This is a genomic window from Xylanibacter ruminicola (assembly GCF_900142525.1).
Lineage (GTDB): Bacteria > Bacteroidota > Bacteroidia > Bacteroidales > Bacteroidaceae > Prevotella > Prevotella ruminicola_A.
On record NZ_FRBD01000018.1, the window covers coordinates 57,672 to 115,342 of the forward strand.

The window sequence follows — 57,671 nt, forward strand, 5'->3', positions numbered from 1 at the left end:
TCGCAAGGAGGTGATTATCGAGGATCCTATCTATGCACTCGACTCATTCTATCTGCTACAGATAAGTAAGGAGATCAAGGAGTACAGCGAAGAGCACAAGCTGCTACATCTGCCCAACCCGATACACGTATTCTTCCGCCCAGGCGACGACCAGAAGATAGAACAGATAGTAACCAAACTTGAGGATGTTATCGACGATCTGAGTAACACCAAGGATGCACAGATACTGGGCAGCTTGAACCACTACCCCATTGTGGCCACCCACGCCCACACACGTCCGTTCCGCCAGAAGTGGCTTAACATCATCACAGGTCTGATTCTGCCATTGGGCATATTCTTCTATCTGCGAATGTGCCGTTTCCGCCTGCGTCTGCGTAAGGATCTGAACAATATACTGGATACAAACCACGACGTGATAGAGCGTGTGGCCGTATATGCCGCACCAGCTCCCAGAACGTTCGAAGACCTTGAGAACATGCCATTCGTATACGAATTGGCACGCAACTACGAGGCCCAAAAGCATAAGGATTAACTACTATATATATTAATAAGGTGTAATAATATGGAAGAGATGAAGTTGAATAGCATAGAGGAAGCCATTAAGGACTTCGAGCAAGGAGAGTTTGTAATCGTAGTTGACGATGAAGACCGCGAGAACGAGGGCGACCTGATTATCGCCGCCGAGAAGATAACAGCAGAGAAAGTAAACTTCATGCTGAAATATGCTCGTGGCGTGCTTTGCGCCCCTATCACCATCGAGCGATGCAAGGAACTGGACCTGCCGCATCAGGTTCAGGACAACACATCGGTACTCGGCACACCATTCACCGTAACGGTGGATAAACTGGAGGGATGCGCCACTGGTGTGAGTGCCCACGATCGAGCTGAGACCATCAAGGCCCTAGCCGACCCCAAGTCAACACCAGAGACATTCGGACGTCCAGGACACGTAAACCCACTCTACGCACAAGACAACGGTGTGTTGCGCCGTAGCGGACATACCGAAGCCGCCATCGACCTCTGCCATATGGCAGGACTCTATCCTGCTGGAGCGCTGATGGAGATCATGAACGAAGACGGCACAATGGCACGACTGCCACAACTCGTAGAATTTGCCAAGCAGTGGAACCTGAAGGTTATCAGCATCAAGGACATGATAGCCTACCGCCTGAAGAAGGAATCGCTGATAGAAGTTGGCGAAGAGGTAGATCTACCTACCGACTACGGCCACTTCCGCCTGATTCCATTCCGCCAGAAGAGTAACGGACTGGAGCACATGGCTCTTATCAAGGGCGAATGGCAGGAAGACGAACCCATATTGGTTCGCGTTCATTCATCGTGTATGACGGGCGACATTCTCGGTTCTAAACGTTGCGATTGTGGCGAACAGCTACACAAGGCCATGCAGGCCATCGAGAAGGAAGGCAAGGGCGTAGTGATCTACATGCAGCAGGAAGGTCGAGGCATCGGTCTGATGAACAAGATTGCGGCCTATAAGCTACAGGAACAAGGACTCGACACCGTAGATGCCAACGTACATCTAGGATTCAAGCCCGATGAGCGCGACTACGGCTGTGGCGCACAGATGCTGCGACATCTTGGTGTACACAAAATGCGCCTGCTGACCAATAATCCTGTAAAGCGTGTTGGTCTGGAGGCTTACGGACTCGAAATCATCGAGAATGTGCCCATCGAGGTCACTCCAAACAAGTATAACCTGCGCTATCTGGAGACCAAAAAGACTCGCATGGGGCATACGTTGCACCTGAAATAAGTCTCAATCTGCCACAAATTCACCACCAAAAGTGAAAAAGTGATATTTTTATTTCGTTTTCAAAAATAAAATGCGTAATTTTGCACAAAATTTAGAGTAATATGGCACAACTATCTAATCGTCTGCAGCGTTTGGCTCCATCAGCAACGCTGGCAATGTCTCAGAAAAGCTCCGAAATGAAGGCGCAAGGTATCGACGTTATTAACATGAGTGTTGGAGAACCCGACTTCAATACACCTGACGCTATTAAAGAGGCTGCCAAGAAGGCAATAGACGAAAATTATTCACGCTACTCACCAGTTCCTGGCTATCCCGATTTGCGCAAGGCCATTGTGGCTAAGCTCAAGAACGAAAACCAGCTGGACTACACCATCAACGAGATTCTGGTGAGCAACGGTGCCAAGCAGAGTGTGTGCAACACAGTAATGGCGCTGGTTAACGACGGCGAGGAGGTTATCATCCCCACCCCATACTGGGTTAGCTACCCACAGATGGCCCTTCTGGCTGGTGGTGTCCCCAAGTTCGTAGAAGCTGGCTTCGACCAGAACTTCAAGATGACTCCAGAACAGCTCGAGGCAGCTATCACACCCAAAACACGACTCATTATCCTCTGCTCGCCCAGCAACCCAACAGGAAGCGTGTACAGCAAAGATGAACTGAAGGCGCTGGCCGATGTCATCCTGAAGCACGAAGACCTGTTTGTACTGGCCGACGAGATTTACGAGCATATCAACTATATAGGCAAGCACGAGAGTATCGCCCAGTTCCCTGGTATGAAGGAACGCGCCATCATCGTAAACGGTGTATCTAAGGCATACGCAATGACTGGCTGGCGTATCGGATATATTGCTGCCCCAGAGTGGATTGTAAAGGGATGCAACAAGCTGCAGGGTCAGTACACTAGCGGCCCATGCTCAGTAAGCCAGAAGGCTGCCGAGTTTGCCTACGTGGCCGACCAGCAGTGTGTAGAGGATATGCGAAAGGCATTTGAGCGCCGTCGCGACCTGATTGTGAAGCTGGCAAAGGACATCCCTGGCCTAGAGGTTAACGTACCAGAGGGCGCATTCTATCTGTTCCCCAAGTGCAGCAGTTTCTTTGGCAAGAGCGATGGCGAGACCTCCATCAACAACTCTACCGACTTTGCCATGTATCTGCTCGAGAAGGGACATGTAGCAACCGTTGGTGGCGATGCTTTTGGCGACCCTGAATGCTTCAGAATGAGCTATGCTACAAGCGATGAAAACATCGTAGAAGCAATGAGACGCATCAAAGAAGTGGTAGCAAAACTAAAATAATTCGGAAATTCATAGTTAAAATGTCTTAATTAGACTTGTTTTCCGCTTTATTTTGCTACTTTTGCGAGGTGAAATTAATCTTTTAATATTTATAATAACTAAAAAATTATTTTTAATTATGGCAACAACAACAAAGGCTGCAGCCCCAGCCAAAAAGAATTCGGGCTTTCCTGGTATTAAAGCTGCATGGATTATTCTCGTAATTTGTGCTTGTGCTGGTTATGGTGTATGGTACTTCGTAATGGGTAACCCCGACAACTTCGTTGGTGGCGATCGCGCAGGACATCCTGCAAACCTGCTGGGTACTGTTTATAAGGGAGGTTTCGTTGTAGGTCTTATCCTGACTCTTCTCTTCACCGTTATCTGCCTCGGTATCGAGCGTTTCTTCGCTATCAAGACTGCTGCAGGTAAGATTAACCTCGCTAAGTTCACTGCTCAGGTAAAGGAGCTCATCAAGGCTCAGAAGTTCGATGAGGCTGAGAAGCTTTGTGACAAGATGCAGGGTTCAGTAGCTAACGTAGTTAGAGCTTCAATCGCTGCTTATAAGGACGTTGAGGGTAACGACACTCTGAAGAAGGCTGCTAAGGTTGCTAAGATCCAGCAGGCTCACGAGGAGGCTACTCAGCTTGAGATGCCTACTCTGCAGATGAACCTCCCAATGGTTGCTACAATCGTATCTCTGGGTACTCTGACCGCTCTGTTCGGTACCGTACTTGGTATGATCGGATCATTCCAGGCTCTGTCTGCTGGTGGTGGTGCTGACTCTATGGCTCTGTCTGCAGGTATTTCTGAGGCTCTGGTTAACACAGCTTCTGGTATCTTGACATCATGGGTAGCTACCGTAGTTTATAACTTCTTCTCTAACAAGATCGATAAGCTGACATACGCTCTCGACGAGATCGGTTACACAATCGCTGCTACATACGATTCTAACCACAACGAGGCTTAATTCTTTAACCATTCAGTTTTTCACGCATAAAAAGCATATAGAGAATGGCTAAAATTAAGATACAGAAAAAAGACATCTGGATTGACATGACGCCTATGTCAGACGTGATGACGCTGCTTCTGTGTTTCTTTATGTTGACTTCAACATTCTTGACACCAGAACCAGTTTCAGTCACAGCGCCTAATTCTGTGTCAGAGGTTAAGATACCAGAGCAGGATGTGCTCAACATTCTGGTTACACCAGAGGGACGCATCTTCTGTGGTACCGAAAACAAGAATCATATGCAGGCTATGATGGAGACCATGACAGATAAGTTTGGTGTCCAGCTGAATGCCAACCAGATTAAGCACTTCCGCGAGGATGCTATGGTTGGAGCCCCAATGGCACAGCTTGCAAATTATCTGAACCTCGATACAGAAAAAATGGGTGAGGCCATCCAGAAGCTCGGTCTTCCGCTTGATAGTATCAACGGAGGCAAGAGCGAGTTCCAGGAGTGGATTACTGCAGCACGCGATGCTAATCCTGACATCAAGCTCGCCATCAAGTGCGATTCAAAGACTTCTTATGCAACTATCAAGAAGCTGATGTCTGAACTCCAGGATATGAGCGAGAACCGTTTCCAGCTGATTACGAATCTCGATGTTAAACGTTTAAACGACTAGTAGTATTATGGCAAAAAAGAATCTATCAAAGCAGAAAAAGATGGATACCCGCGTGAACTTCACGCCAATGGTAGACATGATGATGCTTCTTATCACCTTCTTCATGCTGTGTACTACACTGGCAAAGCCACAGGCTATGCAGTTGACTATGCCATCAAACGATGACACATCACAGATGAATGAGCAGGATAAGCAGGTAACAAAGGCATCTCACACTATCACACTCTATCTGGGAGCTAATAATAAGGTTTGGTATGTAGCTGGTCTGCCCAACTACGACGATCCCTCATGTGTAAAGCCAACTACTTATGGCAAGGACGGTATCGAAAAGGTGCTCAATGAGCATACAACCGAAGAAGGTATCAACCCTGTAGCCAAAATCAAGTTGGCCAAGAAAGAGCTCGATGCTAAGAAGAACGAGTACAACTCGAAGATGACTGACGAACAGTATCAGGAGGCACTGAAGAAGCTGAAGAAGGGTGAACTGCCCTCAGGTGAGAAGGTTCCTACTATGACTGTCATCATTCGTCCTCTGAACACAGCAACCTACGAGAACATGGTAGCTGCGCTCGACGAGATGCTCATTAGCAATATTGATAAGTACGTCATTGACAATGTCGACAAGATGAGTGACGACGATAAGGCACTCATTGAGAAGGCAGGTGTTAAATGATTAACCCCTAAAATGTAGAATAGACTATGGCAAAAATAGATCTTATTGACAACAGCTGGGTCGACCTCGTATTCGAAGGTAAGAACCAGGCATATGGAGCTTATCAATTGCGCAAGAACACAGGCGTTCGTAACCTGAAGGCACTGATTACCATGTTCGTTGGTTTTGCAATCATTGCAGCCATCGTTATTGCAAAGGTGCAAATTGATAACTATATCGCAGCCCGTAACGCTGCCATTGAAACTGACGTTGAGTTGCAGAATCTGGCAGATAAGAAAGAGGCTAAGGTAGAGCGCAAAGATGAGCCCGAGATTGAGAAAATTGAGGTTGAGAAAGTCAAGAGCTCTGTAGCCTTCACCGTTCCTGAAATTAAGAAGGACGAGGAGGTTAAAGAAGATCAGGAAATGAAATCTCAGGAAGAACTGCAAGAGACCAACACCGCTATCGGTGCATTCGACGTACAAGGTGACGACGAGGCAGCTGGTGAGGTGCTCAAGGTTAAGGAAACTATCGCAGAACCCGAGCCACCAAAGGTTGAAGAGACCAAGGTGTTCGACGTGGTAGAGGAAATGCCTCAGTTCCCTGGTGGTAACTCAGCCCTGTTTGAGTATCTGTCTAAGAATATCAAGTATCCAGTAGTAGCCGAGGAGAACGGTGTACAGGGTCGTGTAGTTGTAACCTTCGTTGTAGAGCGTGATGGCTCTATCACCGACGTTAAGGTTGTAAAGAGCGTTGACCCATCACTCGACAAGGAGGCACAGCGCGTTGTTAAGTCAATGCCTCACTGGATTCCTGGTAAGCAGAACGGTAGCGCAGTACGTGTTAAGTACACTGTTCCTGTAACATTCCGTCTGCAGTAAAAGCTCAATTATCTGAAATGAACGCATTCAACAAAATCGTTGGATTAACACTGATATTAGGCTTGTTCTCCGCTTGTGGGAACAAGCCTAATCCTGAAAAGGAACAAGCCTATCAGAAGGCAGCAAGTATCTTGACTGCCGATGAGAGTTTCTTCCCTATCATTGACGAAGAACTTTATTATTTCACTAATCAGACACTCGACTCTATCACTCCCGTTTATATCAACGAGCAGGATGCAGTTAAGAAGCTGATGAAACAAGAAACATGGCTGGCATTCACCACTCGTGACTTTACGAACAACGAGCGCCAGAGCCTAAAAGACCAGAAATTCCTGCCTAGAGCTATACCTGTAGCCTACGACGGACTGGCCATCATAGTAAACAACTCAAACCCTGATTCGTGCATCACCATCAAGGACTTTGCACGCATTCTAAAGGGCGAGATTACTAAGTGGAATGAAATATATCCACAAAACAAACTTGGTGTGATCGATGTGGTATTTGATAATCCACTATCAAGCACCGTGCGGTGGTGTGTAGACTCTATTCTTGGAGGCAAGCAGTTCAGTGCACCTAACATCGGAGCCGTAAAAACAAGTGCAGCTGTTATCGACTATGTCGAAAACCATCCCAACTCACTTGGAATTATCGGATCTAACTGGCTGAACGACAAACGCGACACAACCAACGTAACATTCAAGAAGAATATAAGCGTGATGGGAGTTTCAAAGCTCGACTCAGCAACGAAGTACAACAGCTGGAAGCCCTATCAATACTATTTATATAATGGCAACTATCCACTGCGCCGCACAATTTATGCATTACTTAACGACACACGTAATGGTGTGCCTACAAGCTTTGCACACTTTGTACAATTACCTAAAGGTCAGAAAATTATACTGCGAGCAGGCCTGCTACCACGTACAGCTAATATGAATGTACGCGATGTGATAGTAAACAAGCAATGATTAAACCAATAAAAGATAAAAACGTCATAAAAGAGAGAAGAGTAAATAGAAGTATAACTTAATAACAGGAATTATGAAAGCAATTAAATATCTAGTAATGGGTGTGATGCTGGCAGGTTTCAGCGCCACCGCAAACGCACAGGAAGTAGAGCTTAATGCAGCTCTCGATGGTATTAAGTCACAGGCTCCAACCGCAGCCAAGTTAGCAGAAGTTGCCTATAAGAAGAACAAGAAGAACCCTGAGGCAGTGTTGAAACTTGCTCAGGCCTTCTATGCTCAGAAAGACACAGCTGCAGCACGCAAGTACGCTAACCTTGCTAATGAAGCAGGCAAGCCAAAGTATCAGTATGCTCCTGCATACCTGTTGCTTGGTGACCTTGAGGCTACTTATGGTACAGATGGTGGTAAAGCTGCAAGCTATTACAATCAGGCTATCACATTCGACCCCAAGAACCCTGCTGGTTATAAAAAGTGGGCTATGGTTTATCGTAAGATCAGCCCTAGTCAGGCAGCCAAGAAACTTGAGGACATGAAGGCTCAGTGCCCAGATGAGGATGTAGACGCATTCAAGGGACACATCTTTATGCTGGCCAACGACGAGAAGCAGGCATACGAGAACTATGCCAAGGCAGACATCAACAAGCTTGATAAGGGCTACCTCAATGAGTTTGTACGCGCCAGCTACTTTACAGGCCACTTCCAGGATGCACTCCGCGCTGCAGAGGCTGGTCTGAAGATTGAGCCACGCAATGCTGTTTTCAATCGTCTGGCTATGTTCTCAAACTACGAGTTGAAGAACTACGAGGCAGCTAAGTCATATATCAACAAGTACTTTAATGAGACTGACAGTGTTAAGTTCTCTGAGTACGACCACTTCTACACAGCTCTGATCTATCAGGCTTTAGAGGACAAGGCCAATATGTACGAGCAGTACAACAAGGCTCTTGAGCTGGTTAACGATCAGTCAATGATTAAGCGTTGGGCTATCCTTAAGAGTGTATCTGATTCATATCTCAAGGATAAAGAGTTCGACAAGGCAATCGAATACTACGAGCAGTATCTGGCTTGCAAGCCAAATCTGGGTTTTGATGACGAGGAAGGTATGGCTAACATCTTCTCAAAATATGGAGATGCTGACGCAAGCAAGAAGAAGGAGATGACTACCAAGGCCGCTGACCTCTTCGGTACACTCGCTGAGAAGTATCCAATTCAGGTAGTTTATGCTAACTTTATGCGTGCCGGACTTATGAACAAGCTCGATGACAATATGAAGAACAACCTTGCTAAGGCTGACTATCAGAAGGTTATCGACCTGCTCGCTACAAAGGCTGATCGCTCTAAGGGTGAGGACACAATGCTGAAGACCAGCTACCACTACATGATGTTCAACGCATTCTTGAACAAGAACAAGGCCCTGGCTAAGGAGTATGCAAACAAGATTCTTGATATTGACCCAGAGTACAAGCCTGCACTTGAGATTCAGAAGCTGAAGTAATCTCAAACTCGAATAATACATAAAATAGGTGCTCTTCTGGAGCACCTATTTTGTTATAAGCAAATCGTGTTTGAAAACTAACTAGAAAACAATTGCAGTCTAAGTACTTTTCAATTGAAAACCAGGTACTTTACAAAAACAGGTGTTTCTTATTAAAGAAACACCTGTTATAATATTGTTATGTCCTAAATGCTTAGGGAAGGCTGATAGCCTCAGAAGGACAAACACTTGCACAAGTACCACACTCTGTGCAGAGATCTGGGTTGATTGAGTACTTCTCACCCTCAGAAATAGCCTCTACTGGGCACTCACCCTGACATGTACCGCAAGCGATGCAGTCGTCACCAATTACATATGCCATAATTCTAAATTTATTAATAAGTTAATAATGTTAATACTCACTTTTGACGATGCAAAGATACAATAAAGTTTCGAAATATACCAAACTTTAGATATCTTTTTAAGTAATTTATACATTGTCTGAATAAGAACAGATGCAATAAGATGCAGATTTTTGCGTTTATAATAAGGTATGAGGCGAAAACTTGTAACCATTATAGCCGCCATCACCATCGCCACAGGATGCCTGGCGCAAAGGCGAAACGTGATACAGCACAAACCGTATATCGATTTGCGCCCCATGCACTTTGGCATTTCTGTAGGAATGAACCTACAAGATATAGAGTTTAAGACTGATCCCCCAATCGTTTGTGATGAAGATCGATGGAACGCAGGTTTCTCGGTTGGTGTACTGGCAGATATGCGTCTATCAAGCAATCTGAATTTACGCATAACGCCCAGCATGCACTTTGGGGCAAAACATCTTAGATTACTGAACCTTGCAGACCTAGATGCAGAAGGAAAGCCCAAAAGCGAAATACAAGACATGAAGAACACATATCTTGCAGTACCTGTAGACCTGAAGTTCTCATCGCAAAGATGGAACAACATACGTCCATATATACTGGCAGGAGTTAGTCCCATGATAAACCTTACAAACAAGAATCAAGAAATCATACAGCTGAATCGTACAGACCTTATGGTAGAGGTAGGACTGGGCTGCGACCTATATCTGCCCTTCTTCAAACTGATACCAGAACTGAAGTTCTGTTATGGATTAGGCAATAGAATTGATAAGAGCCACGTGGCTGACTTGAAAGACGAGAATAAAAAAATGTATGCCAACTCAATAAAGAGTGGGCATACAAAAATGATTGTATTAACGTTCTACTTTGAATAATCACTTCTCAAAGGTGAGCACCAGCTTACCAATGAAAACACCATGCTTGCCATTCTGATCGTCAGGAATCATACGCCCCGTCTTATCAGGTGCATACTCGAGTTTGGGCATATAGGTATGGGTATGACCACCAAGTACCAAATCGCAGCCATCAATCTCACGGATAAACTGCTCATCGGGATAATCCGATATCTGCCAACCAAGGTGAGAGAGGCAAATAACCACATCGCACTTCTCCTGTTTGCGGAGCAGCTCGATATACTTTTTGGCAGTCTCACTAGGATCGAGGAATTTAACACCCTCACAATTCTTATTTGACACAAGCCCCTTCAGAGGAGCTCCAAGTCCAAACACTCCAATCTTAAGGCCATTGCGTTTCAAAGTGATATAATCCTTCACAAGTCCCTCGCAAGAAGTACCTGTAAAGTCATAGTTTGAGCACACAATGGGGAAATTAGCCATACGGAAGATTCTGGCCATATTCTCAAGCCCAAAGTCGAACTCATGATTGCCAATGGTAGCAGCATCGTAGCCCATCTGGTTCATCAAACCTATCTCAACCTCGCCCTTAAAAAGGGTATAATAGCCAGAACCCTGCGAGAAATCTCCAGAGTCGAAGAACAGCAAATCAGGATGCTGAGCGCGTTGCTCCTTAATCATGTTTACACGACGCACAAATCCACCACGACCAGCAAGATCCTTGTTGTCGAGATTCTCGTTGAGAGGCATGATGGTAGAATGCACATCGTTAGTGTGGAGAACTACAAGTTGCTTTTTTGTCTTTGCACTGACAGAAACTACTGCCAAGAGTGCAATAATTATAATAAGGTGTAATCGTTTCATAATTATCTATTGTCAATTATCAATTACTTTTATTCGACCTTCAACTTTTGAATCTACCACCACGCCACGGGCCTGATGATCCTTAAAATAGTTCATAATGAGGAAACGCGTGTTGTTGCTGGCATCATTAGGAGCAAGCACGTTCTTGCCCTCCTTCAGTGCAGGCATACCATCGTTACCTTCAAGCAGATAATTAATAGTTGCTATACGATAGTCGGCCTTGGGATCTATCTCCTTGCCATGAAGTTTACTCGACAGGAGCTTACCGTCCTTAGAGATAACGAGCTCGGTGCCATGACTCACCCCCTCACCCCCACGGTGAGCTATCTGACGGAAAAGCTCTAACAGCTTTTCGCCCGTAAGCGTAACAAAGCAAATCTTATTCTCGAATGGAGCCACATCGAGTACATCACCATAGGTTACGTTACCCTTGGTAAGTGCTGCACGTATGCCACCCATGTTATAGATACCAAGCACAGGTTGCTCACCATAGTCCTTTGCTGTCCACACGAGTATATCAGCCAAGAGATTAGAGAGGTCACTCTCTGGACGATCGGCATACATATTGTGAGAAACAACACCAACAACAGGCCCCATGATACTATCGTTAACTCGCTTATAGGGTTCAAGGAACTTAACTGATGCCTCGTCTGGATTCTGGTCGTAGCGACTATCCACGATGATACGTGTACGCTCCACCCCAGCTAACTGGTACTGTTTTGGTGCACACGAAAACAACATCATCGAGGCCAAAAAGCCATAAAATATCTGACGTTTAATCATAATTAATAGTTTTAATGCTGCAAAAATACAAAAAAAATACGAAATATTTCTTTGAATCCAAAAAAAGTTGTACCTTTGCACCCGCTTTTCGGCGTAATCGCTGGCAGGAAGTTTCGAGAGGCCTGTTATGTTGCGTTGGAACGATACAACAATTTAATTATTTAAAAGTACAATGGATTTAATTAAAGTTGCTGAAGAAGCATTTGCAACCGGCAAGAAGTTCCCAGAGTTCAAGGCTGGTGACACAATCACTGTCGCTTACAAAATTATCGAGGGTTCTAAGGAGCGTATCCAGCTCTATCGTGGTGTAGTAATTAAGATTGCTGGTCACGGAGACAAGAAGCGCTTCACTGTTCGTAAGATGTCAGGTACAATTGGTGTAGAGCGTATCTTCCCAATCGAGTCTCCGAACATTCAGAGCATCGAGGTCAACAAGGTTGGTAAGGTTCGCCGCGCTAAGCTTTACTATCTGCGCAAGCTCACTGGTAAGGCTGCTCGCATCAAGGAGAAGCGCCACAACGTTGGTGAATAAAAAAGAAAAAAAAGAGGCTGCACCAAAGTGTGCGAGCCTCTTTTTTTATTCCCCATGCAGGGCATGCTGAAAATCTTCCCAACTCTGGAACCCTGCAAGCAATGAAAGACGGTCGAGCGTTTTCTTATCAGGTTTTCTCAGGATTTCCTTCTCAACTGCTTCCAGCAGCTTTCGAAGCGCCAAACGTTTCTTCTCCATGTTAATTATATAATTTTGGTGCAAAATTACAAAATTATTTTGTACCTTTGCACACAGAAAAAAGAAAATATCGCAAAAATGAAAGAATTAGCACTCAAGTACGGATGTAATCCCAATCAGAAGCCCTCGCGCATCTTCATGACTGAGGGAGAGTTACCCATCGAAGTTATCAACGGCCGTCCTGGATATATCAACTTCCTCGACGCATTTAACGCTTGGCAGCTTGTTAAGGAGCTGAAGGCAGCTACAGGCCTGCCCGCAGCAGCATCGTTCAAGCACGTTAGTCCTGCAGGAGCTGCAGTTGGTCTGCCATTGAGCGACACACTGAAGAAGATTTATTTTGTTGACGACGTGAAGGACCTCGATGAGAGCCCTATCGCTTGTGCTTACGCTAGAGCACGTGGTGCTGACCGCATGTCGAGCTATGGCGACTTCGTGGCTTTGAGCGATACCTGCGATGCAACAACAGCCAAGCTGCTGAAGCGCGAGGTAAGCGATGGTGTGATTGCCCCCGACTTTACTCCTGAGGCTATCGAGATTCTGAAGGACAAGCGTAAGGGAACTTATAACGTCATTAAGATTGATCCTACATACGTACCTGAGCCTATCGAGCGCAAGCAGGTATTCGGCATTACCTTCGAACAGGGCCGTAACGAGATTAAGCTCGACGACGATGCACTCTTCGAGAATATGCCTACACAGAATAAGACCTTTACTCCAGAGGCTAAGCGCGACCTGATTATCGCTCTTATCACCCTGAAGTACACTCAGAGTAACTCTGTTTGCTACGTTAAGGATGGTCAGGCCATTGGTATCGGAGCTGGTCAGCAGAGCCGTATCCACTGTACCCGTCTGGCTGGTAACAAGGCTGATATCTGGTGGTTGCGCCAGCATCCAAAAGTTATGAACCTGCCTTTCATCGACAATATCCGCCGTGCTGATCGCGATAACACCATTGATGTGTATATCTCAGAGGATCACGACGATGTGCTGCGCGATGGTACTTGGCAGATGTTCTTCAAGGAGAAGCCAGAGGTGCTGACTATGGAAGAGAAGAAGGCTTGGATTGCACAAAACACCAAGGTTGCTCTTGGCTCAGATGCATTCTTCCCATTTGGCGACAATATCGAGCGTGCTCATAAGAGTGGCGTAGAGTTTATCGCCCAGGCTGGTGGCTCAGTTCGCGATGACAATGTTATCGAGACCTGCGATAAGTACGGTATTGCTATGGCATTTACAGGTGTACGTCTGTTCCATCATTAATCTACAGATATGGACGATTTTCAGAACATACTTGAGAATGGCATCAACTTCGGACGTGGAGGTGATAAGCCAAAAGATGATGGCAAAATAAAAACCAAGGCCAAGAAGAAAAAGTATATTACTGGTGCTCACGGTAGCGGCTCTGCAAGACAGAAAGCCAAATACCGTGAGCAGCGAGCCAATAGACATAAGAAGTAATACAAACAAAAGAAACAAATGAAACTACTAAAACTATTATTGGTCACAGCCCTACTCTGCAGCACGAACACGCTTCGTGCTCAGAAGTATGTGGGTGGCGACGTATCGTTATTGTCGAGATACGAAGAGAATGGTGCCAACTACAAAGATAAAAACGGCCAAAGTATTACAGATGTTCTTACCTTCTTAAAGGAACAAGGTATGAACACGATGCGGGTACGCCTGTTTGTCGACCCAAACAATGCCCCAAGTGACCATAAAGGCCAAGGTGTTTGCCAGGATCTGGATTACGTCAAGAAACTGGGAAAGAAGATAAAGGATGCTGGTCTTAAACTCATACTCGATTTCCACTATAGCGACACTTGGGCCGACCCTGGCAATCAAGGCACTCCTGCCTCGTGGATAATGATTAACACGCCTACCTATGAGTACATCTACACTTATACAAAAGAGAGTCTTCAGGCTATGGTAGATGCAGGAGCTACTCCCGACTTCATCCAAACAGGAAATGAAATCAGTTTTGGCATGCTGTGGGATGGATGTAAAATCAGTGCAAACAGCGCATGGAACGCTTATCTCGATACCAACTGGGATCATTTGGCCACAGCGCTCAAGAACGCCAGCAAGGCATGTCGTGAGGTTTGTCCTGAGGCCAAGATTATCATCCATACAGAGCAGTGTGCCAATAATCCTACACTCGATGTAGCATTCTATAATCGCGTAAAAGATAATGAGGTTGACTACGATATCATTGGCGTTTCTTACTATCCTTATTATAAAGGTCCTATTAGCAATCTTAACAATGGACTTACCAAACTAGAAAACAACTTCCCTGAGAAAAAGATTATGGTGGTAGAGACCGGTTGTAGCTATCACTACAAGATGGTAAAGAAAGACGGTGAATCAGATAATGAAGAAGCTGGTTATCCCCTTACTTACGAAGGCCAGCGCCAATACACTGAAGATTTGATTACAATGCTAAACAACCACGAGCTTGTTATCGGACTCTTCTGGTGGTTCCTCGAAGCCAATGAATATGGTCTGGATTGGAACACCAAGCGAGTTACAGATCATTGGTATAACGCTTCGCTCTTCGACAACGAAACAGGTAAAGCACTACCAGCTCTTTACGAACTTAAGAACTTCTCCAATGGCAGCAGTAGCGCCATACAAGGCATCGCCAAAGGATTAGAATGCGACAACCGTAGATGGTACTCGCTAGATGGGAAGATGCTAAAAGATAAGCCTTCAAAAAGCGGAATCTATATTAACAACAACCAAAAGATAGTGACACAATAAGTAAAACAAGTTGTTTTACCTTGTAAGAGATATGCTTTACGAGTATAAAACAACTTGTTTTACTTTTAAAGAGTTAAGCCTTAGAAGTTCAACTCCTTGCCTCGATAGAACTCTAACAGGGCATGTTGGTAAAGGTTCTCGTAACGAGCTTGAACAAAATCTGACTCCGATTTAAGATAATTGTTCTTTGCCTCGTTAAATTCTGTGATATTAGCCTTACCATTCTCGTATTTGGCCTGCATCAGTTCGAAGGCATCCTTTGAACTCTGAACAGCCTCAGCAGAACTCTGAGTCTTGCTCACAGCATTTTGTGCATTATAATACACTTGCTGAATCTCCTTATATAATGATTTCTTCGTATTGTCTAATTGCAACTGCTGATTTTCCTGCTGGATTCGAGCATTACGGATGTTATTGCGAGTAGAGAAACGATTAAAGATAGGCACACTCAGATTCAATCCAATATACTGACTAAAGTTATTCTCCAACTGCTTGCCAAATTTATCGGCCTTGAAACCAGAAGTGGTGTAATAGTTTGTACCCATACCAGCACTAAACGAGAGTGTTGGGTAGTTTGCAGCTTGGGCTATCTTGATACTATAAGCAGTACCCTTAAGCTTTAGCTGCTGAGAAACGATCTCTGGCTTAATACCTAAAGCCTCAGCATAAATCTGATCAGGCGTTACAAGACGGTCAATACTAACCAGCTTATCCAACTCATCAAGGCTTGGGCGAACTATTGAGAAACCATCAGGAGTAGGAAGCTCCAACAGCTGAGTCAGAGTAAGAATAGCCAATCGCTTGTTATTATCAGCCTGAGTGGCAGTCAGCTTGCTATTAGCAAGAGTAGCCTTCTGCTGAGAGAGTTCAGCCTCACTAGCCTTACCATTATTTACGAAGGCCTGAAGACGAGCCACTTGCGCAGAGTCGATCGCTATCTGGCGATGAGCCACATCAGCAAGCTCCATATCATATAGAATCTGTACATAAGCTTTGGCCACTTCCATACGTATATCGTCCTTTGCCTTCTCCAGATCAGCTGTTGCTGCATCGATGTTAAGCTGGTCGAGCTTAATCTGGTTCGGAATCTGGAAACCTGTAAACAAGGGCACACTTGTACCAAGTGAAAGCGATGTATTGCTCGTATTGGTATTGGTGTAGGTATTATCCATAGTCAAACCACGACCAAACGAGAAGTTCTGATTTACACTCGCACTCAAATCCGGAAGACGTGAGTTCTTCGATGTTGAGAGCTGAAGCTCCTGCTGGCGACACTGATTCTGCTGCTGCTTGATGCCAATATTATGTTCTACGGCATAGTCGCAACACTCGCGGAGAGACCATTGTCTCTCTTGGGCTAGAATATCTAGAGGAACTAGTATTACTAGTGATGCTAGGAATAATTTCGTTTTCATCGCTTACTTATTGTCTTTATCATCAGCAACAATCTCAGGGCCACGAACCTTATCCTTGGCAGTGATACCCTTCTTAATCTCGATATTCACACCGTTAGAGAGACCAGTGGTAACTGCAGTACGCTCATAGGTCTTATTCTTGCCACTGCCCTTGATAACATATACAAAGGTGCTGTCGCCACTAAACTCGATGGCACTCTCAGGTATGCTGAGCACATTATCAGCTCTTGCCAGCACGATTTCTGCATTAGCACTATAGCCAGCACGTATTTTGCCGCCCTCAGTAAGCTTTACGGCTGCCTTAATTTCAAACTGGTTGGAACCATTACTCTCTACAGCCTTTGGCGAGATGTACTCCAAAGCGGCATCAAACTTCAGGTCTTGTAGGGCACCGATAGTAATCTTCATGTTCATACCGCCAACCAGCTGACCAACCTCGGTCTCGTCGATATTACCACGGAAAATCAGATCGTTCATATTTGCCACGGTAGCTATAGTAGTACCATCGTTGAAGGTGTTAGAGAGAATAACCGAATTACCCACTTTTACAGGAATATCAAGGATAACACCACTGATAGTTGAACGAATGAGGGTAGAAGATGCTTTTGCATTCGACTTCGACACACCATCGCGCACTACTTCAAGTGCATCTTGTGCAGCCACCTTCTCGTGCTTGGCTTGAGCAAGGGCCACCTTGGTCTTGTCGAACTCATCTGCAGAAACCAATTTCTGATTAAACAGGTTCTCCTCGCGCTGGAAATCTGTCTGAGCCTGCTTCAGGTTAATTTCAGCCAGACGTACACGCATCTCAGCACTCGACAGCTGAGCCATATCTGGTATAACCTTTACCTTCGCAATCACGTCGCCAGCATTCACATAGTCGCCTGGTTCCTTCAGCAGTTCAGAGATAATACCAGAGATTTGAGGTTTGATGTTTACCTCGTTACGGGGTTCAATCTTACCTGTGATGATAGTGGTTTTCTGGATACTGTCCTGCTGAGGAGTAAACTCATTGTAAACCACTTCTTTGGGTTGGCTCTTAGCCCACAGGAACACGAATGTTCCGATGAAAATCAGCGCGATAATTGCGGCGATAATCAGTTTTCCATACTTTTTCATATCGTTGTTTTTTAATTTTTCATTCTTAATTATTATTCATCTCGCATAGCGTCTACAGGTTTAATGCTCATAGCTCTTGCTGCTGGGGCCAGACCAGCCAGCACGCCAAGCGAACTAACCACGAAGGCACAGAAGATAGCTGCCCAGAAGCCTACCTGGAAGTGGATATTCACGATACCGTCTTCCGTATTGGCCATTTCGAGCATTTGCAGTATCATAACGGCAAACATAATACCACTCATACCCGCTACCAGCGTTAGCACTATACTCTCACTGATTATCTGCGAAAGTATCATCTTTGGTGTAGCACCTATAGCACGACGGATACCTATCTCAGTGGTGCGTTCCTTAACGGTTACCATCATAATGTTCGATACACCAATGGCACCAGCCAACAGAGTTCCAAGACCAACCAGCCAGATGAGCACATTCACGCCCTTAAACAGATTATTGATCATCTGGAACATTAGCTCGGTATTAAACACAAACACACCTTGTTCATCAGTAGGGTCGATGTAGTGAGCTCTGGCTACAGTCTCTCGGATACGAGGGGTTATCTTGCTCATCAACACACCTGAGCGACCAGTAGCAGCAATAATATCAATGGCATTACCACGATTAAAAGCAGCCCTCATCATCGTGATAGGAATGGTGATTCGCTCTTCTGAGCGACCTCCAATTGAGATATTGCCCGAGCTATAGTCTACGCCCACCACCTCGTAATAGGTAGAATCTACTCTGATCTTCTTTCCGCAAGGGTCGCCACCCTCCTTAAAAAGGTCTTTATAAATCTTCTTTCCTATCACACACACCTTTCGCTGATCACGAACATCCATATCATTGATAAAACGTCCGTAGTATATCTTTGGTGTTATGATATTTACCATCTCTGGCACAGCACCCTGCATATTGGGTGTGGTTTTCTGGTCGCCATAATAGGCCGTTGAACCGCGTCCCATCACGATGGGGGCCACAGCATCCAATTCTGGCACCTGCTGCTTAAGGCGCTCCACATCTTTATAATCCATATACCAGCTACGCCCTTTACGGAATCCTTTATAGGGTTTCGAGGTTTGTTCGGCTCCAACTATAACGGTATTCTGTGCAAAGCCATCGAAGTTGCTGTACAGTTTCTCCTTCACGCCTTGTCCGCCTCCCATCAGTGCTACGAGCATAAATACGCCCCAGAACACACCGAACCCAGTAAGGAACGAGCGCGACTTATTACGCGTCAGCGTATCGATGATTTCTCTGTATGAATCTATATCTATTCTCATAATCATTCAGCTCTTAATGCCTCGATGGGGCGGATTCTACTTGCTTTAAAGGCAGGAATAAGTCCTGCAATAGTACCTGCTATCACCATCACCATTGTAGCCTCGAAACATACATCCAGTCCTACGGTTGGGTCAACAAACAGGGTTATCTTCTCAACACCAAGGTCGGTAACCTCATGGCCAAGAGTTGCGTCCATATACTCATTAGCAGCAATACCACACAACATTCCTACATAGCCAAACAAGGTGGTAATGATAACACTCTCTATAATTATCAGTCGCAGAATGCTCCATGGTTTGGCTCCGATAGCCTTGCGGATACCAAACTCGTGGGTGCGCTCCTTAACGGTAATCAGCATAATGTTCGATACGCCCACGATACCAGAAAGCAATGTAAAGAGTCCGATAACCCAGAGGAATGTGTGGATGATGGTGATACCATCATTCATCTGCATGCTCTGTGTGTAGTTGTTTAGTATCCATATGGCACGGTTATCTTCAGGATGAGCCTGATGTATTCCATTCAGTCGGCGACGATAGTCTTTCTCGAATTTATCGTTAGCATCCTGTGTATTCAGGCCGTGAAAGGTAAACTCAATATTTCCCAAACTGGGGATATTGGCACCATAGATGCTTTTGATAGCCGAGTAAGCCGAATAGGCATTACCATAACCTTCGCCACGACTCTTGTAGATACCCACCACTTTGAACGAAAGATTGCCTACCTTCACAAACTTACCCAACAAGGTTTTGTAGTCCTTAGGTTCCAGTTCCTTAGCCTGCTGATCGCTTAGTACTAGCACTTTGCGACGTTCATTCTGGTCGATATCATTAATAAATCGGCCACACAGCATATGTTCTTTCACTATCTGAGTATGAATAGGATATACACCAGCTATCTGGATGTTCTTGAAATTCTCGCCATTGGAAACGGTACGACTTACGTAGTAGCAGGCTCCCACTTTATCGATATTTTCAGTGAACTCTGTTTCAGTGGCTTCCATATCCTTCTTGTTCAGCTGGATATCTCTGCCTTCCTTCAAGCCATTATAGGGTTTAGAGGTTCTACTTCCATATACCTCCATCGAGTTGGTCAGGAAGTCGCCGTTCATCTTCATCGTTGCGTTGATGAGTCCGTTACCAGCACCTAGCAGCACAATGATCATAAAGATACCCCACGCCACAGCAAATCCTGTGAGCGTAGTACGGAGTTTATTCCGTCGCGCTGTCTGCCATATTTCTGTTAAAATATCGTGCATAGTATCTCTATTACTTCATCATACCGTTGATTCCGAATGGGCTTGCATTGTGGTTCAGATTTTCTTCTATCTGTCCGATGATGCCATCCTTGATGTGTACTATCTTATTGGTCTCGTTCGCCACTCCGCTCTCGTGAGTTACCACCACGATGGTCATGCCATCCTCCTGGTTCAGCTTTTTCAGCAGCTGCATCACCTCCACAGATGTCTTCGAGTCCAATGCTCCTGTAGGCTCATCGGCCAGAATAATCTGTGGACGGGTGATGAGTGCTCTGGCTATTGCCACGCGTTGCTTCTGTCCTCCCGACAGTTCATTTGGGTAGTGCTCGGCCCAGTCTAGTAATCCTAGCCTGTCTAGATAATCAAGTGCCATCTGATGGCGCTTGCGGCGAGATACCCCCTGATAGAATAATGGCAACTCAACGTTTTCCACGGCTGTTTTGAAAGAGATGAGATTAAACGATTGGAAAATAAAACCTATCATCTTGTTGCGATACTCAGCAGCCTTGCGCTCTGAGAGATTCCAGATGGGCACTCCTGCCAACTCGTAGGTGCCTGAGTCGTAGTTGTCCAAGATACCTAAGATGTTGAGCAGTGTTGACTTACCGGAGCCCGATGCCCCCATGATGCTGACGAATTCTCCCCTCTCAATGTCGAGTGAGATACCCTTCAGCACATGGAGCGGCTGGGCACCTTGGTAGGTTTTGTTGATGTCTTTTAAGTGTATCATAAATCTATTTTTCTTTTTTACCTTTCAGACGTTTGACGTTACAAAACTATAATATGCTTATGCAGTTTTTGCCCATTCAGAGGTGATATCCTCTATTGTGATATCCAGTAGCCTCATCTGGCGGAAGAGTTCTGGCAGGCGCTCCTTCATAAACTCCTGCTTGCGTGCCTTCAGTATCTGCTTCTTGGCTCCTGGAGTAACAAAGTAGCCCAGACCGCGCTTATTGTATATCACCTCCTCGCGTGCCAACTGTTCGTAAGCTTTCACTGCGGTATTAGTGTTCACCTCGAGCAGCACAGCATACTCGCGCACACTTGGAATTCTATCGTCATCTTTATACACACCAGAAAGGATCTCGTCGCAAAGGCGATCGGCCATCTGGATGTAAATCGGTTTTTCATTTGTGAAAGTCATAATTAAACCACTTATTAGTTATTAACTGAAATGCTTTAAAGATATGGAACGATGCCCAATAATTAACTACAGAGAGTAAGGGGAATGCAACGGCCAGAATCCAGCCTATGATACCAATCTCGTATCCCAGAAGTTCACCATTATTCCAGCGAGAATGGAACAAAGTCAGCTGGAATGTCATGGCAGTTCTTACGACGATTGTAATGAGAAGTATCACAAACATAGTTGTTCCTACGAACGAATACTTGCGAAGCAATGTTCCACCAAGCGTATAGATAGAGTGAATCCACAACATGCCTCCATAGATGAAGAGAGATTGTACTAGTGCAAATTCAAGGGGATAATCTGCAAAACCATCATATACAATGACTGGTGCCATATTCTTCAGCATCGTTGGGATAGATGACGACCACCAGTAGTAAGTCACCCCATCTTCTGATGTAAGCATCACATTTCCTTCTGGGCCTGTATATCCACTTATCCAGTACCAAGCCATGCGGATCGAATCGCCCAAGACAATACTCAGAAATGCCACAGCAATACAGATAAGCGTAGAATAAACCACCAGCGAGAGATATTTCTCCAGATTCGAAGATGGCAGCATCATAAACGCTTCGCGCTTACGCTTTTCGTTGATACGGGCAACAACCGAGCTGATCATAATCAGCGAAACCAGCATCAAGAGCATTGTCTGGAACTGAGAGATATTCTGAATGAAATAAAGCGGAGCAGTATGACCATTCATGGCCTGAAACAGCATTTCGCCCAGGAATACAGCCAATATAGAACCCGTAAACCACAACAGCATCAGGCGGAAGTTAACACTGAGCACCCAACGGAGCGTCTGCCCAAATCTTTTTATATCGAAACTATTCATAACACTTTCCTACTTTTAGAAATTTACAAATTTACTGATAACCTGTGTTCTGCAGAAGAATCTGTATGACAAGCAATAGTTAATCATCGCCCAAACCAGATAGAATCCAAAGCCAATGGCATAATCACCAGCAGAAGAGTGATCGTTCAGCTGAATAGCCTCAACATATCCCTGAATCTTATACACCAGGAAGCCCAACAAGATGATAAACACCGTGGTGAAAACCCAACTGAACTTACGGGTACGGATCAAAGTGGCACCAATAGCATAGAGCGACTGAAACCATATAACAAGTACTGTCATGCTGGCAATAAAGCGTGGGCGAAAAGCCTCAGAAGCGTATCTTGAGCTGGCTATAGGACCAATCATATCATTTACTATTACCGAACCCACAAACCTGACATAGTCGTGACCCAACACCAGATGAATCAGATACTGAAGCACATCTGCTGCAAAAAAAGCAAGAGTAGCAAGAATCAGTGTAAGTATCCAATTAAGATGGCGTACCAGATACTTTTCGAAGTTAGAGGCAGGAAGCAACATGAGTGCCTGCATATCGTGCTTACCCTCCATGCTGTAGAACATCAAAGCCGGACCCAGCACAAGATTAACTACCACCATGGCAAATGCAGCTATGCCACACGACTTATATCCATGAGGATCATCTCCAGTAGTATTTATAAGTATTGTAAAGAAGATGAATATCAGCAACATTACAACCAGCACCTGAAGGAACGACTTTATCAGGTATCGCTTATCGCCCTGAAGCATCCACTTCACCAGTTTTCCAAATCTGCACAAATTAAACTGTATCATAACATGTAATGTTTAATCTTTAATGTTTAATCTTCAGATTTTCCCCTCGTTTACAGCGTTGAACAGCAGTTCCAGGTTAACCTGAGTCTCAGCATAGCCCTCCTTGCGTGGAGCAATCACAGCATTACCCTGAAGCGATGGCTCTGCATAGAGAGCATCCTCCATATTGTCAGGTGTGCGATACTCAAAGGTGTACTTTTCAGTAATCTCAGCCACACTAGCATTGAGCAACAGCTTCTGTGGACTCAGAATCAGGATATGATCCAGCAGCTGCTCAACATCGTGCACCTGATGGGTAGAGATAATCAGGGTGCGATCGCCCGTCATATACTGAGTAACCACCTTGCGGAACTGACTCTTCGATGGAATATCGAGTCCGTTAGTAGGCTCATCCATCAGCAGCACCTTAGTGTTAGTAGCCAGAGCAAATGCCATAAACACCTTCTTCTTCTGTCCCATCGACAGGGCGTTCAGCTTCACGTCGCTAGTCAGTTCGAAGTCCTTCAGGCAACCCTCAAGTACGGTAGTGCTGAAGAGAGGATAGAAAGGGCGATTGATTTTAACATACTCATCGAGAGTCATGGCAGGCAAGTCGAACTCCTCAGGAACGATAAAGATATCCTGGAGAGTTTCAGGCTTGCGGAGCTTTGTCTCAATGCCATCAAAGCTTACAGTACCCTTCTTGGGGCGCAACAATCCTGCTATCAGATAAAGCAGAGTCGACTTACCCGTACCGTTCTTACCCAGCAGACCATAAATGTTGTCCTGTTTCAGTTCCAGACTGAAATCATCGAATACCAGGTTCTTCTGACCTGCGTACTTAAAACTGATGTTGTTTACTTCGATCATAATAGTATTTTTTATATGTTGACATTCTATTGGTTTTAGAGCTTAAGAATCGCTCTGTTATAGTGTACTACCTTAATAGTACACTGCAAAAGTAGAATAATTATCAATACCCTCCAAGCTTTTATTCAAAAATCTTCATTTCCTTAACACTATTTAATCATTCCCCCATCGCGCGTACATTATATAAAATAATTATTTCCCCTCCAGAATCTACAAGATTCTACGGCACAATCTCATAGATTCTACCGTACTATCTCCCAACGCTCCCCCACTTCAAGGGCCACGAAATTACGTTTCGTTGCCTACGAAGTGGGTTCTCGTTCAAACTCACGCTGTAACACAGTAACATACGACAGGAAGCAGAAAAAGTTTGGTCGTAGAGATATTTATAATTATATAATATTATATATAAAATTATATATATTATAATATATATAATTCATAACAACTAATTCCTATTCCATAGTGACCAAACTTTTTCTCCTTCCTGTCGTATGTATCAGCGTTACACCCTTGGTGGTTTCGATTGTTTTTATTACCTTTGCACCTGTTTTCAATATAACAACAACTATGACAGAAGAAACCAATAATTCAAATCGCCCGATTATCGAGCGACAGATGATAGCTGCGGGACAAGAGATAGAGGAGCTCATGGAGTTCTATCCATGCCTGCGTGAGATTTGTAGAGGATTAAAAACGGGCGCCTACCCAGCAGCCATGTTTGCTGGAGCGGCCTTCTTAGGCACATTGATGACTCGATGCACCTACCGTTTCTACCATCGCCCACGAGAGTTGCGTCGACTTAACTACAGCATTTTCATCATTGGCGATCCAGGTTCAGGCAAGTCGTTCGTATCAACACTCTATGAACTTTTGGCTGAACCAATCCGCAAAGTATCCAAGGAGGGCGAGAATGCTGAGAATCGCTATCGTCGCAAGCGTAAGGAGTGGATGGACAATGGTCAGAAGGGCGATGGTCCACAGAAACCCAAAGTGCTTATCCGTACCCACCCTGCCCGCACATCAAACAAGGTGTTTATCGAGGACATGATACATGCCACAGAGATGGTTGATGGCAAGGAGATGCATCTCCACATGCTATCGTTCGACACAGAACTCGACAATGCCATCCGCCAGCAGGGTGAAGCATGGAACAACAAGACTTATCTGGAGCTAAAGGCATTCCATAACGAGGAAGACGGACAATTCTATGCCAACTACGATTCTGAGCTTTGCAACTTCAACGTATTCTGGAACTTTGTGTATACAGGCACACCCAATGCATTGAAAACCAAAGTCAACGCTCAAAACATTGGCAATGGATTCTCCACCCGCCTTGCAGCCATCCCCATGCCAACCACTCACTTCGAGATGCTTAAGCGCGAAGAGCCAAAAGAAGCGGGTGTTGAGCCAGAGGAGTATAAGACCATGAGAATGTGGGCAGAGCGTTTGGACAAGGTTCATGGCGAGTTGCCCATCAAACAACTGGTTGATTGTTGTTACGATTGGGCTGCTGATCGCATGAAAGATGCTGAAGAAGATCAGTCGAAGACAGATGCGCTTTTGCTCAAACGTGTACCTTATTATGGCATAGCTGTTAGCGTACCATTCATCATGATGCGCCATTGGGATGAGTGGCAACAGAAGGGCACACTCTCGATCGACGATACAGACTTGCGCTTATGTCGTTTGGCAATGGACATCCAGTTCTGGTGCCAGCGCCATTACTTCGCCCGCTATTGGGATTATTACTTTATGCAACAAGCCCAATGCATCAGTGCTCCCATCCAGAAGCGCCACACAAAATTGATGCGCCTACGCTACAGCGCCCTACCCGATGAGTTCAGCAACCTAACCCTTCAAGTAATCCTAGGTGTACCCCAACGCACCGCCGAGAAGATGATAGAACGCTGGTACAAAGACGGCTTCATCGACCGCACCGAAACAGGGCTCTACAAAAAACTATATTTGGAGTTAACATAATCACAAAAAATGGCAGGAAGAATAAATTTCTGCCATTTTTCATTTTCAACAGCCAAATAATATAATCAATCCTATATTTTTTATATTATTATTTGGATAGTTGGTAATATATATATATATTTGCAAAAAAAATACTACTATTTCCAAAGAAGCCAAACATATATTAATAATATAGTCATGAAACAGGTAAAGGCAATAATTGATTATTCTAAGATTTCAATATGGGTTATACTGTTTTTGATATCTGCAAAGACAATGGCCCAAATTAACATGTCGTCCGATAATTACGACACAGGATATAGCTACTATCAGAAAGGTGAATACAAAAAAGCATTATCTTTTTTTCTAATGGCCGCTAATAAAAACGACAAAAATTCAGAATGGATGTTGGGGGTAATGTACGAACATGGTTATGGTGTAGCAATGGATTATTTTAAAGCTTTTGAATGGTATCACAAAGCTTCAGAACACGGACAACTGGACGCACTATGTAGCTTAGGCGATATGTACGCTCGTGGATTGGGAATAGATCAAGACTATACAAAAGCGTATGAGTATATAAGTAAATCAGCAAAACAAGGAAACAAAGAAGCCCAATGGAGATTAGGAGAATTATACGATGGGGGATATGGTGTAAAACAAGATTATTCGAAAGCACTTGAATGGCACACAAAAGCAGCAGAACAAGGATGTGCATATTCACAAGGAGTTATTGGATACTACTATTTATATGGCTACGGTACCACACAAGATTTTAATAAGGCCTATGAGTGGAGCGTCAAAGGAGCAACACAGGAAGATGCATTATCACAATGTAATCTTGGTGATCTCTATTACTTGGGGAATGGTATTCCTAAAGACTTTGCAAAAGCATATGAATGGTATATAAAATCTGCAGAACAAGGCTATCCATATGCCCAATCAAATGTAGGATACATGTACTACCATGGCGAAGGAGTCAAAAAAGACAATGTAAAGGCTCTAGAATGGTTTACAAAAGCAGCAGACCAAGGGAATGCAAACGCAATGAACAACATTGGCTGGTACTATTACGATGGTGATGGCTCAAAGAAAAACTATAAAGAAGCAGAAATATGGTTCAATAAAGCTATAGAAAAAGACCCAACTATGCCTCAGGCATATAGCAATCTTGCAATATTATATGCTAAGCGAGACAAGGATTACATAAAAGCATTACAATATTCAGACTTAGCTCTTGAAAGGCTATCAAATGTAATTCCAAAAGAACAAGCTACTATTTACGGCGAAAGAGCGAAAATATATGTATGGCAAGGCAACCTAACTAACGCAAAGGAAATACTAAAAGAATGTTTGGCATTGAATCCCAATTATCTAAGTGAAGACGAAGAGCTTGCAAAAATGATTCCAGGCCATCCTAACGATAATGAAATTGATAATAATATACCAACAACTAATAATATACAAAAAAATGTATTTGCAATAATCATTGGTAACGAAAAATACAAGAATGAAGTAGTAGTACCATATGCAGACAACGATGCTAAAGTCTTTTGCAAATACGTAGAAAAAACCCTTGGTGTTCCAAATGAACAAATAAAATATATTGAGAATGCCACCTATAATGATATACGCATTGCTACAAATTGGCTAATTCAAGCTATGAAAGTATGTCGAGGTAAAGGGAAAGCAATAGTATATTATGCTGGTCATGGCATTCCAAATGAATCAGATATGTCTGCATTTCTTTTGCCTGTAGATGGAATTGGTAATGATCCTGGGTCTGCTTATGCTCTAAATGAGCTATATGAAAAACTTGGTAGTGTAGAAGCACAATCAGTAACGATCTTCTTAGATGCATGTTTTAGTGGTTCAAAACGAGAAGAAGGTATGCTTACATCAGCGCGTGGTGTGGCTATTAAAACAAAATCTGCTACCCCAAAAGGAAACATTATTGTGTTCTCCGCAGCTCAAGGAGATGAAACAGCTTATCCATACAAAGACATGCAACATGGTATGTTTACATACTATCTTCTAAAGAAACTACAAGATAGCAAAGGAGAAGTTACATTGGGAGAGCTCGGAGATTATTTAATAGACGAAGTAGGAAGAGAGTCGTTCGTAAAGAATGGAAAGATGCAAACGCCAACCGTTATTGTAGCCCCATCACTACAAAACACTTGGAAAAATCTTAAGTTAAAATAAAAAAGTTGGAGCAAAAAAGCTATTATTAAGAAATAGTTTGTATCTTTGCACCAAAATAGTAAAAGAAAGGATGAACAATGACAATTCTCAACGACTATCACCTCAGAGTGAATCAGGAGAAAATGAAATCGGTAGCTTATTGGAAGAAGCATCCGCTTTCGCACGAGGAGTGCTTGAATCAATTCAGGCGCTTGCGGGAACAGAGGCTTGCAAGGGAGTCCAAATTGCAAGATTAAAGGATTGGGCCATTAGCCATAATTGCTGGATTTCCAATAATGCCGTATTAGGTTCGTTTTCTGATCGTGGTTCAGAAAATGAGGTTTATGCATCAAATGACAGCACACAAGTATACAAGCTAAATGACTTTCGTTATTCAGATGATAATCTGGAACCATTTTTCCAACGCATAGCAATCCACAATCATTTATTTCCAGATTGTGCTTACGAGTTGGTTGGATTTGCAGAGAATCGAGATGGTAATACATGTGCAGTTCTAAGACAATCATTTATTGTTTCAGAGCGTGAGGCCACTCAACAGGAAATTAACGAGGAATTAGAACGTTTGGGCTTTCGCAAAGAAGATGACGGATTTTTCACTAATGGCGATTACGATATCTTTGACGCTGTTCCGAATAACGTTCTAAAAGGTCAAGACGGGCATCTATACTTCATAGACACCATCATCTTTAATTCAGGCACAGGAGGAATTAACACTTACAGAAGTCTCTCGCCAAGATGCTCAAGCGAATAAGATGGCAGGAAGAAACAAATTCCTGCCATTTCTTTTTGGTTTTCAAAATAATTATTATCTTTGCAACCAGTTTTTCTAAACTTATTATCAAACTATGTATTAAAGGCAATGAAGAGACTTTTAACTTTAACCATCTCAGCAATGTTAGGTACTGCTGTGTGGGCTCAAGCTAAGTATCCTTTCTTGGATACCAAGCTATCGAACAAAGAACGTGTAGAGAATCTGCTATCTCTGCTTACTCCTGAAGAGAAGGTGGGACTGATGATGAACAAGTCGATATCAGTCGACCGTTTGGGCATCCCAAGCTACAACTGGTGGAGTGAGGCTTGTCATGGTGTGCGTCAGGGTGGATACACTGTTTATCCACAACCTATCGGAATGGCTGCTGCATTCAATGCCCAGTTGTTCTACGATGTATTCTCACAGGTATCGGATGAGGCGCGTGCCAACTGGAATCGCACGGACCACAACGATCCGAAGCTATTCAATGTACCCATGGGTGTGATTTACTATCCTGGTAATCCAGAGTTGACTTTCTGGTGTCCTAATGTCAACATCTTCCGTGATCCACGATGGGGTCGTGGTCAGGAGACCTGTGGTGAGGATCCCTATCTGAATGCTGTTCTTGGCGTTCAGACCGTTCTTGGCATGCAGGGCAACGACGACAAGTACTTCAAGACCCACGCTTGTGCCAAGCACTATGCTGTACATAGCGGACCAGAACCACTGCGCCACTCTATGAACGTGGAGCCCACAAACCGCGACCTCTGGGAAACCTATCTGCCAGCATTCAAGGCGCTGGTAAAGAAAGGTAATGTGCGCGAGGTGATGTGTGCCTATCAGCGTTTTGAGGGTAAACCTTGTTGTACAAGCGACCGTCTGCTGATTGACATTCTGCGCAATAAGTGGGGCTACGATGCCATCGTGCTTACTGACTGCGATGCCATCAACAACTTCTATAACAAGGGTCAGCACGAAACTCACAAAGGCCCCCTTTCTGCATCAGTTGATGCCGTGCTGAATGGTACCGACCTTGAGTGTGGTAAGGTGTTTATAAGTCTGGTTGATGCGCTGAAGAAGGGCATTATCCAGGAGGATGTTCTCGACCAGCATCTGCGTAAGACTCTAATGGGACGTTTTGAACTTGGCATGTTCGACCCTGCTGAGATGTTGCCTTGGGCAAACCTTGGTCCTGAAGTTATCAGCAGCGAAAAGAATGACGAGACAGCTACGCAAGCCGCTCGCGAGAGTATGGTACTACTTGAGAACAAGGGCAATGTGTTGCCTCTGTCAAAGGGAATCAAGACGCTGGCTGTGCTTGGTCCAAATGCTGACGATGTGAATATGCTGAATGGTAACTATGGTGGAACCCCAACTGAGGCCCATCAGCATTCACTGCTGTCTGGAATCAAGGCTGCAGTTCCTGATGCCAAGATAATCTACAACAAGGCTTGCGAACTGAACGACGAATACACAACCATCCACCACCTGCAGGACTTTAACGATGGCAAGGGTGTAAAGGTTGAGTTCTATAATAACAAGGAATTAGCAGGCGAACCAGCCAAGACAGAATACTTCAACGAACTGAACTTCTCGACCTTTGGCGCTTGGGGATTTGCTCAGGGCGTTAGTCGCGATTCTCTGTCAGTTCGCGTTAGCGGAAAGTACACCTCTACCTTTACTGGCGAGATGAAGTACACCTTGACCACTGATAATGGCTACGTGCTGAAGGTGAATGGCGAGATAGTAGAAGAGGCTGAAGCAGGTATGCATCGTGGTTTTGGCTTTGGATTTGGTCGCAAGCCTGAATATAAGTCATTTCCAGTTGAGTTAGGTAAGACCTACGATGTAGTGATTGAGTACAAGCACGGAAATGGTCAGTTTGCTATGCTGCGTGGCGACATCTGCGAGCGTAATCTGGTAGATTTTACCAATCTGGCCAACGAGGTGAAAGATGCTGATGCTATCGTGATTATTGGTGGTATCTCAGCCCAGATGGAAGGCGAAGGTGGTGATAAGCAGGATATCGAACTGCCAAAGGTTCAGCAGATGCTGGTAAAGGCTATGCACAAGACTGGTAAGCCGGTTATCTTCGTTAACTGTTCTGGATCTGCCATCGCATTTGGTAGTGTCGAGGGTGAGTACGATGCATTGCTTCAGGCTTGGTATGCTGGTCAGGGTGGCGCCAAGGCTCTGGCTGAGGTACTGTTTGGCGATTACAATCCAAATGGAAAACTGCCTGTAACCTTCTATCGTTCAAACAGCGACCTACCCGACTTCCTCGACTACTCGATGAAGAATCGCACTTATCGTTACTTTACAGGTGTGCCTCAGTATGCATTTGGCTACGGATTGAGCTATACCACCTTCAATGTTGGCGATGCTAAGATCTCTGCCAAGCAGATGAAGAAGAAGGGCAAGGTGAAGTTAACCATTCCTGTAACAAACATTGGTGATCGCGAAGGTGCTGAAACCGTTCAGGTTTACGTTAAGGCACTGGATGATGCTGGTGCACCTATCAAGGCACTGAAGGGATTCCAGAAGCTGAAACTAAAGGCTGGCGAGACTCAGAAGGCCACCATCACACTCGATGGTGAGGCATTTGAGTACTACGACGAGAATATCGACGAACTGTCGACTAAGGCAGGTCGTTATCAGATACTCTATGGAACCTCATCGCTGGATAAGGATCTGAAAGCAATTGATTTTGTAGTGAAATAGAATTATCTTACATCTATCCCCCACATCATTTTCTCGCGGAGGGTATTGAAGTAGCGATGATCTGATCGCTTAACAACCTTGATATCATAGGGGGCACGACGGAGCGTAATCCGAGTGCCCTCTTTGCATTTCTCAGAGCGACCATCGATAGCCACCAGGAAGTTATGCGAGCGACTCTCTACATCGAGTTCGATAACTGACGAATCGGCCAGCACTATGGGGCGCATATTTAGTGAATGAGGCGCAACAGCCGTCATTGAGAACACCTTGGTTCCAGGCACAATGATTGGTCCGCCATTAGAAAGACTATAAGCAGTAGAACCAGTAGGTGTCGACACTACAAGTCCATCAGCCTGATAGGTATTCAGATACTGCCCATTAACATTGGCACGTATTGAAATCATCGAAGCAGTGTCGCGCTTTAGAATAGCTACATCGTTCAGGGCAAAACTGAAATCGCCAAGTGGTTTGCCATCAGCTTCAATCTGAATCAGCGCACGCGATTCTACAGCAAAATCGTCGTTATGCAGCGCCTTTAGGCAATGTTCAATGTCGTCAGGACTGATATCTGCAAGGAAACCCAGTCGGCCCATGTTTACACCAAGAATGGGGATATTCTTCTTACCCACACGACTGGCTGCCTTCAAGAATGTACCATCGCCACCCATCGAGATTACAAAATCAGCATCGAAATCATCATCCGAGAACACCTTGGTAGCCTTTACATCCAGGCGTTGGTTATCCTTCAGGAAGTAATAATACTCCATGTCGACATAAAGCTCAGCGCCGAAGTTGGCCAGACACGAAAGTACCTTCTGAATGCTAGCCGATTTTCGTGCCTGATAAATATTGCCCAACAAGGCAAATCTTAGTTTACGATGTTCCATTCTAAATACCTTTTGGGTGCAAAGATACAAAAAAGCCTACGGATTATACGCCTTTTGCAGATTTTTTATTAATTTTGCAGCACAAATACCAATTAAATAAGAAGATTATGGCAAAAGTTTATGTTTTTCTGGCAGATGGCTTCGAGGATGTTGAGGCTCTGATTCCCATCGACGTATTGCGTCGTGGAGGTGTTGATGTGGTAACAGTTAGCATTATGGATTTCCCATTGGTAGCCTCTGCTCACGGAGTAAACATTGAGGCTGACATCATGTTCGAGCAGGGCGACTATGACGATGCTGACCTGCTGATGCTTCCTGGAGGTATGCCAGGAGCCAGCAATTTGTTCAAGCACACAGGTGTTTGTAAGGCTGTGATGAACCAGTTTGCTGCTGGCAAGAAGGTAGCTGCCATCTGTGCAGCACCAGCAGTAGTACTTGCAGCTATTGGTGTGCTTAACGGAAAGAAGGCTACATGCTATCCTGGATTCGAGAAAGCCTTGGCTGAGGCTGGCGCAACATATACAGGCGACTTGGTAACTGTTGATGGCAACGTGACCACAGCCGAGGGTCCTGCTGCAGCATTCCCATACGCCTACGAACTGCTGACACAGCTTGTAGACAAGCAGACCTCAGACCAGATTGCTGAGGGTATGCGATTCAAACACTTGATGGCCTAAGCGGATGGATTATATCATCATAGTTGCAGGTGGTAAGGGCTTGCGCATGGGTACGGATATCCCCAAGCAGTTTCTGCCCATTGGCGGAAAGCCAGTGCTGATGCGAACACTCGAGAGATTTCGCGAATACTCTGCTGATCTTCAGATAATCCTTGTATTACCTGAGGCTCAGCAAGCCTATTGGCATCAACTCTGCGAAGAGTACCACTTCGATGTGGAATACACCCTTGCCAATGGCGGACAGACACGATTCCACTCTGTGCAGAACGGACTGGCTAAGGTTCCTGACGATGCCATAGGCGTGGTAGGTGTGCACGATGGTGTGCGCCCATTCCCCAGCATCGAGGTTATCAGGAATTGCTACGAGACAGCTCGAGAGAAGAAGGCTGTGATACCAGTGATTCCTGTAGTGGAGACGGTACGCCATCTGGAAGGCGAGAAATCGAAGACGGTTCCTCGTAACGACTATCGCTTGGTACAGACGCCACAGACCTTCGACATCCAACTGCTGAAGGCAGCCAATCGCCAACCCTACAACGATGGATTTACTGACGATGCCTCAGTAGTAGAATCGTTTGGCTATGAGATAACCCTAGTAGAAGGCAATCGCGAGAACATCAAGATAACCACGCCTTACGATATGATAATAGCGGAGGTGCTGATATAAAAGAATGGATATACTAGACCAGGACATTAAATACCTACCTGGGGTAGGCCCCAATCGCAAAAAGATGCTGAGCAATGAGCTTGGCATCGAAAGCTATGGCGACCTACTGGAGTACTATCCATACAAATATGTAGACCGTTCGAAAGTCTACACCATCCATGAACTTACTGGCGACATGCCTTTTGTGCAGGTGGTGGGACACATATTGAGTTTCGAGACCTTCGCCATGGGGCCTCGAAAAGAACGCGTAGTTGCCCACTTTACTGATGGCACAGGTATCTGCGACCTGACCTGGTTTAATGGTGGCAAGTACGCTAAGCAGAATTATAAGATAGGAGCAAAATACCTGGTATTTGGAAAGCCTACGGTATTCAACAATCGCATCAACTTTACCCATCCCGACCTTGATGACGCCTCGAAGGTAGACCTGTCTACGATGGGACTACAGCCCTACTACAACACCACAGAAAAGATGAAGAAGAGTGGGTTGAACTCAAGAGCTATCGAGCGACTCACCAAAACGCTCATCGAAAAACTTCCACCCCAACCAGAAACCATCCCAGACTTCATCTACCAACCTTTGCATCTTGTAGGAAGAGATGAGGCACTTCGAACTGTTCACTATCCACAGAACGCCAAAGACCTGGAAAGAGCCAGACTCAGACTCAAGTTTGAAGAGCTGTTCTTTATCCAACTTAATATATTAAGGTATGCGAGCGACCAAAGACGCAAGTTCAGAGGTTATGTATTCTCGCAAGTGGGCGAGGTTTTTAATACGTTCTATAGCAAATATCTCCCATTCCCACTTACAGGAGCTCAGAAACGCGTCATAAAGGAGATTCGCAAGGATATGGGATCTGGGCGACAAATGAACCGTTTGCTGCAAGGCGATGTAGGTAGCGGAAAAACTCTCGTAGCCCTCATGTCGATGCTCATCGCCATCGATAATGGCTATCAGGCCTGCATCATGGCGCCTACAGAAATACTTGCAGAACAACACCTGCAGACCATCATGGGATTTCTGAAGGATATGAACCTGAGGGTTGCCTTATTAACAGGTATGGTAAAAGGCAAACGTCGCGAAGAGGTGCTGGAGGGACTGATGGATGGCACCATCAACATTCTGGTGGGCACCCATGCTGTGATTGAGGATACCGTTCAGTTTGCACGTCTGGGCTTTGTAGTTGTAGATGAGCAGCATCGATTTGGTGTAGCCCAACGCGCCAAGCTATGGAGCAAGAGTGCTAACCCACCCCACGTTCTGGTGATGACAGCCACCCCCATTCCACGCACACTAGCCATGACACTTTATGGCGATCTGGACGTGAGTGTGATTGATGAATTGCCCCCAGGGCGCAAACCCGTGAGAACCACTCACGTGTTCGATTCGCGCATGACATCGCTCTACGACGGCATACGCAATCAGATACGCGAAGGACGACAAGTATACATCGTTTTCCCACTTATCGAAGAGAGTGCCAAGAGCGACCTTAAGAACCTGGAGGATGGTTTCGAAGTACTGAAAGAGGCCTTCCCAGAATTCAGGCTCAGCAAGGTTCATGGACGCATGAAACCTAAGGACAAAGAAGAGGAGATGCAGCGCTTTGTAAGTGGTGATACTCAGATACTTGTAGCAACTACGGTGATAGAAGTAGGTGTAAATGTACCTAACGCATCGGTCATGGTAATTCTTGAGGCACAACGCTTTGGACTAGCCCAGTTGCATCAGCTTCGCGGACGTGTGGGCCGTGGTGCCGATCAGTCATTCTGCGTCCTGGTAACCCCATTTAAATTAAGCGAAGATACACGCAAGCGAATCGACATCATGTGCGATACCAACGATGGTTTCCGTATAGCCGAGGCCGACCTGAAACTTCGTGGTCCTGGCGACCTGGAAGGCACCCAACAGAGTGGCATGGCATTCGACTTGAAAATAGCAGATATTGCTCGCGACGGACAGATAGTTCAGATGGCCAGAGATGAGGCTCAGAAGATTATCGACGAAGATCCGGAATGCAAGTCGGAGAAGTTTGCCATGCTATGGAATCGCCTTCGCCAACTGCGAAAAACCAACATCAATTGGGCCGCCATTTCTTGATGTTAACGCAAACATCTGTTATTCAAAAGAACTCTAAACTATGTTAACATGCTCTGTTATCGTGCACGTTTTTTAAATAAATATACTATCTTTGCAATCGAAATCTTTTTTCTAACGTAACAATCGAAATGAAGAAGTTGTTTATTTTTGCCCTGATGATGATGCTTTCTGTGAGCGATATAGCTCTTGGAAAGATAAATCCTGACCAGGATCCTGATGAGGAAGAGGCAGAAATTGGCAACTTCGATTTCATTTATGGTCCACAAGACAATCTGAACGAGGAGTTTGAAAGAACTGAGATGCTGATGAGTGAGGCTTTCTCACATCTTGGCACACGCTATCGTTCAGGAGCCAAAGGTCCTAGCGCTTTCGATTGTTCAGGTTTCACAAGCTACGTATACAAACAGATGACAGATGTATTCATCGGAGCCTCATCAAAAGACCAGTATGCACGCAATATCCCCATTACTCGCGACGAGTTAAAGTGTGGTGACCTTGTATTCTTTACAAGTCCACGCTCAGGTCGCAATGTTGGTCATGTAGGCATCGTGGTCGATGTAGACCCCGTAACGCAGAACTTCACATTTATCCACGCTAGTACTAATAGTGGTGTAAAGATCAGCAACTCTACAGACTCAGGCTATGCAAAGCGTTATGTAGGTGCTAGAAGAATACAACTGTAAACCATATGATAAAGAAACTTATTTTGCTTACATTCATGGCATGCTCTATGGCAGGTCATGCTCAGCAACTTACCATCGCGATGACTGGCGATGTGATGATGGGTACTACCTTCCCCAGCATCATGCTTCCACCCAACGATGGTCGCTATCTGTTTAAGGACACAAAGAAAATTCTCTCTGGAGCCGACTTGGCAGTAGGCAACCTTGAAGGTACTATCTGCGATGGTGGCGAAAGCACCAAGGGTGACGGCCCTAACTCCTACGCCTTCCGCACACCAACCAGCTATGGTCATCTGCTAAAGGAAGCAGGATATGACTTTATGAGCATGGCCAACAATCATGCACACGATTTTGGTACAGAGGGAATAGAGTCGACTGAAAGCGTTCTGAATGCCCTAGGTATTCGCTATGCTGGACTGGAAGGGCGCACAGAGAGTACCATCATAGAACGTAAAGGATTGAAGATCGGCTTATGCGCCTTTGGACACAATAGCTATACCCTCAAGCATACAGACTTGAATACCGTGGAACGTATTGTGGATGATTTAGTCAATAAGTGCGACATTGTGATTGTATCATTCCATGGAGGTGCTGAGGGCCGCACCAAATGTCATCTGCCTTACGGGCAAGAGACATTCCTAGAAGAGAATCGTGGTTCACTCCGTCAGTTAGCCCATTTCTGTGTTGATCATGGAGCAGACGTGGTTTATGGACATGGGCCACATGTGGTTCGAGGTATCGAGGTGTATAAAGGGCGTTTCATAGCTTACAGTTTAGGAAATTTCTGTACGCCATATAATGTCAGTCTTACTGGCATATCTGGCCATGCTCCCATCGTGGAGATAAACATTGACAAAGATGGTTCTTTTATTAAAGGGCGAATTCATTCATTCTCTCAAACCAAGGGCATCGGACCCCGTACAGACAAGTATAAGAAAGCAGCAAGACAGATAAGACGCCTCAGCAAAGCGGATCTTCCTCATAGTCAGGCAAAAATAGATTATAATGGCAATATAGAACTCAAAAAATAAAAAATATGGGGCAAAAGTGTTAAAAGTGAACAAAAAACACCAATATTTTTCGGATTTTAATTCATAATTCGTAACTTTGCACCGATTTTTTGATATTAACTCAACTAAGGAATATGATTATTACCAATATAAAGAAATTAGCCGTCATGGCATTTGCAGCTTTTGTAGCGGTTCCTGCATCCGCTCAAGATCTGTTGGCCAAACAGGCACCAGTAGATCGCAAAATGAAGGCGGTCGACTCTATGGTTCTGAAGAGAATCATCGAGCAGGAAGAGAAATACAATCCATCAGCCGACCTTTACGAAGATTGGAACAACGTATATGCACATCGTGAAACCGCACTCCCCGATTCATTCCGCATCGACCTGAGAGGTTTCCACATGCCAACAGATAGTCGTGTTATCACATCTAACTTCGGATCTCGTTGGGGACGCCAGCATAAAGGTCTTGACATCAAAGTATACATTGGTGATACCATCCGTGCTGCATTCAGCGGTAAGATCCGTATCGTGAAATATGAGCCAAAGGGTTATGGTAAGTATGTAGTTATCCGCCACCACAATGGTTTGGAGACTATCTATGGTCACATGTCAAAGCACCTGGTTGTTGAGAATCAGGAGGTTAAGGCAGGTGAGCCTATCGGACTTGGTGGTAACACAGGTCGTAGCACAGGTTCTCACCTCCACTTCGAGACGCGTCTCTGTGGTGTAGCCCTGAACCCAGCATTGATGTTCGACTTCCGCAATCAGGATGTTGTAGGTGATTTCTACACCTTCAGACGTAGCAAGTACGCTGCAGAGTCAGCTCAGGCTACTCGTCTGCGTGGTGTAGGTGGTGTAACTGTTGGTGATAGCGACCAAGATGATGAGTTGGCAATTGCTCAACCTGCGCGTGTAACATCTAATGTACACTTCCACAAGGTTAAGAAGGGTGACACCCTGCAGGCCATCGCTCGTAAGCATCACACCACAGTCGATAAGCTTTGCAAACTGAATCACATTGGTAAGAGCATACGCTTGAAACCTGGACAAATTTTGAAATACAACTAAAAAAAATACAGAATCCCGTCACACTTGACGGGATTTTTTGTATCTTTGGCTCCGCCGAAGATACTCACGCTCGAAAAATTCCAAATTAATTTGGATTTTTGCTCGCTTATTCGTATCTTTGCAACTGATAACCTAAAAACATTAAGAAGTATGTACGACAAGGAAAGAGGGCTGTATATTGCCCACAGCTCCAACGGAGCACTGAGTATCACAGGAAAGATGGCCAACCGTCATGGTTTGATAGCAGGTGCTACAGGTACAGGTAAAACCGTAACCCTACAAGTAATGGCCGAAACATTCTGCCAAGCTGGCGTACCATGTTTTATGGCAGACATGAAAGGAGACCTGAGTGGTATTTCGCAAATAGGAAAGATGAGTGGATTTATCGAGAAGCGTCTGCCTGAGTTTGAGATAGAGAATCCAGAGTTCCAGAGTTGTCCAGTACGCCTTTTCGATGTTTTTGGCGAGCAAGGCCACCCCATGCGTGCTACTATCTCGCAGATGGGACCACAGTTGCTTTCACGTCTGCTCGAACTCAACGAGACTCAGGATGGTGTACTCAATATCGTGTTCCGTATTGCTGACGAACGCGGATTGCTGATTCTTGACTTGAAGGATCTGCGCGCCATGCTCGACTATGTATCAAAAAATGCCAAGGAATATACCACAAAGTACGGCAATATCTCATCAGCATCAGTAGGTGCCATTCAGCGTGCATTACTCCAATTGGAGAACCAAGGAGCCGACAAGTTCTTTGGCGAACCGTCATTCGACATCTACGATCTGATGCAGACAGAAGGCGGCAAGGGTATCATGAACGTTCTGGCTGCTGACAAACTGATGATGCAACCCAAGCTATATTCAACCTTCCTGTTATGGTTGCTTTCAGAACTCTACTCTACCCTTCCTGAGGTGGGCGACCTGCCTTTGCCAAAACTGGTATTCTTCTTCGACGAAGCCCACATGCTTTTCGATGGTACTTCAAAAGCCCTCCTCGACAAGATTGAGCAAGTTATCAGATTGATACGCTCAAAGGGCGTTGGCATCTATTTCATCACCCAAAGTCCAACAGATATCCCAGAGAATATACTTGGTCAGTTAGGCAATCGTGTTCAGCATGCCTTAAGAGCCTACACGCCAAAAGACCAGAAGGCAGTTAAGACTGCTGCAGATACCTTCAGAGCTAACCCTGACTTCAAGACAGACGAGGCTATCATGAACCTTGAAACAGGTGAGGCGCTGGTTAGCTTCCTCGATGAGAAGGGAGCACCCAACATGGTGGAGCGTGCCAAGATTCTCTTCCCGCTATCACAGATTGGAGCTATAACTGAGGGGCAGCGATTGGATATCATTAAGCAGAGTCGCATCTATGGCAAGTATGATACTCCAATTGATCGTGAGAGTGCTTTCGAGGTATTGATGGCTGAAGCAGAGAAGCAACTTGCAGAACAAAGACAGCAACAAGCCGAGATAGACATTCCAAAGCCTGAAGCCAAGACTGAGAAAAAGAAGTCGGGTATGATGAGTAAGGTATTGAAAGCCGTACTTACAGCCATCACTTCTACATTCGCCACTATTCTTGGCACCTATGTCAGCGATAAGGTAACTGGTAAGAAGACAAAATCAAGGACCTCAACTACTGGTCGCGTAGCCAAGAATGCCACAAGTGCTGCCACACGCACCATCACGAAGGAATTGACACGCGACATCCTTGGAAACCTTATCAAATAATCAGATATTTTCACATATAGTATAAATATACCGCTGTCTATCGACGGTGGTATATTTATATTTGGTGGTATCGATAACTGACTTCATATCATTACTGATACCTGTACCTATCAGTTTCATGGTAGCCTCTTTCATAGTCCAAAGTCGGATAAAAGCAGAGGCAGGATTCTCAGACGCTTCTATCTCTCGCACCTCATCATCGTTCATGGTGTAGTTAACCAGGCTATCCTTAAACTCGCGAATAGACTCTACGTCAATGCCAATAGGGTGATTACTGATGGCGCAAGCCACAGCCTCTTTGCAATGACTCAGGTTAAAGAATATCTCAGGATGACCAACGATAGAGGGTTTACCATGCTCATTGTACTCCAAAATGGGGTTATCCGTGAGGCCATATTCCTCACGTAGGCCTTGTTTCAGTAATTGATAAGCCAGTACACAAAGTCTCTGGCCCTGTTCGAACTTAAACTTCAAGGCTTGCTCCCTACGCTGGGCGGAGATTTCCATCAAGGCTTCAGAGAGATTGAAATTCCAAATATCTTCAGATAGGTATATCATTGTTTATTTCACCCCACCTGTATTCCCCTCCCCTATATAGGGACGGGGAATACAGGTGGAAAACTATTCTATTGCAATTTCAGGTTTGGGAATGCGACGATTGGGGTTCTCCTTGGCACCAAGGTCTACCAGTTCGCGTGCTTTTTGAGCTACACTTTGGCGACCAGTAATCAGCTTATTATTGGTGCTATCGTATACCTCCTGCACCTTGTGAAGTTTTTCCCCCAAGTCATTATATCGCTGTACGAAATCTCCAAGACGGTCGAGCAACTGTTCTGCCAATCCGAACACCTTCTCCTGGTTCTCAGCCTGCTGATTCTGTACCCATGCGATGTGAATCATGTGGAGGATTCCAAGCAGATTCTGCTCACCAGTTACAAACACCTTCTTCTCGAAAGCCTCACGCCAAAGTGTTGGATCGTTTGCCAATGCCAACTGCAACGACGACTCAAAAGGCACAAACATAATCACAAAGTCAACAGCATCACGACCATTCTTGATATACTTAGAATAATCCTTGCGTGCCAACTCATTTACATGACTGCGAACACTCTTGATATGATCCTGCAGATAGCGCTCCTTATCCTCAGGCGATTCTGCATTCACGTATTTCTCGTATGCCACCAGCGAAACCTTCGAGTCGATAATGGCATCCTGACCTTGAGGATAGTGCAATATCACATCAGGCTGCATCTCGCGACCTGTCTCGTCATGCTTCATGGGCTTACCCAGTTCGTCGCGAAGTCGAGCCTGAACCTCATAGTGGATACCCTCAGTCAATCCCTGACTCGTCAACAAGTCGCCAAGTATAATCTCGCCCATGTTTCCACTCACCTTATTATCTCTACGCAGCACATTCGTCAGACTTTCAGCCTTCTCACCCAACTGCTGTGTTTGTTGCATCATCATCAACATCTGTTCGCGGAATGAGGCAGAATGTGCAGCTGATTCCTTCTGATTATCGTTGATGGCTTTCTGCATATTAGCTATGGCATCCTTCAGAGGTTGGGTAATACCTGTCATGGTCTCTGTGTTCGAATCTTTCAGTTTTGAGGCACTCTGTTCCAACAACTGCTGAGCCATATTCTTGAAACGTTCTTCATGACGTTGCAGCTCCTCTTTCATCTGCTGACGAACCAACTCCAACTCACGTCCCTGCGATTCCGACTTGGCATGCAGATCTTTATTCTCAGCCTCCAAATGCCTAACTCTACTTGTAGCCTCAGCCAGCTGTTCGCCCTTCATCGAGAGTTCCATTTCTTTCTTTCCACCCTCAATACGTAGCGCATCCATTTTCTTGTCCATCAGCAGGTAGAGCACCACTGCCCCCACCGCTATACCTATTATAATATACAGTACTATCATCATTTAACTTTTTATTTCTGCTGCAAAATTAAGAAAAATCCATATATTACGCATCATCCGTGCCTAAAAAATTGCATATTTGAGTCTTAGGCCAGTTTACAAGAAACAGCTTTTCGGTGGCACGCGTAAAGGCGGTATATAGCCAGTGGATATAGTCAGGCGTTAGCATATCGTCAGTCATATAGCCTTGGTCAATATACACATGAGCCCACTGACCACCCTGAGCTTTATGACAGGTAACGGCATAAGCATATTTTATCTGAAGAGCGTTATAATACTTATCGCTCTTCAATTTTTTAATGCGATCAGCTTTCAAGGGCACATCAGCATAATCCTCCATCACAGCATTATATAGCTGTTCCTGCTGATCGTGAGATAAAGCAGGCGACTCTGTGGTTAGCGAATCGAGAATAACAGTTGCAGTCAGCTCGTAGTCATCATAATCTGGCAGTTGCATCGTTACCTCAGCAAAACGGAATCCATAGAGTTCATGGATATTACGTACACGCTGAACCACAGCGATATCACCATTGGCTATGAATGGAATCTCTTTTGATTGTTCCGTCCAATAATAGTTATTCTTCACTATCATCAGCTGGTCGCCACGACAAAGTTCTTCTTCGCGATCAAGCACCGTATTACGAATGCCTTGGTTGTAAATATTTGCACGCTTGTTGCTACGGGTGATAACCATCGTCTCGTCCATACCCACCCTACTGTAGCTGGTTGCCAACGATTCTATCAACTCATCGCCAGGCATCAGTTGTATATCAGCAAAGCCTTGAAATCTGATTTTTGGGAGTATGGCATTCTCGTACCCTCGCACCTCCGCACCTCCGTACCCACGTATCCTAGTAGCATTCCACAGAATACCAGAATCCTCGCTCTGGCGAAGCACCTGATTCAGATCGCACTCGTAAACCTTCATGCCATAAGCACGAATCACGTCTGTCATCAGCGCAGGGCTCTCATCCTCACCTACTGGTGGCAACTGGGCTTTATCACCCACCAACACCATACGGCAGTTGGCGCCGTTATACACAAACTGCATCAAATCATCGAGCAAACAACCACTGCCAAAAGCAGAATCACCATAGCCTTGGTTGGCTATCATCGACGACTCGTCTATTATAAATAATGTGTCGTGATTCAGATTTGCATTCAGATTGAACGAAGATAAATCGCCAGCAGACTTCTGGCGATAGATACGACGATGAATCGTGTAAGCCGGATGACCAGCATTCAGCGAAAACACCTTAGCTGCGCGACCAGTTGGCGCCAGCAGAATCATCTTCTGCTTCAAGGTGCTCATCGCCCTTACTATGGCTCCAGCCAGAGTAGTTTTACCTGTACCAGCAGAGCCACGAAGAATCATCACCACCTGATCATTTCGATCGCTCATAAAGAGCGAAAACACATCGATAGCATGCTCCTGCTCCTCTGTTGGCACCACCCCCAGAGCCTCTCTGATCCTATATTTAAGTTCGTCGCTAATCATTTCGGCCACAAAGTTACAATTTTTTCTTAATTCTTAATTCTTAATTCTTAATTTTTTGTACCTTTGCACCCAGTTATGCATATCAACAACAAATTAGTGAATATCCTTCTGGCCTTGATAGCCGCATGTCTGTTTGCGCTGTGTGTGGCCAGTGTGATGAATGTTAAGTAGATGGACGCGAAGAAGACTATTATACGCATAGGGCGAAACACGCTCTCATTCACCACACTCGATGCCACCAGCACCGAGCACCCCATTCTGTACCGTCCTTACGTAGTAAAGGGTGGCATCTCGATGTCGGCCAATCTGCGCGAAGCCTTTAAATCTGGCAATTGCATAGATGCAGAAACAACTAAGGTTCAGGTGATGGTCGAGACGCCATCGTTGTTGGTACCCATCGAGCAGTTCGACGAGGCTGATATGGAGGAGCTCTTCTCTTATTCTTATCCAGCTGGTCAGGAAAAGCGCGTCATCTACTACGATGTATTGCCCGACCTGAAGGCTGTATGCCTCTATGCTATCAATAAGAACCTTGATACTGTTATTCGCGACCGTTTTGATAATGGCGTAACTTTTGTCCACTCGATGACTCCCGTTTGGCGCCAACTGCACCAGCGCAGCTTTACTGGTCATCGCAACAAGCTATATGGATATTATCACGGCAAGCAGCTCGAAGTATTCAGTTTCCAGCAGAACCGCTTTAAGTTCTGCAACAGCTTTGATGCAGCCCATGCCCACGATGCATTATACTATCTGCTATACGTTTGGAAACAACTAAGACTGCAGAGCGAACACGACGAACTGCACATACTTGGCAACATACCTGAACAGGAGTGGTTGCTACAGGAGTTGAAGCGATTCCTGCAGAATGCCTACCTGATTAATGCTCAGGCCGAATTCCAGGATGCTCCTGCAACCAAGATTAAAGGTATGCCATACGATTTGATAACCCTAATAACCCGCGGACGATGAGAATTATTACAGGTATCTATAAAGGTCGTCATTTCGACATTCCTCGCTCGTTCAAGGCGCGACCCACTACCGACTTTGCCAAGGAGAACATTTTTAATGTGCTGGCTGGCTACATCGATTTCGAAGGCATCAATGCCCTCGACCTCTTTTCTGGCACTGGTAGCATCTCGCTCGAACTGGTTTCGCGTGGATGCAGTCATGTGGTAAGTGTAGAGATGGATCGCGACCATCATCGTTTCATCACAGATTGCCTGAAGAAGCTGGATACTGATGTGTGTCTGCCTCTTCGTGGCGATGTGTTCCGCTATATCAAATCGTGCAAACAGCAGTTTGATTTCATTTTTGCCGATCCTCCTTATGCGCTGAAAGAGTTGCCCACAATCCCTGGACTTATTTTCGAGCGTGGTTTGCTGAAGGAAGGTGGAATACTGGTGTTTGAACATGGCAAAGACAACGACTTCTCAAGCGGCCCTCATTTCGTTGAGCATCGCACATACGGTAGTGTAAACTTCTCGATTTTCAAGAATTAGAAAAGTGGCGACAGCATTCTTGTAACGCTCTCCCAAAGCCTTACAAAGAATCCGTTGTCCATCCGTTCTTTCGCATCCTCAAGCGCTACGGTATGCTCAAGGTCGCGAAGGAACACATTTTTTATGCGCAGAGCCAGGCCTTCGTCGAAGAAGAAGATGTTGGCCTCGAAGTTATTCTCGAAGCTGCGGAAATCCAGATTCGTCGATCCACAGGTGGTGATGGAGTCATCGCACACCAACAGCTTTGAGTGCAAGAATCCAGCCTCATACAGATAAACCTTCACACCAGCCTCTTTTATCTCGCGCAGATAGCTACGGCTGGCCCACTCCACAAATCTGGCATCGCTACGTCGCGGACAAATCACTCTTACATCCACACCAGCCAAAGCAGCCGTCTTCAAGGCAAACAGCACCGACTCGTTTGGCAGGAAATAAGGTGTTTCAAGATACAGGTATCGCTTGGCGCCAAGAATAATGCGCACATAGCCCTGCTGTATTTCAGGATAAGGCGTGGTGGGACCGCTGGTAACCACCTGAGCCAGACAGTTATTCGATATATCCTCGCATCGCGGATAGTACTTGCGGTCAGAAAGCAACGTGCGATCCACAAAATACCAATCAACCAGAAAAGCTCTCTGCAAGGCATGAACGCCTCCACCAGTAACCCTCAGCATCGTGTCGCGCCACGACTGATTGTCGCTACCCTGCACGTAGCGCTGGGCTATGTTCATACCGCCAATATAGCCCACCTTACCATCTATCACAATAATCTTGCGGTGGTTGCGATAGTTAACCTTGCTGGTAAACGAGGGGAACCTAACGGGCATAAACGACCTGACCTCGATACCTGCCTCGCGCATCCGCTCAAAGAAGCGGTGATGCACATTCCAACAGCCCACATCATCGTACACCAGCCTTACCTCTACCCCCTGGCCACGCTTATCTATCAGTGCATCAGCCACAAGCGTGCCTAGTGGGTCTTCAGCAAATATGTACATATCAATATGTATGTGGTCCTTGGCGCGCCCTATGTCCTCCATCAGCTCTGCAATAAACTGATAGCCATCAGTACAGATATCCACCAGATTATCCTTGAACGGCAGGGCCAGGTTCTGATTCACAAACAGGTCAATCAGCGGTTTATGCTTATCAGGCAGACGCAGATTCTGCTGCTCAGCAAACTCCAGCATCGAACGCTTGGTGAGCTGATTCATAGAGCGTTCACTTACATAGCGCTCCTTGCGATGGTTGATGCCAAAGAATAGATAGAACACTATACCCACCACAGGCACAAAGTAAATCACCAGCGCCCAGGCCATCGTCTTTGCGGGTTGGCGATTGTCCATCACCACATGAACGATGGCGACAACTACCAACACGTAGTAGACTATGAGTATAATGTTCAACCAGTTCATCGTCCCAGTTTCTTAGCTACTTCTCTGAACAATCCATTTACATCTTCAAGTTCTTCCATAATAGCTCTAAAATTCTCCTTATTATCTTTTAAAGCTTTATTCAGCTCCTCTACTTTTTCTTTCAGACAATAATAACGGAAATCGAGCACCAGATGTTCCACATGTTGACGCAATCCACCTTCACGCTCCTGAGGTTGGAAGCCCTTACTTAGCTGATATCGGTCTACTGCCATCTCTGCAGCTACTGAACTAATCTCATAATCGGTATGACGAGTCAGATATTCCTCTGCCTTGAATCCATCTTCGCCGCTATGAGCCAGGACCTCTTGCAAAATTCTGTTGTATACGGGATTGATGAAACTAAGACGATCTGCGCTGAGATCGAAGTCCACGAACTGTGCTACACTAAAGTTTATTGTTTCTCCATCTTCAGTTGGTACGTTTTCGTAGATAATCTTCTCACCATCCCTTACAATCGACTTTATCAGCATCTCTTCAATCTGCTTAATTTGGTCAGTAACGGTGGTAAGCCTAATAGCCATCGGCTTTCCTTCTTTCTCACGTTGCAGAGCTTCTTGGGCTTGTTCGCGATTATACTCTTTTTCTTTCTCCTCGCGGTCATGACTTATCATGCCGTTCATAGAGTTTATAAGAGTGCTCTCCTGTAGTCCAAGTCGTTGAGATAATTTTGTGATATACTCATCGCGCAATATTTTTTCATCAACTACAGATATACTCTTGACAATGCCTCCAATAGCCTCTGAACGTTTTACTGGATCGCTTACATTATCAACCGTTAGTCTGATCTTGAACGAAATAAAGTCCTCAGCATGCTCTTCGATATATGCCTTGAATTCTGTGGCAGAATGCTTGCGAGAGAAAGAATCTGGGTCGTCGCCATCAGGCAGCAACAGCACCTTTACCTTCATGCCCTCAGCCAGCAACATATCAGTTCCTCGCATCGCTGCATGTATACCAGCCTCATCGCCATCATACAGCAGAATGATGTTAGGGGTAAAGCGTCGCAGCAGTTTTATCTGATGCTTCGAGAGTGCCGTACCCGAGTTGGCTACCACATTCTCCAGCCCGCATTGGTGCATGGCTATCACATCGGTATAACCCTCCACCATATACACGCAGTCTTCCTTGGCTATGGCTTTTTTGCCTTGATACAGTCCGTAAAGCTCACGCTCCTTGTGGTAGATTTCAGAGTCGGGCGAGTTCACATATTTCTGCTGCACGCCTTTGGTTCTGGCATCCAGCAGTCGTCCGCCAAAAGCCACCACCTTTCCGCTCACGTTGAACCAAGGAAATATCACACGTCCTGCATATCTGTCGTAAACACCCTTTTCGCCCTTGATACAGAGTCCCGTCTTTATCAGAAACTCCTCCTTATATCCAGCCTTCTTCGCAGCCAAATCAAGTGCATCGCGCTTATTCAGCGAGAAACCAAGATTAAACTTCTCGACAATATCGTCGCGGATGCCTCGACTGCGGAAATATTGTCGACCAATGGCCACACCATCAGGGTCGTTATTCAGCACATCCTTAAAGTAGTTCATCGCCCACTCGTTGACGATAAACATCGACTCGCGATCGCTCTGCTCCTGCTTTTCCTCGTCAGTCAGCTCCTTCTCCTGTATCTCGATGTTGTATTTCTTGGCCAACCATCGCAGCGCCTCAGGATAGGTTATCTGCTCGTGCTTCATCAGGAAGTTGATGGCTGTTCCGCCCTCGCCACACGAGAAACACTTACATATCTGCTTGGTGGGCGACACCATGAACGATGGCGTCTTATCGTCGTGGAACGGGCACAAACCCTTATAGTTTACGCCCGACTTTCTAAGCGTAACAAACTCGCTCACCACATCTACGATGTTCGTGGCATCGAGTATCTTGTCAATCGTTTCTCTATCAATCATACTTTATGGTTTCATAAAGACGAAGTAAACTGCTGCTACCAGACAGAGTGCCGCTGCTGCGTGATTCCAATGCAACTCCTCGTGCTGGAAAATGAAGTTGGCGATGATGGCAAACACCACCAGCGATATGCACTCCTGAATCACCTTAAGCTGCACCAGGTTGAACGGACCACCATTATCCACGAATCCGATGCGGTTGGCTGGAACCTGACAGCAATACTCGAAGAAGGCAATCACCCAAGAGAATGCAATCACCAGATACAACGGCCAATTAGTCGATACGCCAGTTTGTTGCAGACGCAGATGACCATACCAGGCGAATGTCATAAACACATTGCTCATAATGAGCAGCAGGATAGTATAAATTCCGTTTGTCATTTCTTCAATACATCACTAACAATTACGGCTGCGAAATTACAAAAAAAAATCCAATCTACACAAAATAGACTGGAATTTTTCTATATTCACCCAAAGGCGTTCTGTCGAATGCGCCACACCGTTCTGTCGAATTTGCCGCTCGGCTATGCCGCTTGGCTTATCCAAGAATGCACACAGCACAGAAAATTTACAGAAAAAAAGCAATTTCCTATTTAAACACTACAAAATATAACACAAAATCCTGATTACAAGCGATTTATCAACTTCATAAACACTACTAAATACACTACTAAAACACTACAAAAACACTACCAAAACACTACAAATTAATCAAAAACGATGCATTCATAGGCACACTAACAACATTTATATAGCGAATATGAATCTTTACCATTAATACTAATAGCAAAATTCTCTAGAGAATTTTGTCACAACTAGGTGTATCAGTCAAGTCTACTACGTGTCTCACAAGAAAATTCTCTAGAGAATTTCACTACTACCACGTATCATAAATATTGCTACTATGCATAAATATGTTTGCAAGATAGCGTATCAGCACAAATTTAGTAGGGTTTAGGTAGTGTTTTTGTAGTGTTTTTGTAGTGTTTTTGTAGCGTTTACGGTAGTGTTTGCAAACTACATAACAGCCTAATACACAAGCAATTAAGCACACTATAGTAGTGTTTGTACACACTTTTACAATTTACACCACAAAATTCTAATACGTTCGCGTTACACGTTGATGCCGTAGTTTTGTTTGACTTCGGCCATGACGAAGGTACTTTCGATGGCGCTGATGTTATCGATGTCGCCAAGTTTGTTGAGGACGAACTCCTGGTATTGTTTCATGTCGCGCGCGCGTACTTTTAATAAGTAATCGTAGGCTCCTGAGGTGTTGTAGCACTCAGTTACCTCTGGGATACGCATGATACGGCGAGTGAAGGAGTCGGCCATCTCATGGTTAATCTGCTGGAGCTTTACCTTGCAGAAAACCAACAAGCCTTGATTTAATTTCTCTGGATCGAGAATGGCAACATACTTCTTGATATACCCTTGACGTTCGAGGCGCTTTTGACGCTCAAAAACGGGTGTTGGGGTCAAATGTACCGCATCGGCCAGCTCTTTTGTGGTCAATTTGGCGTTTTTTTGCAGCGTTTTTAGTATCTGCAGGTCGGTTTCGTCTAAGATTTCAGCCATAATTTACTTATATTGAACATTGAAAATTGAACATTGAAGATTATTATTCTATTACGGGGCCTTTTAAAAGCCAATTTCGGAATATATTTCTTTATCGGCTGCAAATATAGGGATATTTTCTGAATTAAGCAAGAAATTTGGAAGATATTTCTAAAGTTCGTACCTTTGCCGTCGAAAACAAGTTTCGACAGCGAGTACAGGCGGCGCCTCAGCAATTCGAACAAGTTCGATTGCATTCGGCTTGCACTGTCCTTGCACCAAGAAAAAAAACAAATAATAACAATTAAATAAAAAGAAAGGATAAGATTATGAGTACAAAGAATTATCGTTTTGAGACATTGCAACTTCACGTAGGACAGGAACAGGCCGACCCAGCAACTGATGCTCGTGCCGTACCCATCTATCAGACTACATCTTACGTGTTCCGTAACTCACAGCACGCTGCCGACCGCTTCGGACTTCGCGATGCAGGTAACATCTATGGTCGACTGACCAACTCTACTCAGGGTGTGTTTGAGGATCGTGTTGCTGCCCTCGAGGGTGGTGTTGCAGGTTTGGCTGTAGCCTCTGGTGCTGCTGCTATCACCTACGCTCTGCAGAACATTGTTCAGGCTGGCGACCACATCGTAGCTGCCGATAACCTCTATGGTGGCTCATACAATCTGATTACCCATACACTTGCCACACAGGGCATCAGCAATACTATTATTAACGTAAACGACCTCGAGGCGCTGGAAGCAGCCATCAAACCAAACACCAAAGTGGTATATGCCGAGACATTCGGAAATCCAAACTCTGACGTGCTCGACCTGGAAGGCGTAGCAGCAGTAGCCCACAAGCACGGTATCCCATTCATCGTAGACAATACCTTTGGTACACCATACCTGATTCGTCCATTGGAGCACGGAGCCGACGTAGTTGTTCACTCAGCAACAAAGTTCCTTGGCGGACACGGAACATCACTTGGCGGAGTTATCGTAGACGGAGGAAAGTTTGACTGGAAGGCCAATCCCGATAAGTTCCCAACACTAGCCAAGCCCGATCCAAGCTATCACGGCATAGTTTTTGCTGATGCTGTTGGTGCAGCAGCTTATGTAACCCGCATCCGTGCCGTCATCCTGCGTGATACTGGTGCAGCCATCTCACCATTCAACGCATTCATACTGCTGCAGGGTGTTGAGACATTGAGTCTGCGTGTGGAGCGTCATGTAGAGAATGCGCTGAAGGTTGTTGACTTCCTAGCAAAGCATCCAAAGGTAGCAAAGGTTAATCACCCAGCACTCGAGAGTCATCATGACCACAAGCTCTATCAGAAGTACTTCCCTAATGGTGCTGGTTCGATCTTTACATTCGAGATTAAGGGCGGGCAGGAAGAGGCCTGGAAGTTTATCGATGCATTGCAGATTTTCTCTCTGCTGGCCAACGTAGCCGACGTGAAGAGTCTGGTGATTCACCCATACACCACCACTCACTCACAGCTCTCGCCAGAGGAACTTGCTGAACAGCACATCACACCAGCAACAGTACGCCTGAGCATTGGTACAGAGCACATCGACGACATCATCGACGACCTAAAACAGGCACTTGACAAGATCTAAAATGGCCCAAAAAGATGATATACCAAACATTTGGTATGAACAATGACATGATGGTGGGATTGCGAGAATAAAAAAAAAGTTGTACTTTTGCACCCAGAAACATAAAAGTTTAATATATAAAATGGTAAGGAATTATGAGTAAAATTGCAAAACAACTGACTGAGCTTGTGGGTAATACCCCACTGCTTGAGCTCAACAAGTATTCACAGGCAAAGGGCGTTGAAACCCCAGTAATTGCTAAAGTAGAGTTTTTCAACCCAGGCGGCAGCGTAAAGGATCGTATCGCCCTCGCAATGATCGAGGATGCCGAGGCTAAAGGAATCCTGAAACCAGACGCCACCATCATCGAACCAACCTCAGGAAACACGGGCGTAGGACTGGCACTGGTATCAGCCGTCAAAGGCTATCATCTTATCCTTACCATGCCTGAAACCATGAGCGTAGAGCGCCGCAACCTCGTAAAGGCCTATGGTGCTGAGGTTCGACTCACCTCTGGAAAGGACGGTATGCCAGGCGCCATCCGCGCTGCCGAGGAGTTACGCGACTCAATTCCAGGTGCAGTAATCCTGCAGCAGTTTGAGAACGGAGCCAACCCTGCTAAGCACTATGCCACAACAGGCCCAGAAATCTGGCGCGATACCGATGGAAAGGTTGACATCTTTATTGGCGGTGTAGGTACTGGAGGAACCATATCTGGTACTGGAAAGTTCCTGAAAGAGCAGAATCCAAACGTAAAGATTATTGCAGTTGAGCCAAAGTCAAGCCCTGTGCTGAATGGCGGTCAGAGTGGTCCTCATAAGATTCAGGGTATCGGTGCTGGATTCATCCCCAAGACATACGATGCAAGCGTTATCGACGAAGTATTTGATGTTGAGAACGATGATGCCATCCGCACAGGTCGTGAGGTAGCCCAGCAGGAAGGATTGCTGGTAGGTATCTCAGCAGGAGCAGCCCTCTACGCAGCCATCCAGGTGGCCAAGCGCCCAGAGAACAAGGGCAAGAAGATAGTAGTACTGCTGCCTGATACAGGCGAGCGCTATCTGAGCACAGTTCTCTATGCTTTCGAGGATTATCCACTATAAGAATAAATCAAAGAGAGAGATGAAAAAAGCCCGATGCTAGTTATGGCGTCGGGCATTTTATTGCACAAAATACCAGTTTTGTGCACATTTAGACTAATTTTGTGCATTTTATTTGGCTGTATGCATAAAAAGTAGTATTTTTGCAGCCGATTTTGAAATTTCATTCACATTATTAATAAATATGGCTTTAAAGATTGTTGTGCTGGCCAAGCAAGTGCCAGACACCCGAAATGTGGGTAAGGACGCAATGACTGCAGAAGGCACCGTAAACCGTGCTGCCCTACCCGCCATCTTCAATCCAGAAGATTTAAATGCCCTGGAGCAGGCCCTTCGCCTGAAGGAGCAGAACCCAGGCTCAACAGTAGGAATCCTCACGATGGGCCCTCCACGTGCAGGCGAAATCATCCGTCAGGGACTTTATCGTGGCGCAGATACAGGCTGGTTGCTCACCGACCGTCTCTTCGCTGGTGCTGATACCCTCGCTACATCTTACGCACTGGCTACTGCCATCAAGAAGATTGGCGATGTAGACATCGTGATTGGTGGTCGTCAGGCTATCGACGGTGATACCGCTCAGGTAGGTCCTCAGGTAGCTCAGAAACTGGGTCTCAACCAGGTAACTTATGCTGAGGAGGTTCTCTCAGTAAAGGATGGTAAGGCAACCATCAAGCGCGTCATCGACGGTGGTGTTGAGACTGTAGAGGCTCCTCTGCCTGTTGTTATCACCGTAAACGGAAGTGCAGCTCCTTGTCGTCCACAGAACGCTAAGCTGGTTATGAAGTACAAGCGCGCTACCTGCCCAATGGAGCGTCCTGCTGAGGGTACTGCTTACGACTATCTGTACGATGAGCGCCCTGAGCTGACACTGAACCAGTGGAGTGTTGCCGATGTTGATGGCGACGTAAACCAGTGCGGTCTGAATGGCTCGCCCACAAAGGTTAAGGCTATTAAGAACATCGTGTTCCAGGCTAAGGAGTCGAAAACTTTGACGGCTTCAGATGCTGATATTGAGGGTATGATCAAAGAATTGTTGGAAGAGAAAATCATTGGATAAGAGATATGAATAACGTATTTGTATATTGCGAAATAGAAGGTACTCAGGTACAGGAAGTATCTCAGGAGCTGCTGACCAAAGGTCGCAAGCTCGCCAATGAACTGAACGTAGAGCTCCACGCCATTGTTGCTGGTACAGACATCAAGGGTAAGGTTGAGGATCAGATTCTGCCTTATGGTGTTGACAAACTGTTTGTTTTCGACGCTAAGGACCTGTTCCCTTACACCTCAGCTCCTCACACAGATATTCTGGTTAACCTCTTCAAGGAGGAGCAGCCACAGATCTGCTTGATGGGTGCTACCGTTATCGGTCGTGACCTTGGTCCACGTGTATCATCATCGCTGACCTCTGGTCTGACTGCTGACTGCACAGAGCTGGAGATTGGTCCTTTCGAGGATAAGAAGAATAACAAGACATACGAGAATCTGCTCTATCAGATTCGTCCTGCATTCGGTGGTAACATCGTAGCTACTATCGTGAACCCCGACCATCGTCCACAGATGGCTACCGTTCGTAGCGGTGTTATGCAGAAGGCTCTGTACGAGGGCAAGGCTAAGGGTGAGGTTGTTTACCCAGAGGTAAGCAAATATGTTAGCCCTGAGGCTTTCGTTGTAAAGGTACTCGACCACCACGTAGAGGCTGCAAAGCACAACCTGAAGGGTGCGCCAATCGTGGTTGCTGGTGGTTACGGTATGGGTTCTAAGGAGAACTTCGACATGCTGTTCCAGTTGGCAAAGGTTCTGCATGGTGAGGTTGGTGGTTCTCGTGCCGCTGTTGATGCTGGCTGGTTGGATCACGACCGTCAGATTGGTCAGACAGGTGTTACCGTTCATCCGAAAGTATATATTGCCTGCGGTATCTCCGGTCAGATCCAGCACATCGCCGGTATGCAGGATTCTGGTATCATCATCAGCATCAACTCTGACCCCGATGCTCCTATCAACCGCATCGCTGACTACGTGATTGTTGGTACCGTTGAGGAGGTTGTACCAAAGCTGATCAAATATTATAAGCAGAACTCAAAATAAGATGAAAGCTTTAGATTACTTCCTCATTGTCTGCATGATTGCGCTACTCTGTGTAGCCTATTATTTGGTTACAATAGACCATTTTAAAACCGCTGGCATAATAAACCTCTGTGCTTATGTTGGTAGCGTTGTTTTAAGTGCAAGAATAGGAGGAAGAATATATAAGAAGAATCAAGAAAACAAATAAGAAATTATGGCAAACTATTATAGCGATCATCCTGAGATCGGGTTCTACTTGAACCACCCCCTGATGGCTCGTATTGTCGAGTTGAAGGAAAAAGGTTTCGCTGATGCGAAAGAATATGACTACGCTCCCGTTGACCTGGGCGATGCCATCGAGAACTACAAGCAGATTCTCGACATCACTGGCGACGTGGCTGCCAATATCATCGAGCCAAACTCTGAGAGCGTTGACCTGGAAGGTCCACACCTCGAGAACGGCCGTATGATCTACGCCTCTAAGACTTACGAGAACCTCGACGCCACCCGCAAGGCTGGTCTGTGGGGTGTAAGTATGCCTCGCCGTTACGGCGGTCTGAACCTGCCTAACGCTGTATTCTCTATGCTCTCTGAGATGATTTCAGCTGCTGATGCTGGTTTCCAGAACATCTGGAGCCTGCAGAGCTGTATCGACACTCTGTATGAGTTCGGTTCTGAGGAGCAGCGCCAGAAGTACATCCCACGCGTTTGCGCTGGTGAGGGTATGAGTATGGACCTGACTGAGCCAGATGCTGGTTCTGACCTGCAGCGTGTGATGCTGAAGGCTACCTTCGACGAGAAGGAGAACTGCTGGCGTCTGAATGGTGTGAAGCGCTTCATCACCAACGGTGATAGTGACATCCACCTCGTGCTGGCTCGTTCTGAGGAAGGCACAAAGGACGGACGTGGTCTGTCAATGTTCATCTACGACAAGCGCCAGGGCGGTGTTGATGTTCGTCATATCGAGCACAAGTTGGGAATCCATGGGTCACCTACCTGTGAGCTGACCTATAAGAACGCTAAGGCAGAGCTCTGCGGTAGCACACGTCTGGGTCTAATCAAGTACGTTATGGCACTGATGAACGGTGCCCGTCTTGGTATCGCCGCTCAGTCAGTAGGTGTTGAGCAGGAGGCTTACAACGAGGGTCTGGCTTACGCTAAGGAGCGTCAGCAGTTTGGTGATAAGATCATCAACTTCCCTGCCGTTTACGATATGCTCTCTCGCATGAAGGCTAAGTTGGACGCTGGTCGTTCACTGCTGTACGAGACAGCCGCTTATGTTGATATCTACAAGTGCCTCGAGGACATCGAGCGCGACCGCAAGCTTACTCCAGAGGAGAAGCAGGAGCTGAAGAAGTACCAGCGTTTGGCTGATGCCTTCACCCCACTTGCCAAGGGTATGAACTCTGAGTATGCCAACCAGAACGCCTACGATGCCATCAGCATCCACGGTGGTTCAGGTTTCATCATGGAGTACAAGAGCCAGCGTTTGTTCCGCGATGCTCGTATCTTCTCTATCTACGAGGGTACCACACAGTTGCAGGTTGTTGCTGCTATCCGCTACATCACCAACGGCACTATGCTGAACAACATCAAGGAGATGGCTGCAAACCTCGAGGTTTGCGATTGCATGGCTGGTCTTAAGGCCCGCGTAGAGAAGCTCATCCCAGTTTACGAGGAGGCTCTTGCTAACGTGAAGGCTCTGGAGAATCAGGATGCACAGGACTTCCTCGCTCGTCGTCTGTACGATATGACTGCTGAGCTCGTTATGAGTCTGCTCATCATTCGCGATGCAAGCAAGGCACCTGAGCTTTTCAAGAAGAGTGCTAACGTCTATGTTCGCATGACTGAAGAGGATGTTCTCGGTAAGTCTGCTTACATCAAGGCTTTCCAGGTTGAGGACCTCGAGAACTTCAAGGCAAACGACGAGGAGACTGCTGAGTAAGCAATCCCCCCAACGCTATCATAAATAGAGCATCCTGCATAAGGGTGCTCTATTTTATTTGTTAATCTTCATAAACTATCGCTCGCCGCATTTTACTTTTTGCCCTCTCGGGTGTCAAACGAGTAAAATAATAAACCTAACAATTGTTATAAACTTATGAAGAAAACTCTTTTATTAATGGCAGCTTTCGTGGCTGTATCGGCAAGCGCCCAAGTAACTGAAGACTTTAAGCCTGCAAGTACTAATCAGGAGGGAAAACAGTATCCCATGGTAAATTCACAGCGCATGGTTCGCGCTCAGATTTCGGCCCCCGAGGCTAACAGCGTTAAGCTCGACATCGGTGGTGTGAAGTACGAGATGAAGAAGGATGCTAACGGTGTGTGGACTGGTGAGTCGGCTCCACAGGACGAGGGCTTCCACTACTATCAGCTCAACATCGATGGTGCCTCAGTACCCGATCCAGGCAGCAAATACTATTACGGAGCCAGCCGTTGGGGTAGTGGTATCGATATCCCTGCCGCCGACGAGGATTTCTATACCGTCAAGAACGTGCCTCAGGGCTCTGTTAACGAGGTTTACTACTATTCATCAGTAACCCAGCAGATGCGTCACGGCTATATCTATCTGCCCGCCGAGTATTATGCCAACCCCACTAAGAAGTTCCCAGTACTCTATCTGCAGCATGGTATGGGCGAGAACGAGACCGGTTGGGGCGCTCAGGGTAAGACAGGTATCATTATGGATAACCTCATTGCCGCCGGCAAGGCCGTGCCTTTCATCATCTTCATGGACAATGGTTTGAACGCCCGCAAACCAGGCGAGCAGCCTATGGGCTTTGGTGGTCCTCGTCCAGGCGGTCCACGTCCACAGGGTCCACGCCCAGCAGGCGGTCAGCGTCCT

The 57,671-nt window shown here is 45.6% G+C and carries 55 protein-coding genes (2 of these 55 cut by a window edge); 34 read left to right on the top strand and 21 right to left on the bottom strand.

All coding sequences use genetic code 11. The features are described from left to right. From BUB86_RS12105 to BUB86_RS12145, 9 genes are all read left to right on the top strand, one after another. Positions 1-532 carry the end of an LptF/LptG family permease gene (locus tag BUB86_RS12105; RefSeq protein WP_073209870.1) on the top strand. Its footprint begins 1,457 nt before the window's first position, so the window shows 532 of its 1,989 coding nt (coding positions 1,458-1,989); the start codon falls outside the window, past its left edge; the stop codon is at positions 530-532. Between the two features lie 30 nt (positions 533-562). Next, positions 563-1,774, top strand: coding sequence for a bifunctional 3,4-dihydroxy-2-butanone-4-phosphate synthase/GTP cyclohydrolase II (locus tag BUB86_RS12110; protein ID WP_073209872.1), 1,212 nt, complete (start codon positions 563-565; stop codon positions 1,772-1,774). A gap of 101 nt (positions 1,775-1,875) precedes the next feature. Further along, the gene (locus BUB86_RS12115) at positions 1,876-3,069 is read left to right on the top strand and encodes a pyridoxal phosphate-dependent aminotransferase (protein ID WP_073209875.1); all 1,194 of its coding nucleotides are present in this window, start codon (positions 1,876-1,878) and stop codon (positions 3,067-3,069) included. Positions 3,070-3,187: 118 nt separating this feature from the next. Next, the gene (locus BUB86_RS12120) at positions 3,188-4,018 is read left to right on the top strand and encodes a MotA/TolQ/ExbB proton channel family protein (RefSeq protein ID WP_073209878.1); all 831 of its coding nucleotides are present in this window, start codon (positions 3,188-3,190) and stop codon (positions 4,016-4,018) included. Positions 4,019-4,062: 44 nt separating this feature from the next. After that, the gene (locus BUB86_RS12125) at positions 4,063-4,680 is read left to right on the top strand and encodes an ExbD/TolR family protein (protein WP_073209880.1); all 618 of its coding nucleotides are present in this window, start codon (positions 4,063-4,065) and stop codon (positions 4,678-4,680) included. Positions 4,681-4,687: 7 nt separating this feature from the next. Continuing rightward, the gene (locus tag BUB86_RS12130) at positions 4,688-5,353 is read left to right on the top strand and encodes an ExbD/TolR family protein (RefSeq protein ID WP_073209882.1); all 666 of its coding nucleotides are present in this window, start codon (positions 4,688-4,690) and stop codon (positions 5,351-5,353) included. A gap of 26 nt (positions 5,354-5,379) precedes the next feature. Beyond that, complete coding sequence (locus BUB86_RS12135) at positions 5,380-6,213, top strand: energy transducer TonB (protein WP_073209884.1); 834 nt, start codon at positions 5,380-5,382, stop codon at positions 6,211-6,213. Positions 6,214-6,230: 17 nt separating this feature from the next. After that, on the top strand, positions 6,231-7,181 hold the full coding sequence (locus BUB86_RS12140) for a PstS family phosphate ABC transporter substrate-binding protein (RefSeq protein ID WP_073209886.1): 951 nt from the start codon (positions 6,231-6,233) through the stop codon (positions 7,179-7,181). A gap of 73 nt (positions 7,182-7,254) precedes the next feature. After that, positions 7,255-8,676, top strand: coding sequence for a tetratricopeptide repeat protein (locus BUB86_RS12145; protein WP_139261595.1), 1,422 nt, complete (start codon positions 7,255-7,257; stop codon positions 8,674-8,676). A gap of 193 nt (positions 8,677-8,869) precedes the next feature. On the opposite strand, the gene BUB86_RS12150 is transcribed toward BUB86_RS12145, so the two are convergent. After that, positions 8,870-9,037, bottom strand: a complete 168-nt coding sequence (locus BUB86_RS12150) for a 4Fe-4S binding protein (protein WP_013065171.1) — start codon at positions 9,035-9,037, stop codon at positions 8,870-8,872. A gap of 171 nt (positions 9,038-9,208) precedes the next feature. Between BUB86_RS12150 and BUB86_RS12155 the strand changes: the two genes are divergently transcribed. Further along, positions 9,209-9,916 (top strand): porin family protein, encoded by a 708-nt coding sequence (locus BUB86_RS12155; protein ID WP_073209889.1) that lies wholly within the window; start codon positions 9,209-9,211, stop codon positions 9,914-9,916. Here the strand turns inward: BUB86_RS12155 and BUB86_RS12160 are convergent, their stop codons facing one another. Both BUB86_RS12160 and BUB86_RS12165 read right to left on the bottom strand, forming a co-directional pair. Next, positions 9,917-10,759 (bottom strand): bifunctional metallophosphatase/5'-nucleotidase, encoded by an 843-nt coding sequence (locus BUB86_RS12160; RefSeq protein WP_073209892.1) that lies wholly within the window; start codon positions 10,757-10,759, stop codon positions 9,917-9,919. It abuts the gene before it with no gap. Between the two features lie 12 nt (positions 10,760-10,771). Then, positions 10,772-11,542 (bottom strand): 5'-nucleotidase C-terminal domain-containing protein, encoded by a 771-nt coding sequence (locus BUB86_RS12165; RefSeq protein ID WP_073209894.1) that lies wholly within the window; start codon positions 11,540-11,542, stop codon positions 10,772-10,774. 172 nt (positions 11,543-11,714) lie between these two features. Between BUB86_RS12165 and rplS the strand changes: the two genes are divergently transcribed. Then, on the top strand, positions 11,715-12,074 hold the full coding sequence (gene rplS, locus BUB86_RS12170) for a 50S ribosomal protein L19 (RefSeq protein WP_073209896.1): 360 nt from the start codon (positions 11,715-11,717) through the stop codon (positions 12,072-12,074). A 45-nt stretch (positions 12,075-12,119) separates the two neighbouring features. Here rplS and BUB86_RS17700 read toward each other — a convergent pair whose 3' ends face one another. Further along, positions 12,120-12,272, bottom strand: coding sequence for a hypothetical protein (locus tag BUB86_RS17700; protein WP_175549495.1), 153 nt, complete (start codon positions 12,270-12,272; stop codon positions 12,120-12,122). Between the two features lie 69 nt (positions 12,273-12,341). Here BUB86_RS17700 and BUB86_RS12175 point away from each other — a divergent pair, with 69 nt between their 5' ends. From BUB86_RS12175 to BUB86_RS12185, 3 genes are read left to right on the top strand one after another with little or no spacing between them, the layout of a single operon-like run. Next, a complete protein-coding gene (locus BUB86_RS12175) occupies positions 12,342-13,535 on the top strand; it encodes a phosphoribosylaminoimidazolecarboxamide formyltransferase (RefSeq protein WP_317041764.1) in 1,194 nt (397 codons plus the stop codon). Between the two features lie 9 nt (positions 13,536-13,544). Continuing rightward, positions 13,545-13,733: a hypothetical protein gene (locus tag BUB86_RS12180; protein ID WP_073209900.1), complete on the top strand. Its 189-nt coding sequence runs from the start codon at positions 13,545-13,547 to the stop codon at positions 13,731-13,733. Between the two features lie 18 nt (positions 13,734-13,751). Then, the gene (locus BUB86_RS12185) at positions 13,752-15,032 is read left to right on the top strand and encodes a glycosyl hydrolase 53 family protein (protein WP_073209902.1); all 1,281 of its coding nucleotides are present in this window, start codon (positions 13,752-13,754) and stop codon (positions 15,030-15,032) included. Positions 15,033-15,112: 80 nt separating this feature from the next. On the opposite strand, the gene BUB86_RS12190 is transcribed toward BUB86_RS12185, so the two are convergent. Genes BUB86_RS12190 through BUB86_RS12230 form a run of 9 tightly spaced genes read right to left on the bottom strand, consistent with a single transcriptional unit; the run spans position 15,113 to position 23,788 of the window. Next, entirely contained in the window at positions 15,113-16,447 is a 1,335-nt protein-coding gene (locus BUB86_RS12190) for a TolC family protein (RefSeq protein ID WP_073209904.1), read from the bottom strand. A gap of 3 nt (positions 16,448-16,450) precedes the next feature. Continuing rightward, on the bottom strand, positions 16,451-17,566 hold the full coding sequence (locus BUB86_RS12195) for an efflux RND transporter periplasmic adaptor subunit (protein ID WP_073209906.1): 1,116 nt from the start codon (positions 17,564-17,566) through the stop codon (positions 16,451-16,453). Between the two features lie 32 nt (positions 17,567-17,598). Continuing rightward, positions 17,599-18,843 carry an ABC transporter permease gene (locus BUB86_RS12200; protein ID WP_073209984.1) on the bottom strand — a complete coding sequence of 415 codons (1,245 nt, stop codon included), beginning with the start codon at positions 18,841-18,843 and terminating at the stop codon, positions 17,599-17,601. Between the two features lie 2 nt (positions 18,844-18,845). Beyond that, the gene (locus tag BUB86_RS12205) at positions 18,846-20,102 is read right to left on the bottom strand and encodes an ABC transporter permease (protein ID WP_073209908.1); all 1,257 of its coding nucleotides are present in this window, start codon (positions 20,100-20,102) and stop codon (positions 18,846-18,848) included. 10 nt (positions 20,103-20,112) lie between these two features. Then, entirely contained in the window at positions 20,113-20,832 is a 720-nt protein-coding gene (locus tag BUB86_RS12210; RefSeq protein WP_073209910.1) for an ABC transporter ATP-binding protein, read from the bottom strand. A gap of 57 nt (positions 20,833-20,889) precedes the next feature. Next, positions 20,890-21,246 carry a GntR family transcriptional regulator gene (locus tag BUB86_RS12215; RefSeq protein ID WP_073209912.1) on the bottom strand — a complete coding sequence of 119 codons (357 nt, stop codon included), beginning with the start codon at positions 21,244-21,246 and terminating at the stop codon, positions 20,890-20,892. Next, a complete protein-coding gene (locus BUB86_RS12220) occupies positions 21,230-22,123 on the bottom strand; it encodes a hypothetical protein (protein ID WP_073209914.1) in 894 nt (297 codons plus the stop codon). The genes BUB86_RS12215 and BUB86_RS12220 overlap by 17 nt, the downstream gene beginning before the upstream one ends. Positions 22,124-22,138: 15 nt before the next feature. Then, positions 22,139-22,939 carry a hypothetical protein gene (locus BUB86_RS12225; protein ID WP_073209916.1) on the bottom strand — a complete coding sequence of 267 codons (801 nt, stop codon included), beginning with the start codon at positions 22,937-22,939 and terminating at the stop codon, positions 22,139-22,141. A 33-nt stretch (positions 22,940-22,972) separates the two neighbouring features. Continuing rightward, entirely contained in the window at positions 22,973-23,788 is an 816-nt protein-coding gene (locus BUB86_RS12230; RefSeq protein ID WP_073209918.1) for an ATP-binding cassette domain-containing protein, read from the bottom strand. A 570-nt stretch (positions 23,789-24,358) separates the two neighbouring features. On the opposite strand from BUB86_RS12230, the gene BUB86_RS12235 reads away from it, so the two are divergent. The 4 genes from BUB86_RS12235 to BUB86_RS12250 all read left to right on the top strand — a co-directional run bounded on the left by BUB86_RS12235 (position 24,359) and on the right by BUB86_RS12250 (position 31,427). Further along, the gene (locus BUB86_RS12235; RefSeq protein WP_073209920.1) at positions 24,359-25,771 is read left to right on the top strand and encodes a DUF3987 domain-containing protein; all 1,413 of its coding nucleotides are present in this window, start codon (positions 24,359-24,361) and stop codon (positions 25,769-25,771) included. A gap of 177 nt (positions 25,772-25,948) precedes the next feature. Next, complete coding sequence (locus BUB86_RS12240; protein WP_139261597.1) at positions 25,949-27,955, top strand: caspase family protein; 2,007 nt, start codon at positions 25,949-25,951, stop codon at positions 27,953-27,955. A gap of 70 nt (positions 27,956-28,025) precedes the next feature. After that, positions 28,026-28,706: a hypothetical protein gene (locus BUB86_RS12245; protein WP_073209923.1), complete on the top strand. Its 681-nt coding sequence runs from the start codon at positions 28,026-28,028 to the stop codon at positions 28,704-28,706. A gap of 108 nt (positions 28,707-28,814) precedes the next feature. Beyond that, positions 28,815-31,427, top strand: a complete 2,613-nt coding sequence (locus tag BUB86_RS12250; RefSeq protein WP_073209925.1) for a glycoside hydrolase family 3 C-terminal domain-containing protein — start codon at positions 28,815-28,817, stop codon at positions 31,425-31,427. Between the two features lie 2 nt (positions 31,428-31,429). On the opposite strand, the gene BUB86_RS12255 is transcribed toward BUB86_RS12250, so the two are convergent. Next, positions 31,430-32,314 (bottom strand): NAD kinase, encoded by an 885-nt coding sequence (locus BUB86_RS12255; RefSeq protein ID WP_073209927.1) that lies wholly within the window; start codon positions 32,312-32,314, stop codon positions 31,430-31,432. A 107-nt stretch (positions 32,315-32,421) separates the two neighbouring features. Here BUB86_RS12255 and BUB86_RS12260 point away from each other — a divergent pair, with 107 nt between their 5' ends. The 7 genes from BUB86_RS12260 to BUB86_RS12290 all read left to right on the top strand — a co-directional run bounded on the left by BUB86_RS12260 (position 32,422) and on the right by BUB86_RS12290 (position 40,250). Then, positions 32,422-32,991: a DJ-1 family glyoxalase III gene (locus BUB86_RS12260; RefSeq protein WP_073209929.1), complete on the top strand. Its 570-nt coding sequence runs from the start codon at positions 32,422-32,424 to the stop codon at positions 32,989-32,991. A gap of 4 nt (positions 32,992-32,995) precedes the next feature. Then, positions 32,996-33,658 carry a 2-C-methyl-D-erythritol 4-phosphate cytidylyltransferase gene (locus BUB86_RS12265; RefSeq protein WP_073209931.1) on the top strand — a complete coding sequence of 221 codons (663 nt, stop codon included), beginning with the start codon at positions 32,996-32,998 and terminating at the stop codon, positions 33,656-33,658. Between the two features lie 4 nt (positions 33,659-33,662). Continuing rightward, entirely contained in the window at positions 33,663-35,756 is a 2,094-nt protein-coding gene (recG, locus tag BUB86_RS12270) for an ATP-dependent DNA helicase RecG (protein ID WP_073209933.1), read from the top strand. Positions 35,757-35,884: 128 nt separating this feature from the next. Then, positions 35,885-36,439, top strand: coding sequence for a C40 family peptidase (locus BUB86_RS12275; protein ID WP_073209935.1), 555 nt, complete (start codon positions 35,885-35,887; stop codon positions 36,437-36,439). A 5-nt stretch (positions 36,440-36,444) separates the two neighbouring features. Next, positions 36,445-37,470 (top strand): CapA family protein, encoded by a 1,026-nt coding sequence (locus BUB86_RS12280; protein ID WP_073209938.1) that lies wholly within the window; start codon positions 36,445-36,447, stop codon positions 37,468-37,470. A 113-nt stretch (positions 37,471-37,583) separates the two neighbouring features. Further along, positions 37,584-38,519 carry a M23 family metallopeptidase gene (locus BUB86_RS12285; protein WP_073209940.1) on the top strand — a complete coding sequence of 312 codons (936 nt, stop codon included), beginning with the start codon at positions 37,584-37,586 and terminating at the stop codon, positions 38,517-38,519. Between the two features lie 150 nt (positions 38,520-38,669). After that, positions 38,670-40,250 (top strand): helicase HerA-like domain-containing protein, encoded by a 1,581-nt coding sequence (locus BUB86_RS12290; protein WP_073209942.1) that lies wholly within the window; start codon positions 38,670-38,672, stop codon positions 40,248-40,250. Here BUB86_RS12290 and BUB86_RS12295 read toward each other — a convergent pair whose 3' ends face one another. From BUB86_RS12295 to BUB86_RS12305, 3 genes are all read right to left on the bottom strand, one after another. Beyond that, positions 40,251-40,808, bottom strand: coding sequence for a 4'-phosphopantetheinyl transferase family protein (locus BUB86_RS12295; protein WP_081373232.1), 558 nt, complete (start codon positions 40,806-40,808; stop codon positions 40,251-40,253). It lies immediately after the preceding gene. 63 nt (positions 40,809-40,871) lie between these two features. Next, entirely contained in the window at positions 40,872-42,176 is a 1,305-nt protein-coding gene (gene rmuC, locus BUB86_RS12300) for a DNA recombination protein RmuC (RefSeq protein ID WP_254795161.1), read from the bottom strand. Between the two features lie 43 nt (positions 42,177-42,219). Continuing rightward, positions 42,220-43,671, bottom strand: coding sequence for an ATP-dependent RecD-like DNA helicase (locus BUB86_RS12305; protein ID WP_073209947.1), 1,452 nt, complete (start codon positions 43,669-43,671; stop codon positions 42,220-42,222). A 171-nt stretch (positions 43,672-43,842) separates the two neighbouring features. Between BUB86_RS12305 and BUB86_RS12310 the strand changes: the two genes are divergently transcribed. Both BUB86_RS12310 and BUB86_RS12315 read left to right on the top strand, forming a co-directional pair. Further along, positions 43,843-44,643, top strand: a complete 801-nt coding sequence (locus tag BUB86_RS12310; protein ID WP_073209949.1) for a DUF3822 family protein — start codon at positions 43,843-43,845, stop codon at positions 44,641-44,643. Next, positions 44,640-45,173, top strand: a complete 534-nt coding sequence (locus BUB86_RS12315; protein WP_073209951.1) for an RsmD family RNA methyltransferase — start codon at positions 44,640-44,642, stop codon at positions 45,171-45,173. Before BUB86_RS12310 ends, BUB86_RS12315 begins: the two co-directional genes overlap by 4 nt. Here BUB86_RS12315 and cls read toward each other — a convergent pair. From cls to BUB86_RS12335, 4 genes are all read right to left on the bottom strand, one after another. Continuing rightward, the gene (gene cls / locus BUB86_RS12320) at positions 45,170-46,588 is read right to left on the bottom strand and encodes a cardiolipin synthase (protein WP_073209953.1); all 1,419 of its coding nucleotides are present in this window, start codon (positions 46,586-46,588) and stop codon (positions 45,170-45,172) included. The genes BUB86_RS12315 and cls overlap by 4 nt on opposite strands. Then, positions 46,585-48,510: a DNA primase gene (gene dnaG / locus BUB86_RS12325; protein WP_073209955.1), complete on the bottom strand. Its 1,926-nt coding sequence runs from the start codon at positions 48,508-48,510 to the stop codon at positions 46,585-46,587. Before dnaG ends, cls begins: the two co-directional genes overlap by 4 nt. Positions 48,511-48,513: 3 nt before the next feature. Further along, the gene (locus BUB86_RS12330; protein WP_073209957.1) at positions 48,514-48,888 is read right to left on the bottom strand and encodes a DMT family protein; all 375 of its coding nucleotides are present in this window, start codon (positions 48,886-48,888) and stop codon (positions 48,514-48,516) included. Positions 48,889-49,620: 732 nt separating this feature from the next. Beyond that, positions 49,621-50,085, bottom strand: a complete 465-nt coding sequence (locus BUB86_RS12335; protein WP_073209960.1) for an Lrp/AsnC family transcriptional regulator — start codon at positions 50,083-50,085, stop codon at positions 49,621-49,623. Positions 50,086-50,393: 308 nt separating this feature from the next. Here BUB86_RS12335 and BUB86_RS12340 point away from each other — a divergent pair, with 308 nt between their 5' ends. The 7 genes from BUB86_RS12340 to BUB86_RS12370 all read left to right on the top strand — a co-directional run. Continuing rightward, a complete protein-coding gene (locus BUB86_RS12340; RefSeq protein ID WP_073209962.1) occupies positions 50,394-51,683 on the top strand; it encodes an O-acetylhomoserine aminocarboxypropyltransferase/cysteine synthase family protein in 1,290 nt (429 codons plus the stop codon). Positions 51,684-51,817: 134 nt separating this feature from the next. Beyond that, a complete protein-coding gene (gene cysK / locus BUB86_RS12345) occupies positions 51,818-52,765 on the top strand; it encodes a cysteine synthase A (RefSeq protein ID WP_073209964.1) in 948 nt (315 codons plus the stop codon). A gap of 181 nt (positions 52,766-52,946) precedes the next feature. Beyond that, complete coding sequence (locus BUB86_RS12350) at positions 52,947-53,819, top strand: electron transfer flavoprotein subunit beta/FixA family protein (RefSeq protein WP_073209965.1); 873 nt, start codon at positions 52,947-52,949, stop codon at positions 53,817-53,819. A 5-nt stretch (positions 53,820-53,824) separates the two neighbouring features. After that, positions 53,825-54,847 carry an electron transfer flavoprotein subunit alpha/FixB family protein gene (locus BUB86_RS12355; RefSeq protein ID WP_073209967.1) on the top strand — a complete coding sequence of 341 codons (1,023 nt, stop codon included), beginning with the start codon at positions 53,825-53,827 and terminating at the stop codon, positions 54,845-54,847. Position 54,848: 1 nt separating this feature from the next. Further along, positions 54,849-55,034 carry a hypothetical protein gene (locus tag BUB86_RS12360; RefSeq protein WP_073209969.1) on the top strand — a complete coding sequence of 62 codons (186 nt, stop codon included), beginning with the start codon at positions 54,849-54,851 and terminating at the stop codon, positions 55,032-55,034. Between the two features lie 6 nt (positions 55,035-55,040). Beyond that, on the top strand, positions 55,041-56,771 hold the full coding sequence (locus tag BUB86_RS12365) for an acyl-CoA dehydrogenase family protein (protein ID WP_073209971.1): 1,731 nt from the start codon (positions 55,041-55,043) through the stop codon (positions 56,769-56,771). Between the two features lie 156 nt (positions 56,772-56,927). Then, positions 56,928-57,671: the 5' portion of an alpha/beta hydrolase-fold protein gene (locus BUB86_RS12370; RefSeq protein ID WP_081373233.1), read on the top strand. The gene runs 63 nt beyond the window's last position; the window shows 744 of its 807 coding nt (coding positions 1-744); its start codon is at positions 56,928-56,930; its stop codon lies off the right edge, out of view.

Coding starts and splice junctions, on each gene's coding strand:
- BUB86_RS12150 (WP_013065171.1), bottom strand. CDS start 9,037: ATGGCATATGTAATTGGTGACGACTGCATCGCTTGCGGTACATGTCAG.
- recG (WP_073209933.1), top strand. CDS start 33,663: ATGGATATACTAGACCAGGACATTAAATACCTACCTGGGGTAGGCCCC.
- BUB86_RS12135 (WP_073209884.1), top strand. CDS start 5,380: ATGGCAAAAATAGATCTTATTGACAACAGCTGGGTCGACCTCGTATTC.
- BUB86_RS12310 (WP_073209949.1), top strand. CDS start 43,843: ATGGACGCGAAGAAGACTATTATACGCATAGGGCGAAACACGCTCTCA.
- BUB86_RS12365 (WP_073209971.1), top strand. CDS start 55,041: ATGGCAAACTATTATAGCGATCATCCTGAGATCGGGTTCTACTTGAAC.
- BUB86_RS12165 (WP_073209894.1), bottom strand. CDS start 11,542: ATGATTAAACGTCAGATATTTTATGGCTTTTTGGCCTCGATGATGTTG.
- BUB86_RS12295 (WP_081373232.1), bottom strand. CDS start 40,808: ATGATATACCTATCTGAAGATATTTGGAATTTCAATCTCTCTGAAGCC.
- BUB86_RS12190 (WP_073209904.1), bottom strand. CDS start 16,447: ATGAAAACGAAATTATTCCTAGCATCACTAGTAATACTAGTTCCTCTA.
- BUB86_RS12185 (WP_073209902.1), top strand. CDS start 13,752: ATGAAACTACTAAAACTATTATTGGTCACAGCCCTACTCTGCAGCACG.
- BUB86_RS12350 (WP_073209965.1), top strand. CDS start 52,947: ATGGCTTTAAAGATTGTTGTGCTGGCCAAGCAAGTGCCAGACACCCGA.
- BUB86_RS12340 (WP_073209962.1), top strand. CDS start 50,394: ATGAGTACAAAGAATTATCGTTTTGAGACATTGCAACTTCACGTAGGA.
- BUB86_RS12130 (WP_073209882.1), top strand. CDS start 4,688: ATGGCAAAAAAGAATCTATCAAAGCAGAAAAAGATGGATACCCGCGTG.
- rmuC (WP_254795161.1), bottom strand. CDS start 42,176: ATGATGATAGTACTGTATATTATAATAGGTATAGCGGTGGGGGCAGTG.
- BUB86_RS12275 (WP_073209935.1), top strand. CDS start 35,885: ATGAAGAAGTTGTTTATTTTTGCCCTGATGATGATGCTTTCTGTGAGC.
- BUB86_RS12360 (WP_073209969.1), top strand. CDS start 54,849: ATGAAAGCTTTAGATTACTTCCTCATTGTCTGCATGATTGCGCTACTC.
- BUB86_RS12235 (WP_073209920.1), top strand. CDS start 24,359: ATGACAGAAGAAACCAATAATTCAAATCGCCCGATTATCGAGCGACAG.
- BUB86_RS12195 (WP_073209906.1), bottom strand. CDS start 17,566: ATGAAAAAGTATGGAAAACTGATTATCGCCGCAATTATCGCGCTGATT.
- BUB86_RS12245 (WP_073209923.1), top strand. CDS start 28,026: ATGAACAATGACAATTCTCAACGACTATCACCTCAGAGTGAATCAGGA.
- dnaG (WP_073209955.1), bottom strand. CDS start 48,510: ATGATTGATAGAGAAACGATTGACAAGATACTCGATGCCACGAACATC.
- BUB86_RS12265 (WP_073209931.1), top strand. CDS start 32,996: ATGGATTATATCATCATAGTTGCAGGTGGTAAGGGCTTGCGCATGGGT.
- BUB86_RS12200 (WP_073209984.1), bottom strand. CDS start 18,843: ATGAGAATAGATATAGATTCATACAGAGAAATCATCGATACGCTGACG.
- BUB86_RS12280 (WP_073209938.1), top strand. CDS start 36,445: ATGATAAAGAAACTTATTTTGCTTACATTCATGGCATGCTCTATGGCA.
- BUB86_RS12240 (WP_139261597.1), top strand. CDS start 25,949: ATGAAACAGGTAAAGGCAATAATTGATTATTCTAAGATTTCAATATGG.
- BUB86_RS12120 (WP_073209878.1), top strand. CDS start 3,188: ATGGCAACAACAACAAAGGCTGCAGCCCCAGCCAAAAAGAATTCGGGC.
- BUB86_RS12315 (WP_073209951.1), top strand. CDS start 44,640: ATGAGAATTATTACAGGTATCTATAAAGGTCGTCATTTCGACATTCCT.
- BUB86_RS12145 (WP_139261595.1), top strand. CDS start 7,255: ATGAAAGCAATTAAATATCTAGTAATGGGTGTGATGCTGGCAGGTTTC.
- BUB86_RS12255 (WP_073209927.1), bottom strand. CDS start 32,314: ATGGAACATCGTAAACTAAGATTTGCCTTGTTGGGCAATATTTATCAG.
- BUB86_RS12140 (WP_073209886.1), top strand. CDS start 6,231: ATGAACGCATTCAACAAAATCGTTGGATTAACACTGATATTAGGCTTG.
- BUB86_RS12305 (WP_073209947.1), bottom strand. CDS start 43,671: ATGATTAGCGACGAACTTAAATATAGGATCAGAGAGGCTCTGGGGGTG.
- BUB86_RS12210 (WP_073209910.1), bottom strand. CDS start 20,832: ATGATACACTTAAAAGACATCAACAAAACCTACCAAGGTGCCCAGCCG.
- cysK (WP_073209964.1), top strand. CDS start 51,818: ATGAGTAAAATTGCAAAACAACTGACTGAGCTTGTGGGTAATACCCCA.
- rplS (WP_073209896.1), top strand. CDS start 11,715: ATGGATTTAATTAAAGTTGCTGAAGAAGCATTTGCAACCGGCAAGAAG.
- BUB86_RS12285 (WP_073209940.1), top strand. CDS start 37,584: ATGATTATTACCAATATAAAGAAATTAGCCGTCATGGCATTTGCAGCT.
- BUB86_RS12355 (WP_073209967.1), top strand. CDS start 53,825: ATGAATAACGTATTTGTATATTGCGAAATAGAAGGTACTCAGGTACAG.
- BUB86_RS12250 (WP_073209925.1), top strand. CDS start 28,815: ATGAAGAGACTTTTAACTTTAACCATCTCAGCAATGTTAGGTACTGCT.
- BUB86_RS12335 (WP_073209960.1), bottom strand. CDS start 50,085: ATGGCTGAAATCTTAGACGAAACCGACCTGCAGATACTAAAAACGCTG.
- cls (WP_073209953.1), bottom strand. CDS start 46,588: ATGAACTGGTTGAACATTATACTCATAGTCTACTACGTGTTGGTAGTT.
- BUB86_RS12205 (WP_073209908.1), bottom strand. CDS start 20,102: ATGCACGATATTTTAACAGAAATATGGCAGACAGCGCGACGGAATAAA.
- BUB86_RS12290 (WP_073209942.1), top strand. CDS start 38,670: ATGTACGACAAGGAAAGAGGGCTGTATATTGCCCACAGCTCCAACGGA.
- BUB86_RS12160 (WP_073209892.1), bottom strand. CDS start 10,759: ATGAAACGATTACACCTTATTATAATTATTGCACTCTTGGCAGTAGTT.
- BUB86_RS17700 (WP_175549495.1), bottom strand. CDS start 12,272: ATGGAGAAGAAACGTTTGGCGCTTCGAAAGCTGCTGGAAGCAGTTGAG.
- BUB86_RS12330 (WP_073209957.1), bottom strand. CDS start 48,888: ATGACAAACGGAATTTATACTATCCTGCTGCTCATTATGAGCAATGTG.
- BUB86_RS12115 (WP_073209875.1), top strand. CDS start 1,876: ATGGCACAACTATCTAATCGTCTGCAGCGTTTGGCTCCATCAGCAACG.
- BUB86_RS12260 (WP_073209929.1), top strand. CDS start 32,422: ATGGCAAAAGTTTATGTTTTTCTGGCAGATGGCTTCGAGGATGTTGAG.
- BUB86_RS12220 (WP_073209914.1), bottom strand. CDS start 22,123: ATGAATAGTTTCGATATAAAAAGATTTGGGCAGACGCTCCGTTGGGTG.
- BUB86_RS12225 (WP_073209916.1), bottom strand. CDS start 22,939: ATGATACAGTTTAATTTGTGCAGATTTGGAAAACTGGTGAAGTGGATG.
- BUB86_RS12125 (WP_073209880.1), top strand. CDS start 4,063: ATGGCTAAAATTAAGATACAGAAAAAAGACATCTGGATTGACATGACG.
- BUB86_RS12230 (WP_073209918.1), bottom strand. CDS start 23,788: ATGATCGAAGTAAACAACATCAGTTTTAAGTACGCAGGTCAGAAGAAC.
- BUB86_RS12110 (WP_073209872.1), top strand. CDS start 563: ATGGAAGAGATGAAGTTGAATAGCATAGAGGAAGCCATTAAGGACTTC.
- BUB86_RS12215 (WP_073209912.1), bottom strand. CDS start 21,246: ATGACTTTCACAAATGAAAAACCGATTTACATCCAGATGGCCGATCGC.
- BUB86_RS12180 (WP_073209900.1), top strand. CDS start 13,545: ATGGACGATTTTCAGAACATACTTGAGAATGGCATCAACTTCGGACGT.
- BUB86_RS12155 (WP_073209889.1), top strand. CDS start 9,209: ATGAGGCGAAAACTTGTAACCATTATAGCCGCCATCACCATCGCCACA.